Annotated in this window: 58 protein-coding genes (1 of these 58 only partly in view); 20 read left to right on the plus strand and 38 right to left on the minus strand. The window is 70.0% G+C overall.

The window, feature by feature from the left end; translation table 11 throughout:
* The 6 genes in view from ACIBG8_RS51355 to ACIBG8_RS51380 are tightly spaced (at most 33 nt apart) and all read right to left on the minus strand, a layout consistent with a single transcriptional unit that may run on beyond the window.
* Positions 1-938: the 5' portion of a hypothetical protein gene (locus ACIBG8_RS51355; RefSeq protein WP_397350705.1), read on the minus strand. Its footprint begins 10 nt before the window's first position; 938 of the gene's 948 nt are visible here — the first part of the coding sequence; it begins with the start codon at positions 936-938; the stop codon falls past the left edge of the window.
* Positions 938-2,239, minus strand: coding sequence for a DUF2252 domain-containing protein (locus ACIBG8_RS51360; RefSeq protein ID WP_397350706.1), 1,302 nt, complete (start codon positions 2,237-2,239; stop codon positions 938-940). The genes ACIBG8_RS51355 and ACIBG8_RS51360 overlap by 1 nt, the downstream gene beginning before the upstream one ends.
* Before the next feature lie 10 nt (positions 2,240-2,249).
* Positions 2,250-3,242, minus strand: a complete 993-nt coding sequence (locus tag ACIBG8_RS51365) for a hypothetical protein (protein WP_397350707.1) — start codon at positions 3,240-3,242, stop codon at positions 2,250-2,252.
* Complete coding sequence (locus ACIBG8_RS51370) at positions 3,239-3,571, minus strand: PadR family transcriptional regulator (protein WP_397350708.1); 333 nt, start codon at positions 3,569-3,571, stop codon at positions 3,239-3,241. Before ACIBG8_RS51370 ends, ACIBG8_RS51365 begins: the two co-directional genes overlap by 4 nt.
* A 33-nt stretch (positions 3,572-3,604) precedes the next feature.
* On the minus strand, positions 3,605-4,930 hold the full coding sequence (locus ACIBG8_RS51375; protein ID WP_397350709.1) for an MFS transporter: 1,326 nt from the start codon (positions 4,928-4,930) through the stop codon (positions 3,605-3,607).
* Positions 4,911-5,453, minus strand: coding sequence for a PadR family transcriptional regulator (locus ACIBG8_RS51380; protein ID WP_397350710.1), 543 nt, complete (start codon positions 5,451-5,453; stop codon positions 4,911-4,913). The genes ACIBG8_RS51375 and ACIBG8_RS51380 overlap by 20 nt, the downstream gene beginning before the upstream one ends.
* Before the next feature lie 147 nt (positions 5,454-5,600).
* On the opposite strand from ACIBG8_RS51380, the gene ACIBG8_RS51385 reads away from it, so the two are divergent.
* The 4 genes from ACIBG8_RS51385 (at position 5,601) to ACIBG8_RS51400 (ending at position 10,420) form a co-directional block, all read left to right on the plus strand.
* Positions 5,601-5,990 carry a hypothetical protein gene (locus ACIBG8_RS51385; protein ID WP_397350711.1) on the plus strand — a complete coding sequence of 130 codons (390 nt, stop codon included), beginning with the start codon at positions 5,601-5,603 and terminating at the stop codon, positions 5,988-5,990.
* Positions 5,987-6,457, plus strand: coding sequence for a hypothetical protein (locus ACIBG8_RS51390; RefSeq protein WP_397350712.1), 471 nt, complete (start codon positions 5,987-5,989; stop codon positions 6,455-6,457). Before ACIBG8_RS51385 ends, ACIBG8_RS51390 begins: the two co-directional genes overlap by 4 nt.
* Complete coding sequence (locus ACIBG8_RS51395) at positions 6,396-6,896, plus strand: VOC family protein (RefSeq protein WP_397350713.1); 501 nt, start codon at positions 6,396-6,398, stop codon at positions 6,894-6,896. The genes ACIBG8_RS51390 and ACIBG8_RS51395 overlap by 62 nt, the downstream gene beginning before the upstream one ends.
* A gap of 125 nt (positions 6,897-7,021) precedes the next feature.
* Positions 7,022-10,420: an OmpL47-type beta-barrel domain-containing protein gene (locus ACIBG8_RS51400; protein WP_397350714.1), complete on the plus strand. Its 3,399-nt coding sequence runs from the start codon at positions 7,022-7,024 to the stop codon at positions 10,418-10,420.
* A 141-nt stretch (positions 10,421-10,561) separates the two neighbouring features.
* Here the strand turns inward: ACIBG8_RS51400 and ACIBG8_RS51405 are convergent, their stop codons facing one another.
* The 3 genes from ACIBG8_RS51405 to ACIBG8_RS51415 all read right to left on the minus strand — a co-directional run bounded on the left by ACIBG8_RS51405 (position 10,562) and on the right by ACIBG8_RS51415 (position 12,588).
* Positions 10,562-11,359, minus strand: coding sequence for a RimK family alpha-L-glutamate ligase (locus tag ACIBG8_RS51405; RefSeq protein WP_397350715.1), 798 nt, complete (start codon positions 11,357-11,359; stop codon positions 10,562-10,564).
* Between the two features lie 618 nt (positions 11,360-11,977).
* Positions 11,978-12,235, minus strand: a complete 258-nt coding sequence (locus tag ACIBG8_RS51410) for a hypothetical protein (protein ID WP_397350716.1) — start codon at positions 12,233-12,235, stop codon at positions 11,978-11,980.
* A 95-nt stretch (positions 12,236-12,330) separates the two neighbouring features.
* Positions 12,331-12,588, minus strand: coding sequence for a hypothetical protein (locus ACIBG8_RS51415; RefSeq protein ID WP_397350717.1), 258 nt, complete (start codon positions 12,586-12,588; stop codon positions 12,331-12,333).
* Positions 12,589-12,800: 212 nt separating this feature from the next.
* Between ACIBG8_RS51415 and ACIBG8_RS51420 the strand changes: the two genes are divergently transcribed.
* Complete coding sequence (locus ACIBG8_RS51420) at positions 12,801-13,994, plus strand: NIPSNAP family protein (RefSeq protein ID WP_397350718.1); 1,194 nt, start codon at positions 12,801-12,803, stop codon at positions 13,992-13,994.
* 128 nt (positions 13,995-14,122) lie between these two features.
* Here the strand turns inward: ACIBG8_RS51420 and ACIBG8_RS51425 are convergent, their stop codons facing one another.
* Positions 14,123-15,034, minus strand: a complete 912-nt coding sequence (locus ACIBG8_RS51425; protein WP_397350719.1) for an SDR family oxidoreductase — start codon at positions 15,032-15,034, stop codon at positions 14,123-14,125.
* A 46-nt stretch (positions 15,035-15,080) separates the two neighbouring features.
* The gene (locus tag ACIBG8_RS51430) at positions 15,081-16,070 is read right to left on the minus strand and encodes an SDR family NAD(P)-dependent oxidoreductase (RefSeq protein WP_397350720.1); all 990 of its coding nucleotides are present in this window, start codon (positions 16,068-16,070) and stop codon (positions 15,081-15,083) included.
* A gap of 46 nt (positions 16,071-16,116) precedes the next feature.
* Between ACIBG8_RS51430 and ACIBG8_RS51435 the strand changes: the two genes are divergently transcribed.
* Genes ACIBG8_RS51435 through ACIBG8_RS51450 form a run of 4 tightly spaced genes read left to right on the plus strand, consistent with a single transcriptional unit; the run spans position 16,117 to position 19,508 of the window.
* Positions 16,117-16,848 (plus strand): enoyl-CoA hydratase family protein, encoded by a 732-nt coding sequence (locus ACIBG8_RS51435; protein ID WP_397350721.1) that lies wholly within the window; start codon positions 16,117-16,119, stop codon positions 16,846-16,848.
* A 5-nt stretch (positions 16,849-16,853) separates the two neighbouring features.
* Positions 16,854-17,771: a CoA transferase subunit A gene (locus ACIBG8_RS51440; RefSeq protein WP_397350722.1), complete on the plus strand. Its 918-nt coding sequence runs from the start codon at positions 16,854-16,856 to the stop codon at positions 17,769-17,771.
* Positions 17,755-18,474: a CoA-transferase subunit beta gene (locus ACIBG8_RS51445; RefSeq protein ID WP_397350723.1), complete on the plus strand. Its 720-nt coding sequence runs from the start codon at positions 17,755-17,757 to the stop codon at positions 18,472-18,474. The genes ACIBG8_RS51440 and ACIBG8_RS51445 overlap by 17 nt, the downstream gene beginning before the upstream one ends.
* Positions 18,471-19,508, plus strand: coding sequence for an NAD(P)H-dependent flavin oxidoreductase (locus tag ACIBG8_RS51450; protein WP_397350724.1), 1,038 nt, complete (start codon positions 18,471-18,473; stop codon positions 19,506-19,508). The genes ACIBG8_RS51445 and ACIBG8_RS51450 overlap by 4 nt, the downstream gene beginning before the upstream one ends.
* 24 nt (positions 19,509-19,532) lie before the next feature.
* Here ACIBG8_RS51450 and ACIBG8_RS51455 read toward each other — a convergent pair whose 3' ends face one another.
* The 9 genes from ACIBG8_RS51455 to rhaI all read right to left on the minus strand — a co-directional run bounded on the left by ACIBG8_RS51455 (position 19,533) and on the right by rhaI (position 30,329).
* On the minus strand, positions 19,533-20,483 hold the full coding sequence (locus ACIBG8_RS51455) for an NAD(P)H-dependent flavin oxidoreductase (protein ID WP_397350725.1): 951 nt from the start codon (positions 20,481-20,483) through the stop codon (positions 19,533-19,535).
* A gap of 221 nt (positions 20,484-20,704) precedes the next feature.
* A complete protein-coding gene (locus ACIBG8_RS51460) occupies positions 20,705-21,703 on the minus strand; it encodes a hypothetical protein (protein ID WP_397350726.1) in 999 nt (332 codons plus the stop codon).
* A gap of 59 nt (positions 21,704-21,762) precedes the next feature.
* Positions 21,763-22,455, minus strand: a complete 693-nt coding sequence (locus tag ACIBG8_RS51465) for a pentapeptide repeat-containing protein (RefSeq protein ID WP_397350727.1) — start codon at positions 22,453-22,455, stop codon at positions 21,763-21,765.
* Positions 22,456-22,478: 23 nt separating this feature from the next.
* Positions 22,479-22,952: a carboxymuconolactone decarboxylase family protein gene (locus ACIBG8_RS51470; protein WP_397350728.1), complete on the minus strand. Its 474-nt coding sequence runs from the start codon at positions 22,950-22,952 to the stop codon at positions 22,479-22,481.
* 86 nt (positions 22,953-23,038) lie between these two features.
* The gene (locus tag ACIBG8_RS51475) at positions 23,039-24,523 is read right to left on the minus strand and encodes a glycoside hydrolase family 3 N-terminal domain-containing protein (RefSeq protein WP_397350729.1); all 1,485 of its coding nucleotides are present in this window, start codon (positions 24,521-24,523) and stop codon (positions 23,039-23,041) included.
* Between the two features lie 44 nt (positions 24,524-24,567).
* Positions 24,568-25,908 (minus strand): alkaline phosphatase D family protein, encoded by a 1,341-nt coding sequence (locus tag ACIBG8_RS51480; RefSeq protein ID WP_397350730.1) that lies wholly within the window; start codon positions 25,906-25,908, stop codon positions 24,568-24,570.
* A gap of 4 nt (positions 25,909-25,912) precedes the next feature.
* Complete coding sequence (locus ACIBG8_RS51485; protein WP_397350731.1) at positions 25,913-27,208, minus strand: rhamnulokinase family protein; 1,296 nt, start codon at positions 27,206-27,208, stop codon at positions 25,913-25,915.
* Complete coding sequence (locus ACIBG8_RS51490; protein ID WP_397350732.1) at positions 27,205-29,196, minus strand: bifunctional aldolase/short-chain dehydrogenase; 1,992 nt, start codon at positions 29,194-29,196, stop codon at positions 27,205-27,207. Before ACIBG8_RS51490 ends, ACIBG8_RS51485 begins: the two co-directional genes overlap by 4 nt.
* Positions 29,196-30,329: an L-rhamnose isomerase gene (gene rhaI / locus ACIBG8_RS51495; RefSeq protein ID WP_397350868.1), complete on the minus strand. Its 1,134-nt coding sequence runs from the start codon at positions 30,327-30,329 to the stop codon at positions 29,196-29,198. Before rhaI ends, ACIBG8_RS51490 begins: the two co-directional genes overlap by 1 nt.
* A gap of 116 nt (positions 30,330-30,445) precedes the next feature.
* Between rhaI and ACIBG8_RS51500 the strand changes: the two genes are divergently transcribed.
* Both ACIBG8_RS51500 and ACIBG8_RS51505 read left to right on the plus strand, forming a co-directional pair.
* Positions 30,446-31,429: a LacI family DNA-binding transcriptional regulator gene (locus ACIBG8_RS51500; RefSeq protein ID WP_397350733.1), complete on the plus strand. Its 984-nt coding sequence runs from the start codon at positions 30,446-30,448 to the stop codon at positions 31,427-31,429.
* A gap of 68 nt (positions 31,430-31,497) precedes the next feature.
* Complete coding sequence (locus tag ACIBG8_RS51505) at positions 31,498-31,983, plus strand: hypothetical protein (protein WP_397350734.1); 486 nt, start codon at positions 31,498-31,500, stop codon at positions 31,981-31,983.
* Here ACIBG8_RS51505 and ACIBG8_RS51510 read toward each other — a convergent pair.
* The gene (locus ACIBG8_RS51510; protein WP_397350735.1) at positions 31,901-32,683 is read right to left on the minus strand and encodes a DUF3800 domain-containing protein; all 783 of its coding nucleotides are present in this window, start codon (positions 32,681-32,683) and stop codon (positions 31,901-31,903) included. The genes ACIBG8_RS51505 and ACIBG8_RS51510 overlap by 83 nt on opposite strands.
* A gap of 12 nt (positions 32,684-32,695) precedes the next feature.
* Positions 32,696-33,835, minus strand: a complete 1,140-nt coding sequence (locus ACIBG8_RS51515; protein WP_397350736.1) for an acetyl-CoA C-acetyltransferase — start codon at positions 33,833-33,835, stop codon at positions 32,696-32,698.
* Between the two features lie 77 nt (positions 33,836-33,912).
* Between ACIBG8_RS51515 and ACIBG8_RS51520 the strand changes: the two genes are divergently transcribed.
* Positions 33,913-34,581: a TetR/AcrR family transcriptional regulator gene (locus ACIBG8_RS51520; RefSeq protein WP_397350737.1), complete on the plus strand. Its 669-nt coding sequence runs from the start codon at positions 33,913-33,915 to the stop codon at positions 34,579-34,581.
* Entirely contained in the window at positions 34,578-35,255 is a 678-nt protein-coding gene (locus tag ACIBG8_RS51525; protein ID WP_397350738.1) for a DNA alkylation repair protein, read from the plus strand. The genes ACIBG8_RS51520 and ACIBG8_RS51525 overlap by 4 nt, the downstream gene beginning before the upstream one ends.
* Here the strand turns inward: ACIBG8_RS51525 and ACIBG8_RS51530 are convergent.
* Entirely contained in the window at positions 35,248-36,108 is an 861-nt protein-coding gene (locus ACIBG8_RS51530) for a LysR family transcriptional regulator (RefSeq protein ID WP_397350870.1), read from the minus strand. The two genes, ACIBG8_RS51525 and ACIBG8_RS51530, sit on opposite strands and share 8 nt — an antisense overlap.
* 54 nt (positions 36,109-36,162) lie before the next feature.
* Here ACIBG8_RS51530 and metE point away from each other — a divergent pair, with 54 nt between their 5' ends.
* Positions 36,163-38,280: a 5-methyltetrahydropteroyltriglutamate--homocysteine S-methyltransferase gene (gene metE, locus ACIBG8_RS51535; protein ID WP_397350739.1), complete on the plus strand. Its 2,118-nt coding sequence runs from the start codon at positions 36,163-36,165 to the stop codon at positions 38,278-38,280.
* Here the strand turns inward: metE and ACIBG8_RS51540 are convergent.
* Together ACIBG8_RS51540 and ACIBG8_RS51545 are read right to left on the minus strand one after the other, a co-directional pair.
* Entirely contained in the window at positions 38,204-39,358 is a 1,155-nt protein-coding gene (locus ACIBG8_RS51540; RefSeq protein WP_397350871.1) for an MFS transporter, read from the minus strand. The two genes, metE and ACIBG8_RS51540, sit on opposite strands and share 77 nt — an antisense overlap.
* A 33-nt stretch (positions 39,359-39,391) precedes the next feature.
* Positions 39,392-39,517, minus strand: coding sequence for a hypothetical protein (locus ACIBG8_RS51545; RefSeq protein ID WP_397350740.1), 126 nt, complete (start codon positions 39,515-39,517; stop codon positions 39,392-39,394).
* A gap of 86 nt (positions 39,518-39,603) precedes the next feature.
* Between ACIBG8_RS51545 and ACIBG8_RS51550 the strand changes: the two genes are divergently transcribed.
* Positions 39,604-40,557 carry a LysR family transcriptional regulator gene (locus ACIBG8_RS51550; protein WP_397350741.1) on the plus strand — a complete coding sequence of 318 codons (954 nt, stop codon included), beginning with the start codon at positions 39,604-39,606 and terminating at the stop codon, positions 40,555-40,557.
* Here ACIBG8_RS51550 and ACIBG8_RS51555 read toward each other — a convergent pair.
* From ACIBG8_RS51555 to ACIBG8_RS51580, 6 genes are all read right to left on the minus strand, one after another.
* A complete protein-coding gene (locus ACIBG8_RS51555) occupies positions 40,547-40,774 on the minus strand; it encodes a hypothetical protein (protein WP_397350742.1) in 228 nt (75 codons plus the stop codon). The genes ACIBG8_RS51550 and ACIBG8_RS51555 overlap by 11 nt on opposite strands.
* A 92-nt stretch (positions 40,775-40,866) precedes the next feature.
* The gene (locus ACIBG8_RS51560; protein ID WP_397350743.1) at positions 40,867-41,784 is read right to left on the minus strand and encodes a carbohydrate ABC transporter permease; all 918 of its coding nucleotides are present in this window, start codon (positions 41,782-41,784) and stop codon (positions 40,867-40,869) included.
* Positions 41,784-42,695: a carbohydrate ABC transporter permease gene (locus ACIBG8_RS51565; RefSeq protein WP_397350744.1), complete on the minus strand. Its 912-nt coding sequence runs from the start codon at positions 42,693-42,695 to the stop codon at positions 41,784-41,786. The genes ACIBG8_RS51560 and ACIBG8_RS51565 overlap by 1 nt, the downstream gene beginning before the upstream one ends.
* The gene (gene ngcE, locus ACIBG8_RS51570) at positions 42,695-44,104 is read right to left on the minus strand and encodes an N-acetylglucosamine/diacetylchitobiose ABC transporter substrate-binding protein (RefSeq protein WP_397350745.1); all 1,410 of its coding nucleotides are present in this window, start codon (positions 44,102-44,104) and stop codon (positions 42,695-42,697) included. Before ngcE ends, ACIBG8_RS51565 begins: the two co-directional genes overlap by 1 nt.
* 9 nt (positions 44,105-44,113) lie before the next feature.
* Positions 44,114-44,845, minus strand: coding sequence for a sugar isomerase domain-containing protein (locus tag ACIBG8_RS51575; protein ID WP_397350747.1), 732 nt, complete (start codon positions 44,843-44,845; stop codon positions 44,114-44,116).
* A 4-nt stretch (positions 44,846-44,849) separates the two neighbouring features.
* Positions 44,850-45,719 carry a MurR/RpiR family transcriptional regulator gene (locus ACIBG8_RS51580; RefSeq protein WP_397350748.1) on the minus strand — a complete coding sequence of 290 codons (870 nt, stop codon included), beginning with the start codon at positions 45,717-45,719 and terminating at the stop codon, positions 44,850-44,852.
* A gap of 80 nt (positions 45,720-45,799) precedes the next feature.
* Between ACIBG8_RS51580 and ACIBG8_RS51585 the strand changes: the two genes are divergently transcribed.
* A complete protein-coding gene (locus ACIBG8_RS51585) occupies positions 45,800-46,732 on the plus strand; it encodes an N-acetylglucosamine kinase (protein WP_397350749.1) in 933 nt (310 codons plus the stop codon).
* Here ACIBG8_RS51585 and ACIBG8_RS51590 read toward each other — a convergent pair.
* The 3 genes from ACIBG8_RS51590 to ACIBG8_RS51600 all read right to left on the minus strand — a co-directional run bounded on the left by ACIBG8_RS51590 (position 46,707) and on the right by ACIBG8_RS51600 (position 49,160).
* Entirely contained in the window at positions 46,707-47,510 is an 804-nt protein-coding gene (locus tag ACIBG8_RS51590; protein WP_397350750.1) for a hypothetical protein, read from the minus strand. The genes ACIBG8_RS51585 and ACIBG8_RS51590 overlap by 26 nt on opposite strands.
* Positions 47,507-48,028, minus strand: coding sequence for an RNA polymerase sigma factor (locus tag ACIBG8_RS51595; protein WP_397350751.1), 522 nt, complete (start codon positions 48,026-48,028; stop codon positions 47,507-47,509). Before ACIBG8_RS51595 ends, ACIBG8_RS51590 begins: the two co-directional genes overlap by 4 nt.
* 61 nt (positions 48,029-48,089) lie before the next feature.
* Positions 48,090-49,160: a thiolase C-terminal domain-containing protein gene (locus ACIBG8_RS51600; protein ID WP_397350752.1), complete on the minus strand. Its 1,071-nt coding sequence runs from the start codon at positions 49,158-49,160 to the stop codon at positions 48,090-48,092.
* Positions 49,161-49,363: 203 nt separating this feature from the next.
* On the opposite strand from ACIBG8_RS51600, the gene ACIBG8_RS51605 reads away from it, so the two are divergent.
* Positions 49,364-50,206, plus strand: a complete 843-nt coding sequence (locus tag ACIBG8_RS51605) for a LysR family transcriptional regulator (protein WP_397350753.1) — start codon at positions 49,364-49,366, stop codon at positions 50,204-50,206.
* 15 nt (positions 50,207-50,221) lie between these two features.
* Complete coding sequence (locus ACIBG8_RS51610; RefSeq protein ID WP_397350754.1) at positions 50,222-50,845, plus strand: MerR family transcriptional regulator; 624 nt, start codon at positions 50,222-50,224, stop codon at positions 50,843-50,845.
* Here ACIBG8_RS51610 and ACIBG8_RS51615 read toward each other — a convergent pair.
* Both ACIBG8_RS51615 and ACIBG8_RS51620 read right to left on the minus strand, forming a co-directional pair.
* On the minus strand, positions 50,832-51,461 hold the full coding sequence (locus ACIBG8_RS51615; RefSeq protein ID WP_397350755.1) for an ankyrin repeat domain-containing protein: 630 nt from the start codon (positions 51,459-51,461) through the stop codon (positions 50,832-50,834). The two genes, ACIBG8_RS51610 and ACIBG8_RS51615, sit on opposite strands and share 14 nt — an antisense overlap.
* A 139-nt stretch (positions 51,462-51,600) precedes the next feature.
* Positions 51,601-52,194, minus strand: a complete 594-nt coding sequence (locus tag ACIBG8_RS51620) for a TetR/AcrR family transcriptional regulator (protein ID WP_397350756.1) — start codon at positions 52,192-52,194, stop codon at positions 51,601-51,603.
* Positions 52,195-52,268: 74 nt separating this feature from the next.
* Between ACIBG8_RS51620 and ACIBG8_RS51625 the strand changes: the two genes are divergently transcribed.
* On the plus strand, positions 52,269-52,640 hold the full coding sequence (locus ACIBG8_RS51625; protein ID WP_397350757.1) for an ester cyclase: 372 nt from the start codon (positions 52,269-52,271) through the stop codon (positions 52,638-52,640).
* Here the strand turns inward: ACIBG8_RS51625 and ACIBG8_RS51630 are convergent.
* Entirely contained in the window at positions 52,637-53,302 is a 666-nt protein-coding gene (locus ACIBG8_RS51630; protein WP_397350758.1) for a ThuA domain-containing protein, read from the minus strand. The genes ACIBG8_RS51625 and ACIBG8_RS51630 overlap by 4 nt on opposite strands.
* Before the next feature lie 64 nt (positions 53,303-53,366).
* On the opposite strand from ACIBG8_RS51630, the gene ACIBG8_RS51635 reads away from it, so the two are divergent.
* Positions 53,367-54,128 (plus strand): SDR family oxidoreductase, encoded by a 762-nt coding sequence (locus ACIBG8_RS51635; RefSeq protein ID WP_397350759.1) that lies wholly within the window; start codon positions 53,367-53,369, stop codon positions 54,126-54,128.
* On the opposite strand, the gene ACIBG8_RS51640 is transcribed toward ACIBG8_RS51635, so the two are convergent.
* Positions 54,118-54,684: a TetR/AcrR family transcriptional regulator gene (locus tag ACIBG8_RS51640; RefSeq protein WP_397350760.1), complete on the minus strand. Its 567-nt coding sequence runs from the start codon at positions 54,682-54,684 to the stop codon at positions 54,118-54,120. The two genes, ACIBG8_RS51635 and ACIBG8_RS51640, sit on opposite strands and share 11 nt — an antisense overlap.
* Positions 54,685-54,705 lie beyond the last annotated feature (21 nt).

The following is a 54,705-nucleotide window of genomic DNA, read 5'->3' on the forward strand; positions in this document are numbered from 1 at the left end:
ACGTCCTGAAGGAGCCGGGTCAGGTAGGGGTCGAACGCATCCCGCCAAGCGGTGTAGTTGTGCACATCAGGCATTTCCCCAAAAATCACCTCATATCCCTGCATACGTAAGGCTTCTGCCATCTGCCGGTTGTTGTGGATGTTCTCCTCGATTCCTCCACAGGTCAGTACGGCACGCAAGGGCCAGGCCCCCACGCCCGCCAATGTCTCCTCCACGAACGCCACGATCCGCCCGTAGAACGGGAACCGCTCCTCGTGCGCGTCGAACCGCGGATGGAAGAAGCTCCCCGACTGCAGGAAGAGCGCGTCGAACAGCGGAGGCCGCCGCCGATGGGCGTAGAGCATCGCCAGCGCCCCCAGGCTCGTCCCCATCCCCACCCGCACCGGAGCCTCAGGAAGCTCCAGCCCCGACGTGTAGCCAAGGCTCGCCGAGTAGTTGACGTTCCGGTCACCGGGATGAAGGAGCGCCGCCCGCACCGGCGGCAACCAACCGCCGGTCAACCCCGCCGACAGGTACCGGGTGAGCAGCGCGAGCTGGTCGTACTCCGGCCCGTCGTGCACCACGAGCAGCGGCAGCCCGTCGCCCTGCGGAATGGGTGACCACAGAGTCATTCCCGGGCTGCGCGACCAGTAGCCGGGCAGCGCGGCCGCGGTGAGCCAGTGCGGGGGGATGTATTCCGGGAATTCATGCACGCTCTTGTCCCCGAACACGCCTACGGCGCGCGCCGAGCTGGCCGGGTCGAGGATGGTCTCGCGGGACCCGTCGCGGTGGCGCAGCTCGAACAGGTACTCCATGCGGTTCACCGGCGGGCGCGGGGCGACCAGGACCCACTCGGCGCCGGCGCGCGCGAAGTCGAGGTCGGTGATCCGTACCTCCTGGTAGAGGCGGACCCCGGCCAGCCGTCCCGAGTCGGACAGCCGGAAGGTGACGGTCTCCATCACAGCCCCGGGAGGCGGCCGTTTCTGAACAGGTCCACGAAGGTCTGGTGGTCGCTGCGGGCCTGCGCGCCGTACCGGTGCGCGAAGTCGACCAGCATCGCGATGAATCCGTCGGAGTCATTCCCTATCCGGGCCACGATCGTCTCCTCGGTGGAGAAGTCGACCAGGTCGTGGCTGGACTCGTCGTCGGCCACCGAGTGCATGCGCGCCACGGCCCGGCCCAGGTCGCGCACGATCGAGGCGAGCTCCTCGGGCTCGTTCACGTCGTCCCAGTCGAGGTCGGCCGAGTACGGCGAGACCTCGGCGACCATCTGCCCCACCCCGGCCAGCGTGGTGTAACCGAGCCAGGGGTCGGCGTAGGCCTGCAGCGCCCGCTGCGACTCGGCCGTACGGTGCCCCTGGTGCAGGAAGTATCCGGCGACCTTCTCGTCGTCGACGTACCGCGCGACGGCCGGGACCTGGGCCTGCTTCATGTAGAGGATGACGTCGTTCTCCAGCGCCTGCGACCGCCCCTCCAGCAGCAGGTTGTACGACGGCAGCCCGGCCGAGCCGATGCCCACGCCCTTGCGCAGCGCCACGTCCTTGATCACGTGCTCGACCGGCGAGGACGGCGTCGGCAGGGTGCTCAGGTAGTCCTCGAAGGAGGCGACGACGGCAGCCCGGGTGGCGTCGTCGACCGGCTCCCTGCCCTCCATGATCGCGAAGCGCCGGTCGTAGTCGTCGATGGTCGTCTCGATGTCCAGCATCGCCACCCGGGTGCTCAGCCGCGCCGTCTGGAGCACCCGGTGCAGGACGCCGGTGGTGGTGTCGAGGGTCAGCGAGCCGATCGCGTCGTCGCCGCCGTGCGCGATGCCGGTCAGTTCCGCCAGGTAGGCGGCGCCGAAGTCGGTGACCAGGGCCCCGATCGCCTCGTCCGACAGCGCCTTGGCGTACCCGATGAGGGCGATGCTGGCGGCGAAGCGCTTGAGGTCCCAGGTGTAGGGGCCGACGTAGGCCTCGTCGAAGTCGTTGACGTTGAACACGAGGACGCCGGAGGCGTTCATGTAGGTGCCGAAGTTCTCCGCGTGCAGGTCGCCGTGTATCCAGACCCGGCTGGTCTGCTCGTCGAGGTAGGCGTCGTCGGCGAAGCCGCCGGTCATGTCCGCGTAGAAGACGGCCGCGCTGCCCCGGTAGAAGGCGAACGGCGAGCTGGCCATCTTCCGGAACTTGCGCCTGAACGCGTGCGGATCGCGCCGCATGGAGTCGCCGAACTCCATCAGCAGGACATCGAGGAGGTGAGACTCGCGACTCTTTGCGCCCATATCTGGGACGTTAGGTGAGCTTGAGGCTCTCGACCACCCTGATATTTCCCTGACGGGGTAGCCTGGCGCGCCCCACGGCGGCCAGGGCGGAGACCATGAGCGCCAGCAGCACCGCCTGGACCAGCGCCGACGCCCAGAGCGCTCGCATGACCTCGTCCTCCGGGTAGCTCACCAGGCCGACCGCCCTGGTCAGGAGCGTGAGCCCGCCCAGCACTGCCAGGGCGAGAGCCACCGGCGCGCTCCGCGCCCTGAGCACGAACAACCCGCCGATCAGCAGCGCGATCGTGGCGAGGCCGGACACGTCGAGCCAGGGCAGCGCCCACGCGGCGCTGTCGATCGCCGAGGCGGGCAGGAAGCGGAACGCCGTCGCCAGCGCGACGCCGACGGCGATCGGCGGGAGCACCAGCCACCAGGAGCGGACCGGACGCTCGACGTCCCTGTGGTATCCGGCCAGCAGGGCGAGCACCGGGACCACCACCATCAGCACGCTGGGGATCGTCATCCACGCCTCCGGCTCGACGGGCAGGCTGACGTAGGTGCTGACGGTTCCCGCCATGCCCGCGGCCGCCGTCACCTTGGCGACGCGCGCCCAGCCGCGCACGAGCGTCGCGAACGCCACGATCCAGGACACGTTGGCGAGCGTCAGCGCGATCTCCGTCAGGCGGCTCAGCGAGTGCGGCGCACCCGAGAAGCCCTGGTAGGAGGCGAGGACGAGCACCCCGAACACCGCGTGGAAGGCGAGGCCGAGCAGCGCGACGAGCCTGGCCGTCTCGCCCCAGGCGACGTGGCGGGGCGCGGCGCCGCTGCCGCCCAGCCGTACCCGGAGGGCCAGCCCGGCCACGCTGAAGATCTCACCCCATAAGGGCTTTGGGTTGCTCTCGTCGGGAATGTCACCGGAGACCTCCATGTATGCCGCCACCATCTCCTCCTCGCGCTCGGCGCGATAGGAGGCGGGCAGGAGGCGCAGCACGCGCCGGTAACGATCCTCTAGCAGGGTGTTCATGCGGTTGCCGCCTTCCCCGTGCGGGCGCCGAGCCGCTCGGTCGCCGTCCTGACGTTCGCGGCGAGCCTCGCCGCCTCCTCTTCGAGCGCCCCCGCGCCCTGGTCGGTCAGCTGGTAGTAGCGGCGCAGGCGGCCCTGCTGGACCTCCTCGCGGTCGAGCTCCACCAGCCCCTCGGCGGCCAGCCGGTCCAGCACGCCGTACAGGGTGCCGATCTTGAGCTGGACGCGGCCGCCGGACAGCCTTTCGACCTCCTGAACGATCCCGTAGCCGTGCCGCGGCTCGTCCACCAGGGCGGTGAGCGCGAGAAACATCGGCTCTGTCATGTTCATGGACTCACTATATCCTGGCAGACAAGATATCGGCTAGCTCAGGCGCTTCCTTGGCAGGACGAACACCAGCAGGAAGGTGAGAACCACCGCGCCGACCGTGTAGCCGCCCGCGACGACCGTGGCCGAGGTGTAGTCCTCGCCGTCTTCGAGCCTGCCGAGCAGTACGGTGCCCACGACCGCGACGCCGATCGCCTGGCCGAGGCGTTGCGCGGTGTTGAGCACGCCGCTCGCCGCCCCCGCCCGCTCCCACGGCACGTGCTCCAGGACCACGTCGGTCAGCGGCGCGATCACCAGGCCTGACCCGACCCCGGCCACGAGCAGCGCGCCGAGCATCCACCAGGTGCCGAGCGTGAACAGGCTCGCCGCCGTGCCCACCGCGACCACGGCCGAGCCGATGAGCAGCACGCCCCTGCCGAGCCGGTGCGCGAGCGGTTCGGACAGCGCGGACCCGGCCAGCGTGCCGACCGCGAACGGCATGATCTCCAGCCCGGCGGCCAGCGCCGAACGCTGCAAACCGAACTGCAGGTATATCGAGAGCAGGAACAGCAGGCCGATGAAGGCGGCGAAGTAGACGAGGCTGATCAGCGCGCCCGCGGTGAACGCCCGGTCGCGGAACATCGCCGGATCGACCAGCGGGTCCGGGTGCCGCCGCTCCCACAGGACGAAGATCGCCAGCACGGGGACCGCCGCCGCCATGAGCACGTACTGCTCCGTCTGGACCAGCGGATACGTGATGAGGAACATCGCCGCCGAGACCAGGACCAGCCCGACGACGTCCAGCCGCCCGGAACGGCCCGCCGTCGCGGGCACCGTACGCAGGGTGAGAACGATGGCCACCAGGCAGATCGGGAGGTTGATCAGGAAGATCGGCCGCCAGTCCCACGCGCCCACCAGCAGCCCGCCGACCGGCCAGCCGAGCGCCGTGGCCACCCCGGCGGTCGCGCCATAGGCGGCGAACGCCCGGCCGCGCTCCCCCGGCGGGAACACCGCGCCGAGGATGGCCAGGATCGGCGGCTGGATCAGCCCGGCCGCCACCCCCTGGAGCACGCGGAACGCGATCAGCTGCGCCGGGGTCGTCGCGAGCCCGCAGAGCGCCGAGGCGACCGTGAAGACGGCGAGCCCGGCGACGAGGACGCGGCGGTGGCCGAGGATGTCGCCCAGCCGTCCGGCCGGGACGAGCAGCAGGCCGTACGCCAGGGCGTATCCGCTCATCACCCATTCGAGCTGGGCGTATCCGGCGGACAGATCCTGCTGGATCGCCGGGATCGCGACGGTCACGATCGTCACGTCGAGCAGGATGACGAACGCGCCGATGAGGACGACGGCTAAGACGGCGTTCCTATTGGTCTGAACTTTCATGCAGGGCCTCCAGCAACTGGGCGTGCCAGTCGAGCTCGGCCCGGAGCCTGATGAGCGTGTGCTGGTAGGTCACCGGCTCCAGACCGGACAGGTAGGGGGTGGCGTCCACCAGCAGGCGCTCCCACTCGGAGAGTTGTACGGCCAGCTTCTGGTGGCGCTCCTGGATGACCGTCACGAGATGCTCCTTGGACAGGTCATCGACGTACTGCAGGGCCAGGTCCACGGGGTCGGGGCGCAGGCGGGCGTGGCTGAGCAGCTCGTCACGGAGCGCGTGCAGCTCCGCACGGCCCTCCGCGTTGATGGCGTAGACGGTGCGGGGCGGCATGTTGCCCTCCTGCTCGACCCTGACCACCTCGATGACGCCCTCGGTGGCCATGCGCTTGAGCGCGGCGTAGAGGGAGCCTGGTTTGACCTCGGCCCAGCGTTCCGTCCTGTCGACCTGGGCTTCGCGCCGGATCTGGTGGCCGTGCATGGGACCGCGCCTGGCGAGCGCGCCGAGGATGAACAGTCTCGTGGGGTGCATGGGGGTACCCAATCACGAGGTTCACTGAAACACGATCGCGCGTTAGTAGTCAAGCGTGAGTAGTCGCTGTTGAGTTGCCAGCGTTTTCTCACTAAAACTTCAGAATTCAACTAGTTGGCTCTGAGACTGGCTGGTCAGGGTGAAGGCATGCCCGCTTTGAAGCTCACCGCTGCGGCGCTCGCCGCCGCCTTCGCGCTGACCGCCTGCAGCTCAACCTCCCCACCTGCCACAGCTCCTTCTTCTGCCGTCACTTCCGGGAAGGTGTCCGCTTCTTCTGCCGCCACCTCCGGGAAAGTGTCCGCTTCTTCGGTCGCCGCCTCCGGGAAGGTGTCTGCCAACACCGCCGATGAGGGGCAGATCGCCGCGGCGCTCAAGGCCGCCGGGGTCGGCAACCCCGAACGGTGGGCTCGGGAGGTCATGGAGTACCGGCCCTACGCGGCCGACGACCCCGACCTCACGTCCCTGCGGCAGAACCTGGCCAAGTACAACCCCGGCCAGGAGACCGTGGACAAGATCGTCTCGGCGTTGACGCCATGACGGTCCGTCGCGGCCTTTTCCTGCTGGTGGCGTTGAGCATCGGCGGGGCCGCCTTCGAGCTGTTCACGGAACGGCACTGGCAGTCGTGGCAGCAGTTGCTCCCCTGGGCGGCGCTGGCCGCGCTGGCGGCAGGGCTCGCGTTGCCGCGGTCGGTGCGGGTGGTCCGTGCGATCGGCTTGGTCGTGTTGCTGGTGTCGGCGTACGGGGTCTACGCGCACGTCGCGGCGAACTTCGACGCGGGCTTCCTGGACCAGCGGTACGCCGGCGGCCTTCCAGTGCTCACGCAGTGGTGGTACGCGCTCACCAAGGCGATCGGAGTGGCGCCTCCGCTGGCTCCCGGCATGCTCGCGCAATCCGCATTTCTCCTCCTCCTCACGACGGTGCGCCCTCGGCTATCGTCTGGCCATGAGCCTGGGACTGGTGCGAATCCGGCACGCGAAGCTTCCGGTAACCGATCTGCGTCGTAGCGTCGACTGGTACCTCGCGCTTCTTGATCTGGAAGTTGCCGCTGAGTTCTCCGAGCAGGGCGTCGTGCGCGGCGCCCAGCTGACCGCCCCCGACGGCGGCTTCGCGATCGCCCTGCGGGAGCGGGCGTTCTGCGCGAGCGAGCCCGATCTGGCGGGGTTCGACGCGTTCGCGCTGGAGGCGGAGTCCGTGCAGGCGTTGCACGATCTGGCGGCCAGGTGCGAGCGGCTGGGCGTGGCGTGCGGCGGGGTGCAGGACCGCGGCGAGTACGGCGCCTCCCTCGACATCCCCGATCCGGACGGCACCGTACTGCGCTTCCTGGCGAACAACGTGATCGTGCCCGGCCGGTTCCTCGGCCTCGACGTCGACGCGTCGGGCCAGCCGTCGCTCTACGAGAAGCCTCGCCTCAAAGATCCGATGACAACGCCGTCAGAGAGTTGAACGACTTGCCGTTCGCGGAGAACATCCCATATTGATCGGATCAATTGTGATCACTACGTGATCCACCGCACTGTGCGCCGCTGCCAGAATGAGCGCGATCTTCGACGTGCTCATCTGGAGGCCACGTGGTCACCCCCCTTCACTTCCTGCTCGCCGCCGCCCTGGCGGCAAGCACCCTGGCCACCGGCGGCGCAGCCGCCAACCGTCTGGCCGACGGATCGGCTGCTGGCGGTTCGGCTGCTGGCGGTTCGGCTGCTGGCGGTTCGGCTCCTGCCGGTTTGGCCGCCTCCGATGCTCTGGCCGGAACCGTCTTCTTCGTCGCTCCAAACGGTGACGACTCCGGCGCGGGAACGCAGGCTTCGCCGTACAAGACCATCGCGCGTGCCCAGCAGGCGGTGCGCGCCGCCCTGCCGACGGCGTCAGAACCGGTCCGGGTGCTGGTCGGCGGCGGCACCTACTACCTCGACGCCCCGCTGACCTTCACCCCTGCCGACTCGGGTACGGCGAGCAGTCCGGTGAGCTACGAGGCGGCGCCGGGCGAGCAGGTGGTGATCAGCGGCGGGCGGCGGCTCGCCCCGGCCTGGAGCACCTACCAGGGCGACACGCTCGTCGCCGACGTCGGCAAGGGCCTCGACTTCGACCAGCTCTTCCTGGACGGCAAGCGCCAGACCCTCGCCCGCTACCCGAACGCCGACTCCAGCGTGACGGTGCTCGACGGTTACGCCGCCGACGCGATCTCTCCCGAGCGGGTGGCCAGGTGGAAGAACCCGACCACGGCGCTCGTGCGCGGGCTGCACCAGGGCGAGTGGGGCGGCAACTCCTTCAAGGTCACCGGCGTCGACGCGCAGGGCGACCCGATCCTGCAGTGGGTCGGCGACAACAACCGCGGCAGCGGGCTGCACCCGGTCAAGCGCATGGTGGAGAACGTCTTCGAGGAGCTCGACGCCCCGGGTGAGTGGTTCTACGACAAGGCGGCGGGCAAGCTCTACCTGCAGCCGCCCGCCGGGGTCGACCCGGCGTCGGCGCGGGTGGAGACGGCCGAGCGCGAGGAACTGATCCGCGTCGTCGGCGACTCCCCCGCGGCGCCGGTGCACGACCTGGCCTTCGCCGGGCTCACCTTCACGCAGACCCACCGCACCCTGTTCAGCAGGCCGTACGAGAAACTGCAGCTCGGCGACTGGGCGATCGTCCGGTCCGGCGCCGTCTACCTGCGGAACACCCGTGCGATCACCGTGCGCGACGCCCGGTTCGACCAGGTCGGCGGCAACGCGGTCTTCATGGACGGCTACGCCGAGGGCAACACGGTCACCGGGAGCGAGTTCCGCGACTCCGGGGCGTCGGACGTGGCGGTCATCGGTTCGGCCGACGCCGTACGCGACCGTTCTACCTGGGACGACATGCGCAGGACACTCACCGACACCACCCCGGGCCCCAAGACCGAGGACTACCCGCGCGACATCGTGGTCAGCGGCAACCACATGACGCGCAACGGCCGGTTCGAGAAGCAGACCTCAGGGGTGCAGATCTCGATGAGCCGCCGGGTGACCGTGTCGGGCAACACCATCCACGACGGGCCGCGCGCTTGCGTCGACATCAACGACGGCACGTGGGGCGGCCACCTGATCGAGAACAACGACATCTTCGACTGCGTCAAGGAGACCTCCGACCACGGGCCGATCAACGCCTGGGGCCGCGACCGCTACTGGCCGCTCAACGCCTCGGACGAGGAGAAGAAGCGGTACGCCAAGCTCGACGCGATGGAGACCACCAGGATCAGGCACAACAGGATCTGGCACTCCTCGCACTGGGACGTCGACCTCGACGACGGCTCCTCCAACTACGAGGTCACCGACAACCTGCTGCTCAACGGCGGGGTGAAGCTGCGCGAAGGCTTCTTCAGGACCGTGCGGAACAACGTCTTCGTCAACGGCGGCGGGCACTTCCACGTGTCGTACGCCGACAACGGCGACGTGATCGAGAAGAACATCTTCGTCACCGACGACCCGTACGACTTCATCCAGAGCGATCCTTCGACGTCGAAATCCTTCTACGACAACAACCTGTTCTGGAACAACGGCAAGCCGGTCGCCGACATCACCGACGCCTGGCGCGCCCGCGGCCTCGACACGCACTCGGTCGTCGCCGACCCCCGCTTCGACGGGCCGAGTCCTTACGTCGATCCGGCCAAGCTCGACTACACGCTGCGCGCCGACTCACCGGCGCTGGCGCTGGGCTTCCAGCCGTTCGCGATGACGGGGTTCGGCAGGCCGGGCGCGCCGACGCCGCCGCCGCTGACCTGGCGCACGCCGTCCGAGGGGATGACGCTGGGTAACCTGGCCGAGCCGCTGATGGGCGCTATGGTCACCGAGATCTACAGCGACGAGGTGAAGTCGTCCGTCGGGCTGACCGACTACGACGGGCTCTTCCTCAAGTCCGTGCCAGCCAACTCGTACGCGGCTGCGCACGGCCTGCGCACCGGGGACGTCATCCGGCAGGTCGGCGATGTCCGCGTCACCGACCGGGGCAGCTTCTGGCGCGCCTACCTGCTGACGCCCTCTGCCTTGGCGCTCAAGGTGTGGCGTAACCAGGCGCTCGTGGACGTTTCCCTGGTACGGCCGGGCGGTGTGGAGACGATCGACAACGTGTCGGGCGTGTCGTATCTGGGGAGCGGCTGGGACTGGAAGAACAACCAGCGGGGTGGGGCCTCGTCGAGCCTGGACGACCTGCACGCCACGCAGACGGACGGGGACGCTTTCGAGCTGGCCTTCTATGGGACGGGTGTGGAGTACATCGCGCAGGTGAACTCGGATGAGGGCAAGGTCGACATCTACCTCGATGGTGTGCTCGACACCACGATCGACAACGCCAATCCGACGCGGGTGTACCAGAAGGTCGTCTACACGAAGACCGGGTTGACGGCTGGGCGGCACGTGCTCAAGGGGGTGAAGAAGGACGGGTCGTACTTCATCGTCGACGGGTTCAAGGTCCACGCGGATGGGACTGCCCCGGTGACGGTGGCTTCTGGTGTGCCCGCCGGGTGGACTAACCAGCCGGTACGGCTCGCGTTGACGGCCAGTGACGAGGGGTCGGGGGTGGCGCGCACCGAGTACCGGGTGGGGGCTGGCGCGTGGGTCCTGTATACCTCGCCGGTCACTCTCACGCAGGAGGGGACGACGACGGTCTCGTACCGGAGCGTCGACCTTGCGGGGAATGTGGAGGAGGCGCGTTCCGTGGTGGTGCGGATCGACACCACGCCGCCGTCGCTCACGGTGACACCCAGCAGGGCGTTCATCTGGCCGCCCAACCGGGCGTTCGTGCGGGTGTCGGTGGATGTCTCGTCTTCTGACCCGGTGACGTTCGTCGCGGTGAGCGGGCCCGCGTCCGACGTGCGGCGGTTGCCGGGGGACCGATCATTCGACCTGCGCGCCGTACTGGGGAGGGTCTACACGATCACCTACCGAGCGGTGGACCGCGCAGGCAACACCACGACGGCATCCGCGACCGTGAAGGTCCAACGCCCCTGACACGAGATGGGCGCCTCCCCAAACGGGCAGGCGCCCACCAAGCCCGGATGCGGCCCCTCCAAATGGGCGGGCGCCCACTCAGGCCTGAGCGCGTCCCAGTGCTGCACCATCCCAAATGGGCGGGCGCCCACTTCTACGGCGCTAGAGCAGTTCCGTGAGCGCGGTCGCCAGGTTCTTCGGTGCCGCCGGGGTGTACGGGAGGAACAGGTACGGCTCCGTGAGCTCCAACTCGATCACCGCCGGCGACCCGTCAGGGAGCCGGACCAGGTCGACCCGCGCGTACAGCAGGGGCTGGGGGATGGCGGACAGCACCCGCTCGGCGAGTTCGACCTGGTCCGGGGCCGGGTCGCGCAGGTCGGCCCGCGCGTTGTCCTTCAGCGTCATGCCCGGCTTGAGCATGGGGTTGCGTCGGACGGCGTGGCTGAGCCTGCGGTTGAAGTACAGCAGCGACGTCTCACCCTCCACCTCGACCATGTCCAGGTACGGCTGGACCATGGCGGTTCGCCCCGATGCCTCCAGGGCGGCGGCGTGGGCTTCGGCCACGTGGCGGTCGGCGGTCCTGATCGTGTCGCGGGCGCCAGCCGAGATGGTGGGCTTGACGACGTACTCGTCCCAGTGCGGCAGATCGGCCGACGACCAGTGCGTGGGGACGGTGGGAGCGCCGAGGTCGCGAAGGTAGGTCTTGTCGGTGTTCGTCGCAAGGACCGAGGCCGGGTTGAGCAGCTTGGTCACCTGCTCGACGCCATGTGCCCAGGCGAGGAACTCGTCGCGCTTGTCCAGATAGTTCCAGACGGAACGGACAACGGCCGCGTCGAAGCTGCTCCAGTCGACCGCAGGGTCGTCCCAGCGAACAGCCCGGCCGTCGATCCCAGCATCCCGCCAGGCGGACAGGGCCAGGTCGCGCTCGTCGTCGCGCTCGTCACGGTCTTCAAAGGTCACATAGGCACAGATAGTCACCTTTGCGATGTTATTTGGTGTTTCGCCCGCCCCAGGCCCTCCATCCCAGCACCTGAGACACCCTCACTCCTCAGGCATCCCGCCTCCCGAGACCTCGAGAAGCACTCACTCCCCAAGCAACCCGCTCACCCTCGCCTTCCGAGACACCAACGCCTCCCACTCGACCCGCGAGAAGACCCACTCGGCCAAACCCTGCACGGAAGACCCACCCAGCCAAGCCCTGCGCGGAAGACCTACCCAGCCGAACCCTGCGCGGAAGACCTACCCAGCCGAACCCCGGACGGGAGACCCACTACCGCCTGCACGCAGGGACTCACACGATCGGCGCGAGAAGACCATCGGAAGGCGACCAGCGATTCGCCACAAACCCTGAGGCGCATCTCTCTCCACCAGTGACGATCCTGCGGCCCGCAACTCCCCAGGCCCAGCACCCACGCCCTGCCACCCCTTGGTGCATTGGTGTTCTGGGTCGCCGAGTGGCGCTACGCAGCGGCCAGCCGTACCGAATGCCCGAAAGGCCAGCGGTGATGCCGCGCCTTGAAAGCGCGAAGACGGCGCGAGCCGGGTCGTGGGGACCCGGCTCGCACGCTCATCGGACGGTTAGTGCACGCTGACGCGCACGCCGACGCGGCTCCCGTTGGAGCCGGTTACGGCGTTGCCGTTGATGTTGTTGACGTTGGTCGAGCGGCCACCACCGACGTTGCCGGCGAACACGTTGCCGAAGTTGTTGCCGGACTGCGAGGAGTTGCTGTTCCAGCTGGAGTTGCTGGTGTCGGTGTCAGCGTAGGCGGGGGTCGCCATGAGGGCGGCACCGGCTGCGGCGACGACAATTCCCGTTACGGCAAGCTTCTTGAACATGATGAAGTCCTCCCAGAGAGGGTTCGTGATTGGGGACGCTTCCCGCCGGTGCGAGCTCGGCGGGTGGGGAAGGTCTACGGTGGTGCTGTAATCGTTTACTTGAAGATGTACGTCACCGAGATGCTGCTGTTGGAAGCAGTCGTCGCGATGCCGTTGATGTTGTTCACGTTGGTCGAACCACCGCCGCCCCTGTTGGAGGCGCTGACATTCCCGAAGTTGTTGCCGGACTGCGCGGAGTCGCTGTTGCTACTCCAGTTGCTCGTCCAGGTGTCTGCGTGTGCCGGGGTCGTCAGCAGGGTGACGCCCGCCGCCGCTGCCAGGACGGCACCGGTTGCGCACAGCTTCTTGATCACTTCAGCTCCTTCGTCACGCTGGGGAAAAGTCGTCACACCTGGGCCCATAGGCACGCGACCGCCCCCTTTGACTTCGCTTGACCCGGCGGGGTCAAAGCCAAAGCGATCATATAACTGAGTGTGGTTGATGGGTAGCATTCGGTAATCAGAAGATTCTTCTGCGTACGGCACGCTGACAGGAGGTGTCAGCGACCCCCGCCTACCTTGCGGGCATGATCTGTGAACTGCGGCAGTACACGTTGCACCCTGGGATGCGCGACACGCTGATCGAGCTGTTCGAGCGCGAGTTCGTCGAGCGGCAGGAGGAGGTGGGGATGACGCTGGTCGGCACGTTCTGTGACGCCGACGACCCGGACCGGTTCATCTGGATCCGGGCGTTTCCCGACATGGACACGCGGCGGGCGGCCTTGGAGGCCTTCTATTACGGGCCGATCTGGAAGGCCCACAGCCACGAGGCCAACGCCACCATGATCGACTCCGACAACGTCCTCCTCCTCCACAGCCTCCCCACTGCCAAGCGCGGCACCGACCACCCAACCGCCCACCTGAGCCGCGACGCCCTTGGGCCGGTCTCCTTGGAGGCCGACCAGCAGGAGTCCGATGGCCGGGATCCCCACCAGCAGGGATCCGATGGCCGGGAACCCGACCGGCATGGGCCAGAAGACCGGGAACCCGACCGGTTTGGGTCGGAAGGCTTGAGCCCCGACCGGCAGGGGTCGGATGGCCGGGAACCTCACCAGCATGGGCCGGAAGGCCTGGGCCCGGACGCTGACACCGACCGGGGCCACGACGACGCGAGGACTTCCAGCCTTGGACGCCCTGGGCAGGCGTTCCGGTACGAGGCGTTCGTTTATCAGGCGGGCGAGGTCGCGGACAGGGCGATCGCGGCGGCGGGCGAGTCGCTGGTCGCCTGCTACGAGAGCCACCACGCGGTGAACACGTTCCCGGGGCTGCCCGTGCGGGAGGGCGAGAACGTGGTCGTCCTGCTCACCAGGGGTACGGCAGAGCTCCCCACCCCGACACAGCACCTCCGCCTGATCCCAAACACCCCGCTCAGCCCTGAGGTAACCGACCCCTGCGCGGCCCTCAAGGGGGTTACATCCCTTACGGGGGTTTGGGTGAGGCGTTCCCAAGCCGCGCACACGCGAGCGGGACGTCACGGGCAGGGCGGCGTCACGGGCAGGGCCGCGTCACGGGCAGGGCGGCGTCACGGGCAGGGCGGCGTCACGGGCAGGGCGGCGTCACGGGCAGGGCGGCGTCACGGGCAGGGCGTGGAGGTGCGGCAGGGCGGGGAGGTGCGGCAGGGCGGGGAGGTGCGGCAGGGCGGGGAGGTGCGGGCCTTAGCGGTGCTCAGGTGGGCGCCTCCAATGGCGACGCACGCGAGCGCGCCTCCTGAGCGGCGCTAAGGAGGGCCGCCCACGACGAGGAGATGGCTCCTGAGCAGCGCTCAGGGGACCATTCGCGCTGGCAAAGCGGCCTCTGAGCACTGCTCAGGGGAGCCGCCCGTGACCGGGAAGTGCGTGTTGAGCGGTGTTCAGGTGGAGGTTCCGTAGACCGGAGGTGGGGTGGGGGCTTCGGCCAGGAGGTAGGTTATGGCGTCGGAGAGTTCGCTCGCCGCCCATCGGCTGTCCTTAGCGATGCTTGGGCCGTGGTGCCACCCTGTGGCCAGGGAGATCGTTCCGCCCTCCACCTCGAACACCCGCCCCGTCACGTGTCCCGACTCGCCCGATCCCAGCCACACCACCAGCGGTGCCACGTTCGCCGGGTGCATCGTGTCGAAGCCGTCCTCCGGCGCCGCCATCGTGGCGGCGAACACCTCCTCCGTCATCCGGGTCCGAGCCGCCGGGGCGATCGCGTTGACCGTGACCCCGTACCGCCCCAGCTCCGCCGCCGCCACCTGCGTCAGCGCCGCGATGCCCGCCTTGGCGGCGGAGTAGTTGCCCTGACCGACGCTCCCCAGCAGCCCGGCGCCCGACGAGGTGTTGATCACTCGACCGGCGACGGGCTCCCCCGCCTTGGAGCGTTCTCGCCAATACGCCGCCGCATGCCGTAAAGGGAGGAAATGGCCCTTGAGGTGGACGCGGATGACCTCGTCCCAGTCCTGCTCGGTCATCGAGACCAGCATGCGGTCGCGGACGAACCCGGCGTTGTTCACCAGCACGTCCAACCGCCCGAACGCGCTCACCGCCGTCTTGACCAGCCGCCCCGCGCCGTCCCAGTCGGCGACGTCGTCGCTGTTGGCCACCGCCTGCCCGCCCAGGTCGCGGATCTCCTCGACGACCTCCAGCGCCGGCCCGCCCGACCGGCCGCCACCGGTGCGCCCGGTGCCGAGGTCGTTGACCACGACGCGCGCCCCCTGCCTGGCGAACTCCAGCGCGTGTTCCCTGCCGATCCCTCGCCCCGCCCCGGTCACGATCACCACGCGCCCGTCGCACATCCCGTTCATACGGCCTCCATCAAAGGTCCCCGGTCAGTGAGCAAAGAGATCGACATCAGCGATCATGTTCGGAAAGGTACCGCCACGCGGGGGTTTCGCCACCCCCGTGCACCAGGACCTGCGCCCCGGTCACATAGGACGGCCCGGCCAGCCACAGGCACGCCTCGGCGACGTCCGAGGGGAGCGCCATCCGCCCGGCCGGGATGGTGGCGTCGGCGCCGGGGGCGTAATGGCTGGCTGCCGCCTCGGTCCGCGCGAGTCCGACGACGACGGTGTTCACGCGGACGTGCGGCGCCCACTCTGCGGCGAGGCAGGCGGACAGATGGTGCAATCCCGCCTTGGCCGCGCCGTAGGCGGAGGTGCCTGGTGACGGCCTGACCCCGCTGGAGCTTCCGATCATCACGATGGCGCCGGTGGATGACGCCAGGAGCGGATACGCGGCCTGCGAAAGGAGCAGCGGGGCGGTGAGGTTGAGCTCGATGATGCGGGCGTGGAGGCGGGGGGAGGTTTCCGAGATCGGGGCGTACGGCGCGCCGCCCGCGTTGTTGACCAGCACGTCGAGGCGTGGGAGCCCGGCGATCAGGCGTTCGATGTCGTCGGGGTCGCGGACGTCCGCCTGGACGAACCGGACGTTACGGCGGCCAGCCCCAAGCGGGTCAGCGGCCGTGTCCCTGGAGGCCCCCAGCCCCGTGCGCGGGGTGGGGGCCCCTTGGCCTGCCGTAAGCCCAGAGTTTGCGTAAACGGGGTCGGAGCTCTCGTGAAGGGGGGAATCTCCGGACAGACGACCCACTGAAGGCTGGGGGGAATTCCCGGACAGATGATCCGCCGAGGGATGGGGGGAATCGCCGGACAAATGACCCACCGAGGGATGGGCTGGATCGCCGGACGGATGACTCGCCGGAGAATGGCCCTCGGGGGCGGTGCGGGCGCAGATGATCACTTCGGCGCCCGCCGCGGCGAAGGCGGCGGCTATGCCTGCGCCCAGCCCCTTGGTGCCGCCCGTCACCAGGACGACCTTGCCGGTGTAGTCGTAAGTCACAGTCACGGGTGCTACCGTACCAAGCAAGCGTTAGGTGCAACTAGGGAGCAGGATGGGCATCACGCTACGCGCCGGGCCGATCGCCGAGGTGGTCATGGACACGCCGCCGGTGAACGCCCTACCGGTGCAAGGCTGGCACGATCTGGCGCAAGCCGTACGAGAAGCCGGAGAGAACCTGGAAACCAGGGTCGTCGTCCTCCGCGCCGAGGGCCGTGGCTTCAACGCCGGGGTGGATATCAAGGAAATGCAGCGCACCGAGGGACACACCGCCCTCGTGGGCGCGAACCGCGGCTGCTACGCCGCCTTCGCGGCGATCTACGACTGCGAGGTCCCGGTGATCGCCGCCGTCCACGGCTACTGCCTCGGCGGTGGGGTGGGTCTGGTGGGAAATGCCGACATCGTGATAGCCAGCGACGACGCCTATTTCGGCCTGCCGGAAGTCGACCGCGGCGCCCTCGGCGCAGCGACGCACCTGGCCAGGCTCGTGCCGCAACACCTGATGCGCGCGATGGTCTACACGTGCAGGAACGTCACGGCCCAGGAACTGCACACCTTCGGCTCCGTCCTTGAGGTGACAAGTCGCGAAAAGCTGCGCGACACCGCGTTGGAGGTCGCCGCGCAGATCGCGGAGAAGGACCCCTATGTCATCCGCCGCGCCAAGGAGTCCCTCAACGGCATCGACCCCGTGGACGTCAAGCGCAGCTACCGCTTCGAGCAGGGGTTCACCTTCGAGCTGAACCTCATGGGCGCCGGAGACGAGCACAGGGAGAGGTTCACCAGGTGAAGGTGATGAGCATCAAGCAGGTCGTCGGCTCGCTGGAGAGCGGCATGACGATCGGCATCGGCGGCTGGGGCTCGCGCCGCAAGCCGATGGCCCTGGTCAGAGGGATCCTGCGGTCCCCGGTCGAGGACCTGACGATCATCTCGTACGGCGGAGCAGACGTCGGCCTCCTCTGCGCCGCCGGAAAGGTACGCAAGGTGATCGCCCCGTTCGCCACCCTCGACACGATCCCCCTGGAGCCACACTTCCGTACCGCCAGGCAGCAGGGCACGATCGAGTTCGCCGAGTACGACGAGGGCATGTTCATGTTCGGCCTGCTCGCGGCGGCGCACCGGCTGCCGTTCCTGCCGACGCGCGCCGGGCTCGGCTCCGACGTGATGCGGGTCAACCCGTCACTACGCACGATCCGCTCCCCCTACAAGAACGGCGAACCGGTCAGAAACGGCGAACCGGTCAGAGACGGCGAGCCAAGCAGAAACGGCGAGCCAAGCAGAAACGGCGAGCCGTACGAGGATGGTGAAGAGCTGATCGCGATGCCCGCCTTGACGATGGACGTCGCACTTGTCCACCTGCACAGGGCCGACAACCGGGGCAACGCCCAGTATCTCGGCCCCGATCCCTACTTCGACGACCTGTACGCCAAGGCCGCTACATCCACCTACGTGAGTTGCGAGCGCATCGTCGACACCGCCGACCTCACCAAGGAGGGCCCGGTGCAGTCCCTGCTGATCAGCAGATCCATGGTCACCGGCGTGGTCGAGACCCCCAACGGCGCACATTTCACCACCTGCGAACCCGACTACGGCCGCGACGAGGCGTTCCAACGCCTCTACGCGACAACCCCGTGGCCGGAGTTCCGCGACCGGTTCCTCAGCGGCGACGAGGCCGACTACCAGAACGAGGTGCGCCGTGTTCAGCAGGGCTGACGTCTGCGTGGTCGCCTGCGCCGAGGCGTTCAGGGGCGACGGGGAGATCCTCGCGGCCGGGATCGGCGGCGCGGTCACCGTGCTGGCGGCCCGCCTGGCCCGGCTCACGTTCGAACCGGAGCTGATCACCCACGACGGCGTCTGCCTGCTGACCGGCGACGTCCCGCCGCTCGGCCGTACGCCCGAGGTGATCGAGGGGTGGCTGCCCTTCCGCGATCACCTGTGGCTGGTGCTGAACGGGCGCAGGCACGTGATGCTCGGCGCCAGCCAGATCGACCGGTTCGGCAACACCAACATCTCCTGCATCGGAGATTGGGCACAACCGAAATCCCAGCTCCTCGGAGTGCGCGGCGCGCCGGGGAACACGCGGTGCAACCCGACGAGCTACTGGATCCCGCGCCACACGCCCCGCGTTTTCGTGGAAAAGGTCGACATGGTGTCCGGAGTCGGTACGGCCGACGCCTACGACCTGCGCCGAGTAGTGACGAACCTGGCGGTTCTCGACTTCGCCACCCCCACGGGCACCATGCGGCTCGCCTCGGTTCATCCCGGAGTGACCGTCGACGAGGTGATCGCCGCGACCGGGTTCGCCCTGGAGATCCCCGCCGAGGTGCCCGAGACCCGCGGGCCGACCGAGGACGAGGCGCGCATTCTCCGCGAGGTGCTCGACCCGGACGGGCTGCGCGACAAGGAAGTGGCTTGAGAACCGCGCTCACCGACCTGGTCGGCTGCCGCCACCCGATCGTGCAGACCGGGATGGGCTACGTCGCGGGCGCCCGCCTGACCGCCGCGACCTCGCGAGCGGGCGGCCTGGGCATCATCGCGTCCGCCACGATGTCGCTGGACGAGATGACCGAAGCGATCCGTTCGGTGCGGGAACGCACCGACGCCCCCTTCGGCGTCAACCTCCGCTCGGACGCCGACGACGCCGCCGAACGCGTCGAAGTCCTGATAAAGCACGAGGTAAAGGTCGCCTCGTTCGCCCTCGCCCCCAGGCAGGAGCTCATCGCACGGCTCAAGGACGCGGGCGTGGTGACGATCCCGTCGGTCGGCGCGCGGCGGCACGCCGAGAAGGTGGCCGCGTGGGGCGTGGACGCGGTGATCGTCCAGGGCGGCGAGGGCGGCGGCCACACCGGCCCCGTGCCCACCTCGATCCTGCTCCCGCAGGTCGTGGACGCGGTGGACATCCCGGTGATCGCCGCGGGGGGTTTCTACGACGGCCGCGGGCTGGTGTCCGCGCTCGCGTACGGCGCAGCAGGCATCGCCATGGGCACCCGCTTCCTCCTCACCACGGACTCCCCGGTCCCATCGGCGGTCAAAGAGACATATCTGGCCGCAGCAGAAACCCTGGTGACCACCCGCGTGGACGGCGTTCCGCACCGGGTTCTCCGTACCCCTTTCGTCGACTCCCTGGAACGCTCGCGCCTGCTCCGAGCCGTCATGAACAGCGCCCGCTTCAAACGGTTGTCGGGATTGTCCTGGGCGTCCCTGATCCGCGAGGGACGGCGCATGAAGCACGGCCGCGACCTGACCTGGGCCCAGGTGCTCCAGGCGGCCAACACCCCGATCCTCCTGCGCGCCGCGATGGTCGACGGCAGGGCCGACCTCGGCGTGATGGCCTCGGGCCAGGTCGTCGGCGCCCTGGCCGACCTGCCCTCGTGCGACGAGCTGATCACCCGGATCATGACCGAGGCGGAGACGGTCCTTGAACGGCTGGCGCAACACCAAGGCAGCTAGGCCGCTGCCGGATGTGATGGGGTGCTAGCGAGGGGCGGCGGACGCCAGGGCGCGTTCTGCGCCCTCGACCAGGTCGGTGACGGTGTCGGCGGCTGGGGTCGAGGTGGTGATGAGGTCGAGGCCCTCGCCTGCCCACACCGAGATCACGTCGAGGTCGCCGTGGCTTGCCGCGGTTCGGTAGGTCGCCTGGGTTGTGGGGTCCTGGGAGAGTTCGTCTTCTCGGCCGCGCCAGTTGTCCAGGAACGGGTTGCGCAGGACGCGGGCGGTGTACTCGGCGGGCCACGACGATCCTCGGGCTATGTCCAGGATCCGGCTGCGTTCCGTGTCCTCGCCGCGGCTCTCGAGCAGGGCCTTGACGACCTCGGGCGCGACCAGGGCCTCGTGGCTGGTCTGGAAGCGGGTGCCCACCAGGGCTCCGGCCGCCCCCAGCACCAGGGCGGCCGCCACTCCGCGACCGTCGGCTATGCCGCCCGCGGCCAGAACCGGGGTCGGGGTGACCAGGTCGACCACGGCGGGGACGAACGGCAGGGTGCCGCGCCGGCCGCCGTGGCCGCCCGCCTCGCTGCCCTGCGCGACGATCACGTCGGCGCCCACGTCCATGGCGCGTCTCGCCTCGTCGAGGCTGGTGACCTGGATGATCAGCTTGGCTCCTGCCTCATGGACGAGTCCGGCGAGGGGGCCGGGGTCGCCGAAGGCGAGCATGACGGCTGCGGGGCCGTACTCCAGTGCCCACGCGACCAGGTCGGGGGTTGCCGACCAGGTCAGGAAGCCGATGCCCCATGGGTTGTCGGTGGTGACCAGGGGGAGTTCGCGGCTGAGCCATGCGCGGTCGCCGGGGCCGCCGCCGACCATGCCGAACGCGCCGGCGTTGGAGACGGCGGTGGCCAGGGCTCCTCCGGCGCACCCGCCCATGGGGGCGAGCGCGATCGGATGCTGTACGGACATCATGCGGGTGAAGGCCGTAGAAAGCGTCATAAGAAGACCGTACGGCCCGGCCCTCCCGCCCCACCCACGAGCCCGACCGGCAGCCCACCCCTCCAGCTTGGCCCGGCAGCCCTGCTCCCAGCCAGGTCATCTTGGCGGGGAGACTCGGAGGACGGAGGAGCGGGGGACGACCTGAAGAGGGCGGGGTTCGCGAGGCGAGAGGCGCGGGTCAGGGTGCGCGGGAGGGGCTGGGGGCTCCCGCCTCGGAAGGGTTAGGCGACGCGGTCGGCGCGGGAAGCCTTCGGGGCGTAGTCGCCGTTGCCGGCGAAGACGGCCTTCCACTTGCCCGCGTACTTGAACGGCACGCTCACCTTGAACGAGCCACCACGCTTGGTAGTAACAGTCCTGACATGCGAGTAACGACCGGTGCCCGACTTCTTCACCAGGATCTCCACCTTGGCGCCCCGCACCCCCGCGTAGCCGTACCACCTGACGCCCTTGAGGGTCCCCTTGCCGACCACGGAACCCCCCTTGTGGGAGGCGCTGAACCTGATCGTGGTGGCCTTGCGCACCACCACAGAACCAGACCTGGCGCTGGCCACCTCGCCGGAGCCGTCATACGCGCGGACCTCGAAACGAGCGGGCCCCGGCTTGGTGCCCGCGTTCAGCGACAGGTACCCCCGGTACGTCTCCTCACCGACCCGCTCCAGCGTGACAGCCCGCCCGTCCCTGACGATCGTGACCCGGCCAGGGTCGTTCGTCACCTCGGCGGTGATACGGACCTTGGCGCCGTGCTTGCCGACCGTGACCCGATCGGGCCCGTCGATGCCGGTGACCCGAGGCGAGGCGCTCGCCGCACGCTTGACGGTGAAGCTGCCGTCAGCCCCCTCGGTGCGCCCACGCGCGTCAGTGGCCTCGACGGAGAACCGCCACTCCCCCGGACGCGCATCGGCGGGCAGCGAGATCCTGGCCGAGTAGGTGCCGTTGGGGCCCGCGGTGCGCTCCAGCTTGACCATCTCGGTACGCCGGAAGTCACGCCCGTCCACCACGACCTTCTCCAGGTCGCGCGAGCTACGCACCTGGGCGCGCAGCTCGACGGTCGTGGTGCCGCTCCTGGGCAGGGTGACCGTGCCCGGAGACGCGGTCAGGCCACCGACCTGCAGGTCGGCGTGCCGTACGGACGACTGGTCGGCCAGGGCCGCACCTGCGGGGGCCAGGACGCTCCCGGCGACGGCCGCGGCCAGGACCCCGGCGAGCACACGCTTACGCAAGATTTTCCCCTTTGGTCGGTTTTTTACCTGGACACGACCTTAAGGGGTATTTGTCGGATTTAGACCACAGTGATGCCGCGGCCCGCCAGGATCTGGGCGGCCTGGGTCTGGCTGATGACCGCGCCGGACAGCGCTCTGAGCTTGTCGTCGTCGGGGTGGCCGAGGTCGGCGCCGCGCAGGTCGGCCTTCGTGAAGATGGTCCGCAGGATCTTGGTGCCGATGAGACGGCAGTCGGTCAGCGTCGCCTGGGTGAAGTCGCAGCCGGAAAGGTCCGCGTCGTCGAACCGCACCCCCTGGATCTCCTGGCCGCGCAGGGAGCAGCCGCCGAGGTTGGCGAGCGTGAGATTGCTGCGCCGTACGGAGAAGCCGGTGCCCCGGGAGCCGGTCAGCACCGTGCCGATCATGCGGCACCCCTCGAAGGAGACGTCGGTGAGCACGGCCCCGCCGAACGTGGCCGCCGACAGGTCCACGTCGGTGAAGGCGGCGTCGATGAGATCGGCGTCGGTGAATCTGGTCCGCAGCCCGCCGCCGCCCGCGAACGTGGCGCCGTCGAGGTCGGCCCGCCTGAAGTCGGTCTGCTCCAGGACACACGACTCGAAGCGGGCGCCGGCCAGGGAGGCGCCCCAGAGCTCGGCCTCGGTGAAGTCGCAGTTCTTGAACAGGTAGGGCTCACCGTCGCCCGCGAGAGCGTCGGTGAGCACCGCCCTGGAGAAGTCGACCCCGTCGAAAACGCGCCCCTGCTTCAGATCCATCGTGTGAGCATAGGGCGAATTCGCTATCCGAACATGCCGGGCTGGTAGTCGCCGGCGGGCTGCTGGACGATGACGTTGACCCGGTTGAAGGCGTTGATGAGGGCGATGACCGACACCAGCGCGCCGAGCTGCTCCTCGTCGTAGTACTTGGCGGCGTTGGCCCAGACCTCGTCCGGCACGCCACCGGCCGCGTCCGCGATGCGGGTGGCCTGCTCGGCCAGCTCCAGCGCGGCCCGCTCGGCGTCGGTGAACACCGTGGCCTCGCGCCAGGCGGCGACGAGGTTGAGCCGCTGCTGGGTCTCGCCCGCCGCCGCCGCGTCCTTGCTGTGCATGTCGGTGCAGAACCCGCAGCCGTTGATCTGGCTGGCGCGGAGCTTCACCAGCTCCATCGTCTCGTGCGGCAGCGTCGAGCCCGCGATCACCTTGTTGGCCGAGATGATGTGCTTGAGGACCTTGCCTGCGACGGCGTTGGTGAAGAGGTTCAAACGAGCGTCCATGGTGCACTTTCCTTACATTGTCGGTGGCTACACCCTTCAGACGGGATAGCCCCGACGAGCTGTGACAAATTCAGTTGTGACGTAGGTCACGCCGTGCCGATGAGGACTTCGGCGGCGGCTCGACCGCAGACCATAGCGGAGCCGTATGTGGCGATGTGCACCGCGCCCAGGTCGCTGCGCTCCGGCAGGCCCATTTCCACCACCACGCCGTCAGGACGGGCGCTGAGCAGGTGCTGGAGGGCGGCCAGCTGCCACGGGTAGCGGTGCGCGTCCCTGGCCACGATGACCAGCGGGCGGCCGGCCGCCTCCTGCAGGAGCTTCTCCAGCGCGGGGCCGCCGCTCTCGGCCGAGGTCAGGCGGGTCACCTCGGTGCCGGGGAGCATCGCGGACAGCGGGGCGCCCACGCCCCAGATGGTGCCCTTGTCGATGGCCAGGTTCATCTCCGGCGCCAGCTCCACCACCCGCGGGGCCACCGTCAGCGGCAGTACGGGGGCGTTCGACCGGCGCGTCACGCGCACGGCGCGCCTCGCGGCGATGAGGCCGACCTCGCCGTCCAGCGCCGAGGCAGCGCCAGGGGCGCGGGAGCTGGTCCACGTGCCGAGCTCGCCCACGCGCTTGGCCGCGTCCGCGAGCCGCTCCTCCGGCAGCCACCCCTCGAGTACGGCTTGCGCGATGGCGTCGCGCACCTCGATGGCCACCGCCTCGTCCGACCGCTCCCCGCCCACGCAGATCGCGTCCGCCCCGGCCGCGATGGCCCGCGCCGAAGCGCCGCCGATGCCGTAGGGACCGGACACGGCCGCCATCTCGATGCCGTCCGTGATGATCATGCCCTGGAAGCCGAGCTCGTCCCGCAGCAACCGGGTGAGGATGTGCGGGCTCAGCGTCGCCGGGGTCGAGGCGTCGTAGTGGGACACCAGCAGGTGCCCGGTCATCACCGACCGCACGCCCTCGGAGATGGCGGCGCGAAAGGGCAGCAGCGCCTCCTCGATGTCACCCGCCATGATCGGCACACCGTGGTGGGAGTCGACGGCGGTGTCGCCGTGCCCGGGGAAGTGTTTGGCGCACGCGGCCACCCCGGCGGACTGCAGTCCGCGCACGAAGGCGCGCGTGTGCCTGGCCACGAGCGCCGGGTCGGCGCCGAAGGAGCGCAGGCCGATCACCGGGTTGTCCGGGTTGGAGTTCACGTCGGCCGAGGGCGCGAAGTTGACCGTGACCCCGACGGCGGCCAGGTCGGCGCCGAGGTCGGCGGCCAGGGCCTCGGTCAGCTCGACGTCGTCGACGACGCCGAGCGCGTAGCTGCCCGGCCTGGTACTGCCGGTGGCCACCTCCAGCCTGGTCACCTCGCCGGACTCCTCGTCAACGCCGACCAGCACGGCCGGGTTCTCCGCGCGCAACGCCGCGGTCAGCGACGCGACCTGCGCCGGCGTGACGATGTTGCGGGAGAACAGCACCACTCCGGCCAGTCCGTCACCCAGGCGGCGGCGCAGCCAGTCGGGCGGCGACGTTCCCACGAAACCCGGGAGCAACACGGAGTCGGCAAGGCGGAGCAGGTCAAGGCCAGGCTTAGGCATGCCCGAAATCTAATAGGAAAGTTTCCTATTTGCTAGAGGCATTTTCAAACGTCAACGCGCCTGATTCCACCGCCTTCCGTGGCAAACTCGGCGATCGTCCGGACGGGGGCGTTCTTCCTGTCGACGAAGTCCACTCCGCGGTAGGCGACGCGGAACTCCGTGCCGCTCGCCGTACCCGCCAGATAGCCGCGGTGGCCGTCGAAGAAGCGCAGATGCGGGTTGGCCGCGAGCACCGCCTGGCTGTCGACGGGCGAAGGATTGCTGGTCACGGCGGTGGCGACGAACTCGGCGCCCAGCGTGTCCGAGGCGGGGTCCATGAAGTCGGCCTTGAGGTCGCTCGCCCAGTTGTTGTGCACGTCGCCGCTGAGCACGACGAGGCCGGGCGTGCGGAGGCCGAGGATGCGCGCGCGTTGCTCGGGGAAACCGTCCCAGGCGTCCATGCGCAGGTTCGGCGCGGGGCCAGGGACGAACCTGCGGGCGAAGAACAGCGCCTGGACGAGCACCTTCCACTTCACCGGGCTGGTGCGCAGCCGCGACAGCAGCCACTCCTCCTGCGCCGGGCCGAGCATGTCGTGCGGTTTCCTGAACTGCCGCGAGTCCATGACCATGAAGTCGGCGATCTGCCCGTAGGTGCGCCTGCGGAACATCTGCAGATCACCGGCAGCGGGCCGGACCCGCAGGGGCAGGTGCTCGTAGTAGGCCTGGTAGGCGAGCGTACGGCGGGCGCGGAACGCCGCGGAGCCGTCGTAGTTGTTGACCACCTCGTGGTCGTCCCACGTCGCGATCCACGGCGCCGCCGCGTGCGCCGCCTGAAGGTCCCTGTCGGTCCGGTAGCGGGAGTAGCGCAGGCGGTAGTGGTGCAGCGTGGTCGTCTCGCCGGTGCGCTCCAGCGGGCGCACCGGGTGCTGCGCCTGCGGGAGCTCGTAGATGTAGTCGCCGACGAAGAACACCACGTCGGGGCGCTCGTCGGCGAGGTGGCGCAGCGCGGTGTAGAAACCGTGCTCGTAGCGCTGGCAGTTGGCCACGGCGAAGCGCACGGGCTGGGTGGAGCTCTCGGCCGGCGCCGTTCTGGTACGGCCGGCCGTACTGAGCTCGTTGCCCGTCCTGAACCGGTAGAAGTAGTCGGTGCCCGGTTCGAGCCCGTCGACCCTGGCGTGCACGCTGTGCGCGAAGGCGGGCTGCGCCTGGGTCGCGCCCTCCTTGACGATCGAGGTGAACCGCTCGTCCCTGGCCAGCTGCCAGCGGACCTCGACCGGCCGGTTGGGCATGTTGCCCGGTCTGACCGGATCTGGGTGGAGGGGGTCGGCGGCTAAGCGGGTCCAGAGGATGACGCCGTCGGGCGACGGCTCCCCCGATGCCACACCCAGCGTGAAGAGGTTGGCCATGTCCCTATAGTGGCTCGAATCTGGCGAGCCGCTGGGTCCGATGGACCAGCTCGCGCCCACCGGTTCCCGCCTGGACGAGCGCGTTGCCGATCGCGGTCGCCTCCACCGGCCCGGCGATCACCGGCAGCCCGCAGGCGTCGGCGGTCAGCTGGCAGAGAAGGCGGTTGCGCGAGCCGCCGCCGACGATGTGCACGGCGCCGATCCGCTGCCCGGTGAGGCGCTGGGCGTCGCGGACCGCGTCGCGGTGGGCGAGCGCGAGCGAGTCGAGCACGCACCGCACGATCTGCGCCGGGGTCTCCGGCACGGGCTGCCCTGAGGCACGGCACGCCTCGGCCAGCCGCCCCGGCATGTCCCCCGGCGGGTGAAATTTCGGGTCATTGGCGTCGATGATGGATCGGCGGGGCTCCTCAGCAGCCGCCTCCACCAGTGACTCCAGGTCGGCACGATCCCACGATCGCATGCACTCCTGCAGCAACCACAACCCGGTCACATTACGCAGGAAACGCACCCCTCCCCCCACGCCGAGCTCGTTGGTGAACCCCGCCAGCCGGGCCTCCTCGCTCAGCACCGGCTCAGGCGTCTCCACCCCGACCAGCGACCACGTCCCGCACGAGATGTAGGCATAGCCAGGCTCCAGCGCGGGCACGGCCGCGACCGCCGACGCCGTGTCATGCGACCCGACCGCCAGCACCGGAACATCGCCGAAGAGCCCGATCCGCTCCCCGGGATGCCGCAGCGGCGGAAGGATCGCCGGGTCCAGCCCCTCGGCCAGCGAGGCGTCCCACTGCCTGGTCCGGGCGTCGAGGAGCTGCGTGGTCGAGGCGTTGGTGAGCTCAGCGCCGATCTCCCCGGTCAGCCAGTAGGCGATGAGGTCGGGGATGAGCAGCAGATGCCTGGCCAGCCCCAGCCGCGGTTCGGCCGCGAGCTGGTTGAGCGTGTTGAACGGCTGCGCCGCCACCCCCGTCCGCGCCCACAGCTCGGGACCCGCCCCCGTGGACAGGCCGTCGGTACGGCTGTCGCGGTAGTGGACGGGGTTGCCGAGCACCTGACCTCGCTCGTCGAGCAGCCCGTAGTCGACGGCCCAGGAGTCGACGCCGATCCCGTCCACGTCCCCGGCAGCGGCGAGCCCGTCGAGCACGCCGCGGTAGAGGCGCAGGATGTCCCAGTACAACGTGCCACCCGCGCGGACGGGCACGTTCGCGAAGCGGTGCACCTCGCGCAGCTCCAGGGTGTCCGGACCGATCTCGGCCACCATCACCCGCCCGCTGGAGGCGCCGAGGTCGACGGCGGCGAACCTCACCGCAGGAACGCCGCTGCCACACCGGCGTCCACCGGGATGTGCAGTCCGGTGGTGTGGGTGAGCTGGGTGAGGTGGAAGACGGCCGCCGCCACGTGCTCGGGGAGCACTTCGCGCTTGAGTATCGTGCGTTGCGCGTAGAAGGCGCCGAGGTCCTCCTCCGGCACGCCGTACACGGACGCGCGGTTGGCGCCCCAGCCAGAGGCGAAGATGCCCGACCCGCGGACGACGCCGTCGGGGTTCACCCCGTTGACCCGGATGCCGGAGCCGCCCAGCTCGGCGGCGAGCAGCCTGACCTGGTGCGCCTGGTCCGCCTTGGCCGCGCCGTACGCGACGTTGTTGGGTCCGGCGAAGACGGCGTTCTTGGAGGAGATGTAGATGATGTCCCCACCCATGTCCTGAAAAATCATGATCCGGGCTGCTTCTCGGGACACCAGGAACGAGCCTCGCGCCATCACGTCGTGCTGCAGGTCCCAGTCGTCCACCGACGTCTCCAGCAGCGACCTGGACAGGGACAGCCCGGCGTTGTTGACCACCAGGTCCACCCCGCCGAAGGCCATCACCGCCCGCCGCAGGGCCGCGATCACCTGCCCCTCGTCGGTCACATCCATGAGTACGGCCAGGCCGCCCACCTCCGCCGCCACCTTCTCCGCGGCGCCGAGGTCCCGGTCCGCGACGACCACGCACGCGCCCTCGGCCGCGAGCCTGCGTACCGTGGCGGCGCCGATGCCCGACCCTCCCCCGGTCACCAGCGCGACGCGGGTGGCCAGCGGGCGCGGGGCGGGCTGGCGGCGCAGCTTGGCCTCCTCCAGGTCCCAGTACTCGATCCTGAACTTCTCCGACTCGGGGATCGGCGCGTAGGTGGACACGGACTCGGCCCCGCGCATCACGTTGATGGCGTTCACGTAGAACTCGCCCGCCACCCTGGCGGTCTCCTTGTCCTTGCCGAAGGAGAACATGCCGACCCCGGGCACGAGCACGATCGCCGGATCGGCTCCCCGCATCGCGGGCGAGTCGGGCAGGGCGTGCCGCTCGTAGTAGGCGGCATAGTCCGACCGGTAGGCGGCGTGCAGCTCGCGCAGCCGTTCCACGACCTCGTCCAGGGGGGACGAGCCGGGCAGGTCCAGCACCATGGGGCTGACCTTGGTACGCAGGAAGTGGTCGGGGCAGGACGTGCCCAGCGCGGCCAGGCGCGGGTGCTCGGCGCGCGACAGGAAGTCCAGCACGACGTCGGAGCCGGTGTAGTGGCCGACCATCGGCGCGTCCGTCGAGGCCAGCCCGCGCAGCAGCGGAAACAGCTCGGCCGCGCGCTCCAGCCGCTCGGACTCCTCCAGCGTGGGGTGCACGACGGGGCCGAAGGGGTCGGGGCGGCCGTGATCGGCGAGATACTGCTCGGCCGTACGGATGATCTCCAGGGACCGGGCCTGGCACTCCTCCGAGGTGTCGCCCCAGGCGGTGATGCCGTGGCCGCCGAGGACGCAGCCGATGGCCCGCGGGTTGGCCGCCTTGATGGCGGCGATGTCGAGACCGAGCTGGAAACCGGGACGGCGCCACGGCACCCACACCACGCGGTCGCCATAGATACGGCGGGTCAGCTCCTCGCCGTCGGAGGCGGCGGCGATGGCGATGCCCGAGTCCGGGTGCAGGTGGTCCACGTGCGCGGCGTCGAGCAGTCCGTGCATGGCGGTGTCGATGGACGGGGCTGCGCCGCCGCGCCCGTGCAGGCAGTAGTCGAACAGGGCGACCATGGCGTCGTCGTCACCGGCGTAGATGAGCGCGCGCAGGCGGTCCAGGCGGAGTACGGCCAGACCGTCCTCGGTCAGCGTTCCCAGGTCGCCGCCCGAGCCCTTAACCCACATGAGCTCGACGTCCGTCCCGGTGACCGGGTCCGGCGCGAGGCCCTTGGCCGAGGCGTTGCCTCCGGCGTAGTTGGTGTTGCGCGGGTCCGAGCCGAGGGTGTGGCAGCGGTCGAGCAGGTGCTGGATGTGCATCAGGCCCCCCAGCCTGCCTGGGCGCCGCCCACCCGGTCGGCGCAGATCTTCTCGAAGTAGCCGGAGCGGGCGTAGGCCGCCATCGGGTCGGGGTCCAGGCCCATCTCCTCGCGGGTGGCGGCCAGGAGCGGGCGGACGTCGGTGTTGTAAGCGTCCATGAAAACGGCGTTGGCGCCCAGCACGTCACCCTCACGCTGGGCCGTGGCCAGGGCCGCACGGTCGATGAGCAGCGCCTTGGCCGTGGCCTCCTGCACGTTCATGACCGAGCGGATCTGCCCGGGGATCTTCGGCTCGATGTTGTGGCACTGGTCGAGCATGAAGGCCACGTGTGGTCCGTACCCGCCGCCCGCGATCACCTCCGACATGATCCGGAACAGCTGGAACGGGTCGGCCGCCCCCACCATGAGGTCGTCGTCGGCGTAGAAGCGCGAGTTGAAGTCGAATCCGCCCAGCTTCCCCTCCCGCAGCAGGAAGGCGACGATGAACTCGATGTTGGTGCCCGGCGCGTGGTGCCCGGTGTCCACGACGACCTGCGCCTTGTCGCCGAGCTTGGCGCAGTGGGCGTAGGCGGTGCCCCAGTCGGGCACGTCGGTGGCGTAGAAGGCGGGCTCGAACAGCTTGTACTCCAGCAGGAACCGCTGACCCTCGCCGAGCCGCTCGTAGACCTTCTCCAGCGCGTCGAACAGCCGGTCCTGGCGCGCCCTGATGTCGTCCTGGCCCGGGTAGTTGGTGCCGTCGGAGAACCAGAGCTTGAGCGTGTCGGAGCCGGTGGCGTCCATGATGTCGACGCACTCCAGCAAATGGCCCAGCGCCTTGCGCCTGACCTCGGGCGAGGGATGGGTGACGCTGCCCAGCATGTAGTCGTCGTCCTGGAAGACGTTGGAGTTGATCGCCCCGATCCGCACCCCCTGGTCCTCGGCATAGGCCGACAGGTCACCGTAGGAGTCGACGCGGTCCCACGGGATGTGCAGAGCCACCGTGGGCGCCACCCCGGTGAACCGGTGCACCTGGGCCGCGTCCGCGAGTTTCTCGTACGGATCACGCGGAACGCCCCGCTGGGCGAACACCTTGAAACGCGTTCCCGAGTTACCGTAGGCCCACGAGGGCGTCTCGATGTGCTGCGCCCGCAGCATTTCCGTCAAAGTGGTCACGGACGGAATTAAAACGTTCTTATCGTTCGACGGCAAGAGGGAGCGCAGGAGAGTGGCATGTGGCGCCTGGTAGGGCTGATACGTTTTAATCGACTTCCATGACGGTGAGCATCAAGGACGTCGCCGCCCGCGCGGGCGTCTCACCCGGCACGGTCTCCAACGTGCTCAACCGGCCGGAGAAGGTGGCCGGCGCCACCAGGATCCGCGTCGAGCAGGTCATCCGCGACCTCGGCTTCGTACGGCACGGCTCGGCCTCGACCCTGCGCGCCGGGCACAGCCGTACGCTCGGCCTGTCGGTCCTCGACATAGGCAACCCCTTCTTCACCGACGTCGCGGCCGGGGTGGAGGACGTCGCGGGCGAGCACGGCTTCGCCGTGATCCTCGGCAACTCCTCGAGCGACAAGCGCAAGGAGGAGCGCCACCTGCGGCTGTTCGCCGAGCAGCGGGTGCGCGGCGTGCTCATCACCCCCTCCAGCGACGACCCAGGCCCGCTGGAGGTGCTGCGCGAGCGCGGCATCAACGTCGTGCTCGTCGACCACCCGGCCGACCGTCCCGACCTGTGCTCGGTGGCGGTCAACGACGTGGTCGGCGGTGAGCTGGCCGTGTCACACCTGGTCCAGCGGGGCGCCAGGCAGATCGCCTACGTGACCGGCCCGGCCACGATCAGGCAGTGCAGGGAGCGAAGGATCGGCGCGGAGCGGGCCATGCAGGGGCTGCCGCCGCTGCGCGAGATCCGGATGGCCGCGATGACCGCCAGGGCCGGTCAGGAGGCGGCCGAGCAGCTCGTCGACGACCTGCCCGACGCGATCTTCTGCGCCAACGACCTGATGGCGCTCGGCGTGCTGCGGGCGCTGCTCCAGCGCGGGGTGAAGGTGCCGGACGACGTGATGCTGATCGGTTACGACGACATCGACTTCGCCTCGGCTTCCGTGGTGTCGCTCAGCTCGATCCGCCAGCCGACGGTACGGCTGGGCCGGGTCGCGGCCGAGCTCCTTCTCGACGAGTGCGAGAACCCCGAGGCGCACGCCCACCAGCAGATCCTCTTCCAGCCCGAGCTCGTGGTCAGGGAGTCGACCCGGTAGCTCTGCGGCATTGACCGTCATTTGCCGCATAGACTGCTCCGGACCTTGTCGAGATGGGGGTTCGGACGGTGACTTCGCGGCAGCGCAGCGCACTCAAGGTCGCGGTGGCGCTCACGGGGTGTCTCATGCTGGCCACGTCCGCCATCATGATCGCCGGGATCCGGGTGGGCGGTGGCTGGAGCGCGGCCGAGTGGCCCAGCGCCGAGCCCGTCCTGCAGCCCGCCGCGATCTCCTCACGACCGGTCTCCACGCCGCTCCCCACGGACACGGGGGCGAGCGCGGCGCAGGATGCGAAGGTGCCGCTCTCGGCCAAGCCCCGCCGTACGCACAAGCACACGCCGACGGTCGCCCCTACGGCCAAGCCCACGCCTCAGGTGCAGGTGCAGGCCAACCCCACGTTCGAGCCCGTTCTCGTGGGCGAGCCGGTGGAGTCCACCGCTTCCGCCGGGCCGCCGGACGGGCACCGGCCGGTCAAGGACAAGAAGAAGCGGAAGAAACGGCACCACGGAGCCAGACCGAGCACGGATCCACGAAGGGGCGCAGCAGCTGGGTGAGCTCCGGGTCACCGCGCCCGTGGAGGTCCTCCTCGGCGATCTTGCGCGCGGTGCCCGCGAGGAAGTCGGCCACCTGGATCCGCGCGTCCGACTGCGAGTCGACCTGCCTGAACCCGGTCAGCCCGTGCCGTTCCACGAGCTCGGCCATCCGCGACGGGGTGAGCGCGTTCGTCTGGTCGTGCACGACGCTGCGCGCGCCCCACGCCTCGACGGCGCGGGAGATCGCCTGGACGAGCGGGTCGAGGGAGGCGCCTTCGACGTCCTGCCTGCGCAGGCCGCCGACCTCCTCCATCGACCCCCTGCCTCTGACCAGGTCGTTGAACGCGCCCAGGAACTCCGTCCACCCTGGGTCGCGCATGCCCTCGGTGTGGAAGCGCGCCCTGTCCTCGTCGCTGCCGAGCAGGTCGAGCATCCTGCTCGCGGCGAAGTAGGCCTTGTCCACCAGGTAGACGCGGGCGTGGCCGCTGATCGGGCCGTCCGGGCTCAGCAGCCAGACCAGGACAGCCCGGTGTTTCTCGCGCAGCAGATGGTTGGCCTTGTACTCGGTGGCGGGCGAGCGGATCCTGTCCCTGGCCTCCTGGACGCACGCGGCCGCCACCTCGACGCTGAGCACCACGCTGGCGTGCGCGAACACGGCTGTGTTCCCGCCGATGAGCTTGTCGCCCTCTGACCCTGACTCGTCGCAGGCGATTTCCACCATTTGGCAGCTATATCAGATTCGCTCAATGATGGTGACGTTCGCCTGGCCACCGCCCTCGCACATCGTCTGCATGCCGTACCTGCCTCCGGTGCGCTCCAGGTGGTGCAGCAGGGAGGTCATGAGCCGCGCTCCGGTGGCGCCCAGGGGGTGGCCGAGGGCGATGGCGCCGCCGTTCGGATTGACCCGCGCGGGGTCGGCGCCGGTTTCCTTCAGCCAGGCCAGGACCACGGAGGCGAACGCCTCGTTGATCTCCACCGCGTCCATGTCGTCGATGGTCATGCCGGTCTTGGCCAGCGCGTGGGCGGTGGCGGGGATCGGGGCGGAGAGCATCATGATCGGGTCGGCGCCGCGCGCCGACAGGTGGTGGATGCGGGCGCGCGGGGTCAGCCCGTGCGCCCGTACGGCGTCGGCCGAGGCGATGAGCAGCGCGGCTGCGCCGTCGGAGATCTGCGACGACAGCGCGGCGGTGAGCCTGCCACCCTCGACCAGCGTCTTCAGCCCGGCCATCTTCTCCAGCGTGGTGTCCGGCCTGGGCCCCTCGTCGACCGCGACGCCCTCATAGGGAGCGATCTCCGCCCCGAACTCCGCCTTCATCGCCCGCTGGTGGGATTCGAGGGCGAACTGCTCCATCTGAAGTCGTGAAATATCCCATTTTGCGGCGATCTGCTCGGCGCCGAGGAACTGCGACAGCTCCTGCGTGCCGTACCTCTTCTCCCAGCCCTTCGACCCGGCGAACGGCGAGGCGAAGCCGAGCTGCTGTCCCGCCGTCATCGCGTAGGCGATGGGGACCATGCTCATGTTCTGCACCCCACCGGCCACCACCAGGTCCGCGGTGCCCGACATGACCGCCTGTGCGGCGAAGTGCACCGCCTGCTGCGACGACCCGCACTGCCGGTCGACCGTCACCCCGGGGACATGTTCGGGTAACCCGGCCGCCAGCCAGCACGTCCGCGCGATGTCCCCGGCCTGCGGCCCGACGGTGTCGACACACCCGAAAACGACGTCCTCCACTGCTGCCGGATCCACGCCCGTGCGCTCGACCAGCGCGTTGAGCACGTGCGCGCCCAGATCCGCCGGGTGGGCCCGCGCGAGGCCGCCGTTCCTGCGACCCACGGGGGTCCTGACCGCTCCGACGATGTACGCCTCATTCATGCCGCATAGCGTAGCAAGCGCTTGGTTAGCAATGTGTTCGGTGAACAAGCGATTGCGCAAGGGCCATAATGGGACCTGTGACAACGCGAAAGAACTCCGGCGGCGCGACGGCCACCCCGCCCAAACGCCGCACGACCTCATCGGGGTCGGCCTCCGAGCGCCGTGACCATCTCGTCAAGCTCGCCGCGGAGTTGTTCGCGCGCAAGGGCTTCCAGGCTACGACCGTCAGGGAGATCGCCGATGAGGCGGGCATCCTGTCGGGTAGCCTCTACCACCACTTCGATTCAAAAGAGACCATCGTCGACGAGGTTCTTTCCACCTTCCTCGACGACCTGGTCGCCCGCTACCGGGTGGCGCTGGAGTCCGGCGGCGAGCCCCGCGAGGTGCTGTCGGAGATGGTGCGCATCGGCTTCGGCACGCTCGAGCCGCACCGCGCCGCCATCACCGTCATGCAGAACGACTGGAACTACCTGCGCCAGTTCGAGCGCTTCGACTACCTCGTCAAGGCCGAGGACGAGGTCGAGCGCATGTGGGTGGAGCAGATCAAGGCGGGCATGGCGGTCGGGCAGTTCCGCGCCGACGTCGACCCCAAGCTCACCTACCGCATGATCCGCGACACCATCTGGGTGGCCGTGCGCTGGTTCCGTCCCGGCGGCAGGCTCAACACCACCGGCCTGGCCGAGCACTACATCACCGTGCTCTTCGACGGTCTGGCCACGGGCGAGCGCAGCTCCCACAAGGGATGAGCCTTCGCAAGGCGGTGCAGCTGGCACTGCGGGAGATCGCGGAGCCCGACAAGGCCCCGGCGATGCGGGCTTACATGAAGTCGGCCATGCCGTTCCTGGGGGTGCAGGCGGGGCCGCGCAAGGCGGCGCTGCGCCGCGTCTTCGCCGAGCACCGGCTGGACGGCGCGCCCGCGTGGCGGCGCGCGGTGCTGGAGCTGTGGCGCGAGGCGGAGTTCCGCGAGGAGCGCTACGCGGCGATCGAGCTGTCGGGGTTCCGCTACTACCGCGACTTCCAGACGCTCTACACGGTGCCGATGTACGAAGAGATGATCGTCACGGGCGCGTGGTGGGACCTGGTGGACGAGCTGGCCACGCACCGCGTCGGCGGGCTGCTGGCCGCGTTTCCCGACTCGATGCGCCCGCTCATGCTCGAGTGGGCGCAGGGCGACGACCTGTGGAAGCGGCGCACGTCGATCCTGTCGCAGAACCGCTTCAAGGAGCGCACCGACACGGCGCTGCTCTACGCGTGCATCGAGCCGAGCCTGAGCGACAACGACTTCTTCGCCCGCAAGGCGATCGGATGGGCCCTGCGCGAGTACGCGAAGGTCAACCCGAGCGAGGTCGTCCGCTACGTCCAGGCCAAGGGCATCAGCGGCCTGAGCAGGCGCGAAGCCCTGAAGAACCTCGTCATCTAGTCCATAGCGCCTCCTGTACGGCTTGTACCAGGGCGAGGAGTTCTGGGGTTTCGCGCTCCTTCGACCACGCCAGCCCGTACGCCAGTCGCAGCTCTCCCGCGTCCAGCGGTACGAAGCGGACGTCGTCGCGGCGTACCGCCCTCACCACCAGGGCCGGAGTGGGCAGTGCGCCCGCGCCTGCGGCCACCAGGTCCAGGGCGGCCGCGAAGTCGTCCAGGTCGTCGGCCACGATGCGGTGGCGGCCAGGGACGAGCGCGGCCAGCCGTGCCCACGCGCCGCCCGTCGCGCGGTTGCGGGGCAGCAGCAGCTCCCGGCCGCCCAGGTCCTGGGGTCTGAGCCTGGGGCTGCCTGCGAGCGGGTCGCCTGCCGGAAGCGCCAGATGGTCGACGGTGACGTGGAACCTGGCTGCCGTGGTGAACTCGGGCGGCGCGGGGATGCCGAGGATCGCCGCGCCCGCCTCCCCCGCCGCCAGCGCGCCCACCGCCGCGCTCCTGCCCGCTACGGCGAGTTCCACGGTGATCTGCGGCGCGAGCCGCCTCGCCAGCCGCGCGGCCAGGGTGCCGACGAGGGATGGATAAGCCAGGCGAATGCTCGGCCTGGCCAGCCGTACCCCCTCCGCCTGGAAGGCGGCCGTCGCGTCCAGGACTGCCGCGGCGTGCCCGAGCAGGGCCGAGCCCTGGGTGGTGAGGCGCACCTCCCGGCTGGTCCGGTCGAACAGCCGCACTCCCAGGGAGCGTTCGAGCCTGCCGATCGCCTGCGAGGTCGCCGGTTGGGACAGCCCGAGCTCCGCCGCCGCCCTGGAGAAGCTCAGGTGCCTGGCCACGGCCGTGAAGGCCTGGATCTCGCGGAGCATAAGCGTCACCAATAGATCGTGCCACCTGGACGCCCCGCCCGGCACGATCCCCCCATGACTGATTTCCCCGCTTCCACCGTGCTCGGCTACCCCAGGATCGGCCCGCGCAGGGAGCTCAAGCGCGCCCTGGAGGCGTACTGGGACGGCACGGGCACCCGCGAGGAGCTGGAGCGGGTCGGCGCCGGCCTGCGCGCGGACACCTGGCGCAGGCTGGACGGGCTCGGCCTCGCGGCGCTGCCGTCCAACACCTTCTCCCTCTACGACCAGGTGCTCGACACCGCCGTCATGCTGGGCGCCGTCCCTGAGCGCTACCGCGCGGCCGAGGACCCCTATTTCGCGATGGCGCGCGGCACGAAGGGGCTGGCCCCGCTGCGGATGACCAAGTGGTTCGACACGAACTACCACTACATCGTGCCGGAGCTCGGCAGCTTCGCGCTGGATCCGGCCAAGCCGCTGGGTGAGGTGGCCGAGGCGAGGGCGCTCGGTTTCGAGACGCGGCCGGTGATCCTCGGGCCGGTGACGTTCCTCCTGCTGTCGGAGGGGTCGCCGCTGCACCGGCTGGACGAGGTGCTCGGCTGCTACGAGGAGCTGCTGTCGCTGCTGGACACCGAGTGGGTGCAGCTCGACGAGCCCGCGCTGGTCTGCGACCGCATACCCGAAGACGCGGTGCGCCGCACGTACGAACGGCTCGGCGGCGCGCGGCCCGGCCTGTTCGTGTCGTCCTCGTTCGGCGATCTCGGCGAGGCGCTGCCGGTGCTGGCGGCGACGCCGGTCGAGGCGATCGGCGTCGACCTGGTGCGCGGCTCGCTCGACGGGCTGAAGCACCTGGCGGGCAAGACCGTGGTCGCCGGGGTGGTGTCCGGCCGGGACGTGTGGCGCACCGACCCAGCAGTCGCCGGGGCAGCGCTGGCCGCCGCCCGCGAGCACGCGGCGCACGTGGTCGTCTCCACGTCCTGCTCGCTGCTGCACGTCCCCTACACCACGGACGCCGAGCCCGACCTGGACCCGGCGCTGCTGGAGCGGCTGGCCTTCGCCGAGGAGAAGGTGGCCGAGGTCGTCGCCCTCGCGGCCGGATCGGAGGGTACGGCTCCCGCCGCCGCTCCCGCGCCCGCAGTCCGCCTCCCCGACGACGTCCCGAGGAGCGCCTACAGCGTGCGCGCGGCCGCGCAGAAGGAGCACCTGAACCTGCCCCTCCTCCCGACCACCACGATCGGCTCGTTCCCGCAGACCGGCGAGCTGCGCGCCGCCAGAGCGGCGCTCACCAAGGGCGAGCTCTCGGAGGAGGACTACGAGGCCCGCGTCGAAGCCGAGGTCGAACGTGTCATCAGGCTCCAGGAGCGGCTCGGCTTGGACGTCCTCGTGCACGGCGAGCCGGAGCGCAACGACATGGTCCAGTATTTCGCCGAGCACCTCGACGGGTTCGCCGTCACCGCCAACGGCTGGGTCCAGTCGTACGGCTCGCGCTGCACCAGGCCGCCGATCATCCACGGCGACGTGCGCCGCCGCTCCCCCATCACCGTGCGCTGGGCCACCTACGCGCAGTCGCTCACGGACCGGCCGGTCAAGGGCATGCTGACCGGTCCGGTGACGATCGTGGCGTGGTCGTTCGACCGGGCCGACCTGCCGCAGCGGGACGTGGTGTTCCAGGTGGCCGAGGCGGTGCGCGAGGAGGTGCGCGACCTGGAGGCGGCCGGGATCTCGATCATCCAGGTCGACGAGCCCGCGCTGCGCGAGCTGCTGCCGCTGCGCGCGGCCGGGCAGCCGGAGTACCTGGCGTGGGCGGTGGCCGCCTACCGGCGGGCGACCTCCGTGGCGGGTGACCATACCCAGATCCACACGCACCTGTGTTACTCGGACGCCGACCAGATCCTCGCCGCCGTCGACGGGCTCGACGCCGACGTGACCACGATCGAGTCGGCGCGGTCGGGGGCGCGGGTGCTGGACGTGGTGTCCGGGTTCGCCCGGGGCCTCGGGCCCGGCGTGTACGACATCCACTCGCCGCGGGTGCCGTCGGTGGAGGAGGTCACCCGGTCGCTGGAGGCCGCGTTGCGCGCGCTGCCCGCCGACCGGGTGTGGGTGAACCCGGACTGCGGGCTCAAGACCCGGACGTATCCGCAGGTGGAGGCGGCGCTCGCCAACGTCGTCGACGCAGCCCGGAGGCTGCGAGGGTGAGACCGATCACCAGGTACGGCAGGCCGGACAGGGCGAACAGCACCCCCATGGCCAGCCACGTGGAGCCCACGCCGTAGAAGGCGTAGACGGCGAGCGCCACCACCTCGGTGCCCAGCCCGGCGAGGGAGGTGACGGTGGCGCGGGAGCGGTCCTCGATGCGGTCCTGGAGCCGGGCGTCCGCCGCGACGCCGCCCCACTGGAAGATCCCGAAGGCGACCGCGATCGGCAGGAACCCGAACGGGCTGCCGGTCGCGGCACCTCCGGCCAGCAGAACCCCAGCCACGACGAGGAGCGGCCCCACCGCCTTCGCGCCCCGCCCGGCCAGCCACCCGCCGACGGCCTGCCCCAGGGAGATCACGAGCAACAGCAGCGGCACCGCGGCGTCGCCCACCCCTGTTCCCTGGGCGAGCAGGGGAAGGTATTCGTCGATCGCGGTGAACCCGCCGATCACCACGGCCGCCAGGAGCGCGAACCGCACCGCCCTGACCCGCCGCACCTCTCCCAGCCCCACCCGCAGGACCCCGAGGAACGACTCCTCTTCCTCCTCCGGGTCCTGCTTCTGGGCGTCGGGGAAGGTGGTGCCGATGAGGGCGGTCACCACGGTTGCCGCCACGCTGGCGACACCGACGGCCAGGAAGCCACCGGCGGCGAGGACGGGACCGGCGACTGCTCCACCGGCCATCATGGCGAGCATGCCGGCCACCTGGGAGCGGCCCATGAGGCGCGCGTAGACGGTCTTGTCGGGCAGCGACTCGTACACCTGGGCCTGCAGCGTGCCGGAACGCATCGCCGTTCCCGCACCCCACAACACGAACCCGGCTGCGAAGGCGGGATACGACGGGAAGAACGTCCACAACCCGTACCCCAGCCCCACCACCAGCGGCGAGAGGACCAGCAGCAACCGCCGCGAGAACACATCGGCGAGCAGCCCGGTCGGCACCTCCAGCGCGAAGCCGGCCACCGACCAGATCACCAGCAGGGACGAGATCTCCCCAGGTGACAACCCGGTCGAGGCGAACAGCAGCGCGTAGACCGGGTAGAAGAGGACGAAGTCCTCGAAGAACGTATAGGCATACAGTGAAGATCAATGTCGCCAGGTCATACGGCGAGGCTATCTCGGGTGCGCCCGCCTGTCATGGGGAATATCCAGCAGGCAGAAGCACCCACCGGGCCGCGCGGGCAGCCCGAACAGGCGGAAGACGTGGACCGGCGGCAGCGAGAAACGGAAGCGGCGCATACCGACAACCCTCCCGCCTGGGGATTTACCGCGTCCAACACCGGAAAATCGCGATTAACGCGTTCCTGTTGTTAAAGTCGTCGCCCGTGGACCTCCACCCCCGCCTGCTCAGGGTCTTCGTCGCCGTGGCAGAGGACCTGCACTTCGGCCGCGCCGCCGCCCGGCTCTTCGTCGCCCAGCAGGCACTCAGCCGCGACGTCCGCACCCTGGAGAAGCAGCTCGGCGTGGCCCTGTTCACCAGATCCACCAGGCACGTGGAGCTCACCGAGGCGGGCGCCAGGCTGCTGCCGCTGGCCCGCAGGGCGCTGGGAGCCCACGACGACCTGGTCGCCGAGGTCGCGGGGGTCGTCCGGCCGCTGCTGATCGACCTCAACAGCCCGGGAAGGGCGCTGCCGCCCGCGCTGACCAGGGCCAGGGAGCTGGCTCCGCAGCTGGAGTTCCTGGCCAGGTTCCACGGCGGCCTCGCGGCAGGTGGAGAGGCCATGCTGGCGGGGCGGCTCGACGTGTCGTTCGGCCGCTTCGCCGGGCTGGCGGCCGCGCTCCGCAACCGCCTGGCCCACCAGCCCGTACGGCTGGCGCCGCTCGCGGTCTGGGTGCCCGAGCGCCATCCGCTGGCGGCGCTGGGCGAGGTGCCGATGCGCACGCTGGCCGACCATCCACTGGACGTCATGGCGGGCAATCCGGCCACCACGGAGTGGACCGATCTGGGGCGCGCGCTGGCGGCGGAGTTCGGCCTCGACCTGGCGGCGCCGCATGCGCCGCCGGTGGGTGAAGACGAGATGGGCCATTACCTCGGCAGGCACGGCGAGCCCGTGCTGTCGAGCCTGGGGGGCCCATCGATCCCAGGAGCGGTGTTGCTTCCTCTGGTGGACCCGGTGCCGCTGACCGTGGTCAGCGTGGTCCACGTCAAGGGGTTGAGCCACCCTGGCCTTGCCGTACTGATGACTGCGCTGGCCGAGGTGGGCAGGACGGAAAGATGGATGCGGCGGCCCGCCGGTTCCTGGCTGCCTGAACCGGACGAGCTACTGCTCAGAGTTTGAAGAGCTTCGGGTACGGCGACGTGATGCGCCGCTGCTCCATGCCGAAGTCGACGAGCACTGCTACGTCTTCCTCGACGGCCACGACAAGACCAAGACCATACTTGTCGTGACTCACCCGGTCCTGCACGGCGAAAACTTCGACGGGCGGCGGAGCGGGCGGAGCCTTGAAGGGACTGGTGGGCAGGGGACGCCGGGTCGCGGCTCGGGCGGGTTTCATTGTTACCAGTATGCGCTCACCTGAAGGAATCCGCCTAGTCGATGGCAGGTCAAGACTCGGTAAGGAGCAATGTCCGCAGGTGAGTCGCATGTTTACTTCAGCGCGCCAGTGGTGAGACCAGCCTGGATCTGGCGCTGGAAAACGACGTAGACGATCAGCATCGGCAGGATCGCCAGCGCGAGCGCCGCGAACAGCGCCGACCAGTCCTGGTCGTAACCCGCGGCCGTGGAGATGTCGGCGATGCCCTGGGTGAGCACCCACTTGTCGCGGTCCTGGAGCAGCACCAGCGGGAGCTGGTACTGGTTCCACTGCCCCAGCACGTTGAAGATCGTGATGCTGACGATGCCCGGCCTGGCCATCGGCAGCATGACCTGGAAGAACACCCGCGTGTGCGAGGCGCCGTCGATGAAGGCCGCCTCGGCGACCGCGGCGGGCAGCGTGCGGAAGAAGGCGGCCAGGAAGAACACGGTGAACGGCATGGAGTAGGCGATGTACACCAGCACCAGGCCCGCGTGCGTGTTCATCCCGATGAACGGCCCCACCACCGGCACGTTGCCCATGTTCTGCACCACGAAGAAGAGCGGCGACAGCGCCAGGTACACCGGGATGGCCAGGCCGGAGACGAAGAACAGGTAGACCAGCCTGTTGCCCCTGAAGGGGTAGCGGGCCAGCACGTAGGCGGCCATGGAGCCCAGCAACATCGTGCCGAACGTGCTGAACGACACGACGATGACGCTGTTGAGCATGTACTGCCCGATGTGCGCCTGGTCCCAGGCCCTGACGAAGTTGTCCCAGCGCAGCGTCTCCGGCAGCGACCAGGCGTCGCCGAAGATCTCGTCCTCGCTCTTGACCGAGGCCAGGAACGTCCACAGGATCGGCACGACGACGAGCAGGGTCCAGATCAGCAGCGCCAGGTGGGTGAGCAGGGACAAGGGGCCCAGTTGCCGCTTGCGCTCCCTGCGCGCGATCCTTCTGGAGGTCGCCGCCGTCCATGAGTTCAGGGTGGTCATCAGTACTCGATCCGGTCACGCCGCGACAGGCGCAGGGCCAGGATCGCGAAGCCGACGGTGAAGAAGAACATCACGACGCCCAGGGCCGAGGCGTAGCCGAAGCGGAAGCCCTGGAAGGCGGTGCGGTAGATCTCCGCCGCCATGACCGTCGTGGAGTAGTCGGGGCCGCCGTGCTGGTCGGTCATCACCCACACGATGGCGAAGACGTCCAGCGCCAGGATGCCCAGGTAGACCCAGGCGACCTGGACGGTGTCCCACAGCAGCGGCAGCGTCACCCGGAAGAACAGCGCCACCCGCCCGGCCCCGTCGATCTGCGCCGCCTCGAACATGTCGGTGGGGATCGAGGCGAGCCCGGCGGAGAAGAGCACCACGTAGAAGCCGACCGCCTGCCAGACCAGCACGCCGAGCACCGACCAGGGCGCGACGGACGGGTCGGACAGGAAGCCGACGGCCTTGCCGCCCATCGCCATGATCGGGCCGTTCAGCATGCCGCTGCCGTCCGGCCTGAACACCTGCTGGAACAGGACCGCGATGACCGCGATGGCCAGCACCTGCGGGAAGAAGAACACCACCCGGTAGAACTTCGAGCCCCAGATGCCCGCCACGCCGCGCTGCCCGCCGCCCACGTTGAGCAGGAAGGCGAAGAACAGCGCGATGACGATCGTGATCAGCGGCAGCAGGACCAGCAGCAGCCCGTTGTGCAGCGCCGCCTTCCAGAACACCTCGTCGCCGAGCAGCCGCCGGTAGTTCTCCAGCCCGATGAAGCGCGGGTTGGCCGTCACGCCGCGCCAGTCGGTCATGGAGATGTAGAACGCCTGCGCGTACGGCGAGATCACGTAGATCAGGTAGAGCGCCACCGGGGCTGCCAGAAACGAGGCGATGAACAGCCCGCGGCGGAAACGGTTGAACATCAGCGCTTGAACTTCTTGATGGAGGAGTCGCTCTTGATGTCGTCGGCCTTCTTCTGCAGGCGCTCCAGGTACTGGTCGGGGGTGACGCCGCCGGTCATCAGCTGCCCGGTGGCCGCGATCGCCTCGTCCTTGAGCTGGGCGTACCACGACTGCCAGCGGTAGTAGACGGTGTTCGTCCCCGCCGCGGCCAGCGCCTCGGTCGCGCTCTTGGCTCCGGACGACAGCGGGCGGCCGTCACCGGCGCCCTTGACCACCGACACGGTACGCACCAGCTCGGAGAAGTCACCCGCCGCCTTCTTCGACAACATCGCGCGAAGGTACTCCATGCCGCCCTGCGGGTTGGCCGACTTGGAGGGAACGATGAAGTTCTCCCCCGGCTGGGTGTGCAGCGTGCCGTACGGCAGCTTGTCTGAGGAGCCGAAGTCGGGGATCGGGAACATCGCGTAGTCGAAGCCCTCGGGCGTGGTCGACTTCTGCTCGTTCTCCAGCCACGAGCCGCTGGGCAGCATGGCGACCTTGTACTTGTTCTGCGCCGTCTGCGTCTGGACGTGGTCGAGGCCGGCCGTGCCCTCCAGCAGGTACTTCGCGCCGATCTCCGCCCAGGCGGTGGCGGCCTGCTTGAGCGGCTCGGCCTTCCAGGCGCCGTCCTCGAGGTTGTCGATGTTGACCAGCACCTCGGTGCCGCCGATCTTGGCGGCCATGGTCAGCAGCGGCTCGTAGAGGTACTGCGGGAACTTGCCCGCGTAGGTGAAGGGCGCCATCTTGCCCGACTTCTTGATGGCCTCGCAGAGCTTGAGGAACTCGTCCCAGGTCTTGGGCGGTTGCCAGCCGTTCTCGGTGAAGACCTTCTTGGAGTACCAGATGCCGAAGATGTAGTTGGCGTAGCCGACGACGCTGAACTTGCCGTCGTAGGTGCCGAAGTCGATCACGGCGGGGTCGAGGGTGTCCCTGACCTTGACGCCCGGCTGGTCCCACGACTCCGCGTCGAGCAGCGGGGTGAGGTCCTGGAGCTGGCCGTCCTGGGCGAGGGCGCCGAAGTCCATGGCGTTGGCGCCGGAGTTGTCGATCACGTCAGGCGGGTTGCCGCCGGCGAAACGCGGCTGCAGGACCTTGGTGATCTCCTTGGTGGCGTTGTGCTTGATCTCCACCTTGGGGTACTTCGACTTGAACAGCGGCTGGTGGATCGTGGTGGCGTACTCCTGGCCGAAGCCGCCGTCGAAGATCCACACCTCCAGCGGCTTGTCGCCGACGCCAAAGGGGTTGGCCGCGCTGGTGGCCACGGCGGCGGGCGCCGAGGAGGCGGGCGTCTGCCCGGCCGGGGTGGCGCAGGCGGCGAGCGCCCCCGCGACGGGTATGAGTGCGGCGCTCCGCAGCAGCTCGCGCCTGGTGATCTGGGGGGTGTTCGGCATATGTCTCTCCTATGCTCCGCGCCTGAGTCGTCCCGCGTAGCGGGCTTCCATGGCCTGGTTGTGCTCGTCGCCGCCGGTGACGTTGGCCGACAGGTAGACGGGCGGCGTCTCGCCCAGCTCCACGAGCATCTCGACGGCCTGGGTGACCATCAGCTGGGCCAGCAGGGCCGAGGTGATGGTCGAGACCGCGCCGTAGGTGCCGCCGCCGGGCAGTTCGAGGATGGCGTCGCCGTACGGCGCGCCGTTGTCCAGCACGACGTCGGCGAGGTCGAGCAGCTTGCGCCCCGAGGGGTGCCGTGACGCCATCTGGTTGCTGTGCCTGACCGAGGTCAGGGCGATGAGGGGGTGGCCCTTGTCCTTGACGAGGGTGGCCAGCTCGACTACCGAGCCGTTGACGCCCGAGCTGGAGATGATGACGAACAGGTCCCTGGGGTCGACCGGGGCCAGGTCGTAGATCCGCTGGGCGATGGCCGGGTCGCGTTCGAGCTCGGGGGTGAGGATGTCCGCCGGGGCTCCGCCGTACCTGACGAGGTCTCTGAGCGAGAGGCGGTTGGTCGCGACGAGCCCGCCGGCGCGGTGGGCGATCTCCATGGCGATGGCCTCGGAGTGGCCGGATCCGAAGGCGTTGACCACCCCGCCGTCGCGCAGCGTCGTGACGAGCAGGGTGGCCGCCCTGCCCACCGCGTCCGCCTGCGTGTGGACCACCTGGCGGGCCAGCTCCAGAGCGCGCTCCGCGAACAACGTGTCAGTTCCTCTCGACTCGGTGGCCTTCCACGGCGCTGATGGTCAGCTCGAAGGCCTGGTTGGCGCGTTCGTAGGTGCGTTGCGCGACGGCCACGTAGACGGCGTCGAGCACGAACAGCTGCGAGTGCACGGCGGCGAGGCCGCCGAGCCTGAACGTGGTCTCCCTGCTGGCCGTGGTGAGCACCAGCCCGGCCAGCTCGGCCAGCGGCGAGCGGGCGAAGGAGGTGACCGCGACCGTGGTGGCGCCGTGCGAACCGGCCTCCACCAGGGCTTCCATCACCTCGCGCGTCCTGCCGCGATGGGAGATGCCGATGGCTACGTCGCCCTCGCCGAGCAGCGCTGCCTCCGACAGCGCCTCGTGCGCGTCGCCGGTGCTCCAGCACGGCATGCCGATCCTGCGTAACCGGCCTTCGAGCATGGTGGCGACGTTGGCGCTGGTGGAGACGCCGACGAGGAGGACCCTGCGCGCCGCGACGATCGCGTCGGCGACCTTCGCCACGACGCCGAGGTCGAGTTGCGCGGCGGTGTCCTGGATGAGCCGGGTGTCTGCGGCGGCCATGACCTCGATGGCCGAGTCGAGCGGGTCGTCCGGGCCGATCTCGTGGCCGACGCCCGCGCCCCAGCCGGCCTGCGCCGCCCTGCCGGTCTCGGTGGCGAGGGCGACCCTGAGCTCGGCGTAGCCGGAGAAGCCGAAGGCGCGGCAGAAGCGGGTGACGGTGGCAGGCGAGCTGCCCGCGCGCTCGGCGAGGGCGATGATCGTGCTGCGCGCCGCCTCGGCCGGGTCGCCGAGGATCACCTCGCCCACCCGCCGCAGCGCTTCGGGCAGACCGGGCAGCTCGGTCTCCACGCGGCCTAGAGCTCCAGACGTCACGAATATTCCTTCCGAATATCGGACCTTGCGGCGAAAATTATTCTTGCTTCTCGGCCACGTCAAGACCCAGGATGTGTTCCGTGCAAAACGTCCTCGGGATCGACGCCGGCGCCACGTCCACGCGTGTCGCCATCCACGCCCTCGACGGGACCAGGGTCGGGTACGGCAAGGCCGGGGGCGGCAATCCCTCAGCTCACGGCCTCGAGAAGGCCTCAGCGGCGGTCGCACAGGCGCTGCGCGACGCGCTCGCCGGAGTCGATCCCGGCACCATCGCCGCCTCCGTGGCGGGGGTGGCCGGAAAGGCCGACGCGCTGGCGCCGATGTTCGCCGATCTCTGGACGGCGCACGGCATTCCCGGGCAGATCGACATCACCGGCGACCTCCCCATCGCCTTCGTCGCGGGTACGGCGGAGCCGGACGGCACGGTCCTGCTCTCCGGCACCGGCGCCGACGCGGCCAGGATCGAGGGGCGCGAGCAGCGGCGCATCGCCGACGGGCTGGGCTGGCTGCTGGGCGACGAGGGGTCGGGCTTCTGGATCGGCCGGGCGGCCGCCAAGGCCGTCGTGCACACCCTCGACCGCGGCGAGGACCACGGCCTGCTCGTGGAGCTCGTCGTCACGCACTTCCTCGGCTCCTACCGCCCCGACGACGCGCGGGCGCAGGTCGACCGCGTCGTCCGGCTGGCGCAGGCCGACCACATGCGGCTGGCCAAGCTGTCCGTCCTGGTCAGCGAGGCGGCCGAGAAGGACGACCCGATGGCGCTCGCGATCGTCGCCAGGGCCGCCCGGCTCCTGGCGGACACGCTGGGGCGGGTGCACCAGGGCGGTCCCGTGGTGGTCGCCGGGAGCGTCCTGACGAACGAGGGTCCCGTACGGCGGGCCGTACGGGATCTGATCGGACCGTTCGCCACCGCCCAGGACGGGGCGGGTGCGGCGGCGTGGCTGGCGGCCCTGTCCCTGGGTGCCGGGACGGGGTCGCACGCCACGTTCACTCGCGCAGCGGGCTCTTCGTGAGCTTCTCCCTGGTGAGCAGCAGGCGGACGCGGTCGACCTGGTCGGACTCCGCGCCCCAGACCGTCCAGTCCTGTCCCGGGCTCGCGACGGGCTCCAGGGAGTAGCCGCCGTCCTTGGAGATCATCATGCGGTAGTAGACGGCCTTCACGCCGCGCGCGGTGATCTCCGGCAGCACCTCGGCGACGCTGCGGCCCTCCAGCTTCAACCCGGCCAGCGACTCGCCCGCGATGGTGGCGTCGGTGGCGCTGTAGTAGCGCTCGTCCGGCCTGGCGGGGCGGCCCACCCGCATGAACACCTTGCCCTTGATGCCGACCGAGACCTCCAGCCGCAGCCTGCCGTCAGGCTCCGTCCCGCTGCCCAGGGAGTGACCCTCGTCGCCCCCGCCCATCGTCACGACGCGCCCGACGGCCGTGGGCGAGACGGGGACGAGCTCCAGGGTCAGGTCCACGCCCACCGCCTGGAAGGCATCCGCGTACAGGGCGTGGTCGGCGAACGGGTCCTTGATCCTGGCCACCCAGTTGTCGCCCTCGCGGTGGACCTCGACGGCGGCGTTGGCGTAGGAGGTGCCGTCCCTCAGCAGGCCTGGGGCGAGGAGCAGGGCCGCGACCGCGGCGGCAGCGGCCACCAGGCCGACGACCAGCCTGCGCCGCAGCGGGCTCCTGCGCTCGACCGGCTCGCTCGTGATCACGTCCAGGAGGGCTCTGGCGCCCGCGCCATCGGCGAGCCGCGGGTCCTGGGTCCTGGCGAGGCGGCTCACCTGCTTGTCAACGGCGTTCACAACGACTCCAAGGCGATGTGGTGGGCGGTGATCCCTGCGGTGGTGAGCGCCTTCGACAGGCGCTTGCGCGCACGGTGCAGGCGGATGCGGACGGCGTTGCGCGATACGCCGAGGACGGCGGCGATCTGCTCGTGGTCCAGGCCCTCCCAGGCGACGAGCGCGAGCAGCTCGCGGTCGTCGTCACGCAGGTCGGCGAACGCGCCGGCGATGGCGCTGAGCTCGGCCGTGTGCTCTGGGGTGCGGGAGTAGAGGTCGGCTATGTCGCGGTCGAGCTCCAGGGTTCTGGTCCTACGCCCTCGTCTGTGGTTGGCCAGGACGTTCCTGGCCACGCCGTACAGCCAGAGGCGGGCCTCGTCGCCGTGGGGCAGCCGGTCCATACGCCGCCAGGCGACGGTGAACGTCTCGGCCACCACGTCGGCGGCGTCCTCTGGAGAGTCGCAGCGGCGTACGGCGTAGCCGAGGATCTGGTCGTAGGTCGCGGCGTAGACGGCCTCGAACCGGCGTTTCCGGTCCTCCATCGGGCTCCTTCGTGGACAGGGTCATCTGATACCCGTCCATGTCAGGAAATCCGGCATCATTTCAGGCGGTCAGCAGGGCGGCACTACCGTACGAGCCGCCGAACCCCGTGACCAGCGCGACCCCGCCATCCGACCGCAGGCCGCGCACCGCCTGGGCGACGTTGTTGAGCCCGTGCACGTATCCCTCGGACAGCAGCCCGCCGTGCGGGTTGACCGGCGCGTGCCGCCGCTCCAGCAGGTACTCCCCCAGGTCGGCGCGCTCCACCAGCCCGAAGTCCTCCAGCTGGCGCGGCACCAGCCACGTGTAGGCGTCGTAGAGCAGCGGCGACGACACGTCGGACGGCCGCATGCCCGACGCCTCCCACAACATCGGCGCCACGTACGCGGAGAAGATCGCGGTCACGTCCGGCGCGCGGTCCATCGCCGAGCAGCCCGGCCCGCCGCCGCGCACGACCGCCTGGACGCGCGGGCCGTCCAGCACGCCGCTGACCAGCAGGGCGCACGCACCGTCCGTCTCCTGGCAGCAGTCGACCGTGCGCAGGGGTGTGCAGACGTACGGCCTGGCCAGGTAGTCGTCCAGGGAGAGCGGATCGCGGCGCAGCGCGCGCGGGTTGTCCTTGGCGTTCTCCCGCGACTGGGCCACGACCGCGTGCAGGTGCTCGGCGCCCAGCCCGGTGTCGTGCAGGTAGCGGGTGGCGGCGAGGGCGAACATCGGGATCGGGCCCTGGATTCCGTAGGTGAACCGCTCCTGGGGACCGGTGGAGACGGCGTTCATCCGCTTCCCGGAGCGCCCGTTCATCGCCCGATAAATCAAGATATTTCGCGCCAGGCCGCTGGATATCAGCATCGCGGCGTCGCCCAGGATGGACGCGGCCTGGGTCCCGCCGCCCGCGATGTCGTTGTGCCAGCCGAGCCGTTCGATCCCCAGCTCTCTGGCCACCTGGACGACGGGCACCGAGTCGCCCAGGTGGTAGCTCAGCACCGCGTCGACCTCGCGCGGCGCGATCCCGGCCTCGGCGCAGGCGGACCTGCAGGCCTCGGCGGCCAGGTCGAGCTCGGTGCGGCCGGACTCGCGGGTCAGCGCGGTCATGCCGATCCCGGCGACGGCTGCCTTCCCTGCGAATGGCTGCATGATGCTCCAGACCTGGCCACCCGCCGGGGCGGGGCGCGATCCGTCCCGGCGGGCGACGTTCTCCTGCACGGTATCGTCGGGGCCGTTGTGAGGCAAGCGCTTGTTTGGTTCGCGCAACGCAAGGCTTTTCCCGTGGGATATCCACTTTTGTTGCCGAAGGTGCAATCATCCGATAGCCCGTCCCTATCGCCGCGAGGTGAGCGATGGATCTGCGCCAGGTTCGCTACGCGATCGCGATCGCACGCGCCGGAAGCCTGCGCCGCGCCTCAGCGGTGCTGCACATCGCCCAGCCCACCCTGTCCGAGCAGCTCAGGGCGCTGGAGAAGGAGATCGGCGTCGAGCTGTTCTCCCGCTCCTCCGCCGGCGTACGGCTGACCGAGGCGGGCGAGGCGTTCCTCGCGCAGGCCACGATCGCGGTCAACGCCTTCGAGCACGCGGTCTCCGCCGCCCGCGACACCGGCGCGCTGCTGCGCCTGGGCGTCGCCGACGGCCTGGGCGACCTGCTCGCCGCCCTCCTCACGGCCGCGCACAACACGCGCCTCCGCGTCGCCCCCATGGGTACGGCCGAGCAGCTCGTCTCCATAGCCGAGGGCACGCTGCAGGCGGGGCTCGGATACTCGCCCGGCTCGCTGCCCAGAGGGGTCGCCAGGACGATCGTGCAGCGCTCCCGCGTGCACGCCCTGGTCCCCCGCGACCACCACCTGAGCGGCCCGGTCAGCCTGACGGCGCTGGCCAAGGAGCCGCTCGTGCTGCCCGAGTCCGACGCGGTCGCCGGGGCGCGCCGCTTCCTGGCCGCCTTCGGCAGGCACGGGCTGCAGCCCAGGCTCGCGCCCGCCGCAGCCACGCACGACCTCGCGATCGCCCAGGTGGAGGCCGGGGCCGGGTACACGCTGTCGGTGCGCAAGGAATGCCCGGTGCCGGAGAGCCTGACCTTCCTGGAGATCGCCGAAGAGCTCCCGCCGATCGACGTGGTCTTCCTGTGGAACAGGCAGCCCGAGGTCCACGACCTCGTTTCCGCCGCCCGTCAGCTCGCCCGCAATGGATAGCGATAGTATCCATCGATGCGCATGTCCGAGCTGAGCGCCGTTTCCGGCGTGGCCATCCCGACGATCAAGTACTACCTGCGGGAAGGGCTGCTGCACCAGGGCGAGCAACTGGCCGCGACCAGGGCCGACTACGACGACTCGCACGTGCGCCGGCTGCGGCTGATCAGGGCGCTGCTGGAGGTGGGCAGGCTGCCGGTGGCCTCGATCAAGCAGGTCATCGAGGCGGTGGACGACGAGAGCCTGCCGATGCACTTCATGCTCGGCACCGCGCACTACGCGCTGAGCTCGCCCGTCGAGCCGGAGCCCGGCCCCGCGTGGGACGAGGCGCTCGCCCAGGTCGACGCGCTGCTGTCCGAGATGGGATGGACCGTGGACGAGGCGGCGCCGACCAGGGACGAGCTGGCCCAGACGCTGGTGCGGATCCGGCAGCTCGGCCTGACCACCGACCTGCGCCCCTACGCGGAGGCGGCGGACAAGCTGGTGACCGAGATCGAGATGGACACGATCCCGTTCGGCGGCCCCAGGGACGCGGCCGTCGAGGCCCTGGTCCTGGGCACGGTGTTGTACGGCAAGGCGTTCGACACCCTGCGCCGCCTGGCCCAGGAGTCGGAGTCCGCCCGCCGCCTCAGCGGGAGTTGAGCAGCGCGGCGATCTCGCCGTGACCGGTGCCGAGGCGGCGTTCCGAGCGGAGCGCCCCCGACGCGTCGCGCGTCTCGACGGTGATCCCCGCGTCGTCCCTGACCACCGTGAACCGCGCGCCCTCAGGGGCGTGTTCCTTCGCCCTGGCCAGCACCTCAGCCTCGACGTCGGTCCCCGCATAACGCAGGGCGTGGTCGAGGGGCGTCTTCCCCTGGCCGTCCGCGATGCCCCGGTCTGCCCCGTGTGCCAGCAGCGCCCTGACCACCGCCGCCGCGCCCTTCTCCGCCGCGTGCGAGAGCGGCGTGCGGCCGACCCCGTCCAGCACGTCCGGGTCGGCCCCGCGGGCGAGCAGCAGCTCGAGGACGTCCAGGTGCTCGCCGGAGACCGCCCAGTGCAGGGCGGCCATCGCGCTCCTGTCCACGTCCTCGCGCCGGTCCGGGTCCGCGCCGGCGTCGAGCAGCGCGAGGACCGCCCCTGTGTGTCCCCACGCCGCCGCGGCGCACAGCGGCAGCCCCTCGGTGTCGGCCGTACTCTCCTCGTCCGGGTCGGCCCCGGCGAGGAGCAACGCCCGCACGACGTCCGTCTCTCCCTGGACAGCAGCGTGATAGAGCGTCATGTCCCCCAGTGTGTACGGCCCTGCGCGGCGGCCTCCACCGATTAAATCCGCGGGGCGCCGCCCCGGAGACACCGGAGGGCCGCACCCCGCACGTCCGATCATCGTCGGCGCGGGGATGGGAACGCTTGAACATACGTGCTCAGGCGACGCCCACGAGCTTGACCAGGAGCCGGTCGATCTGCTGCTCCAGCGGCGGCCACGGCAGGTCCGGCTGGTTCACCCGCATCGACACCGCCCCGTGCACGGCCGCGCGCAGGTCGAGCGAGACCGCGTCGGCGTCGTCCGGGGGCGCCGCCCCCTCGTCCATGCAGCGCCGCACGGCGGCCGTGGTGCGCTCGGCCAGCTCCTGCTTGAACGCCATCGCGGCGCGCCGGTTGAGCGTGCTCTCGTGCATCACCTTGTACAGGCCGGGGTGCCGGTAGGCCCAGTCGCCGAGCAGCAGCGTGCGCGCCCGCAGCTTCGCCACCGGCCCCTCGCCCTCCTCCTCGGCCAGGTCCACGGCGGCCATGAGGTCGCGGTGTACCTGCTCCAGCGACGCAAGCACGAGCGCGTCGCGGTCGGCGAAGTGGATGTAGACGGAGGTGGCGGCGATGCCGACCTCCCGCGCGACGGCTCTCAGCGACAGGGCCTGGTCGTCGGCCAGCTCGTCGAGCAGCGCGATCGCCGCGTCCACGATCTGCGCGCGCAGCAGCTCGCCCTGCCCCCGCGGGTTGCGTCTCCGGGTCTCCGCCATGGCCCCATTGTAGGCGAACACTTGTTGGGCTACAGTCGTAGCACTACAGGCGTTCACTTAAGAGGGCACAGCACATGAACACGAACAAGCAGACCGTTCTCGACTTCTACGAGCTCGGCCTCAACCAGAAGGACTTCGCGGCCGCCTCGAAGCTCGTCGGCGAGACCTACACGCAGCACAACCCGCTGATCGCCGACGGGCGGTCCGGGTTCGAGGAGTTCGTCGGCTACCTGCGCGAGACGTTTCCCGAGCTGCGCGCCAACGTGAAGCGGGTGTTCGAGGACGGCGACTACGTGATCGCGCACGTGCACGGCGTGCGGGTGCCAGGGCAGAAGGGGACGGCGATCGTCGACATCTTCCGCCTGGAGGACGGCAAGATCGTCGAGCATTGGGACGTCATGCAGCCCGTCCCCGACGAGGCGCGGAACGCCAACTCGATGTTCTAGGGAAGGGGGCGCTTGAGCAGCCACTGCGCGGCGCGCTGCAGCACCGTGCGGTGGATCTCGTTGTCGTAGGAGCGGGTGTCGTGGCCGAGCGCGTCGTAGACGACCCGGCCGTGCCGTACGGGACGGGCCCAGATCAGCGGCTGGCCCAGCGAGGACGCCAGCGGCTCCACGTCCGGCAGCACGTCCAGGTCGCTGTAGACCTCGTCCACCACGTCGAAGTCGCGCAGACCCTCCACGATCGGGTGCCCGCCGTGCACGCGGACCGTGGTCCAGCCCAGCGGCGGGTGGTGCGACTTGGGCCACTCCCAGCACGCCCCGAGGACGCGCGGCCAGCCCTGCCAGTCGTCGAAGCAGATCGAGGCGGAGTGCATGCACAGCAGCCCGCCGCCCCTGGACAGGTGGTCGAGCAGGGTGGTGCGGGCTTCTGCCGGCAGCGAGAAGCGCCACTGGGCGCGCTGGTCGGCGTGGTGGTCCGCGGTCATCTGCCAGCGCAGCGCGTTGACGGTGATGAGCTGGAACTCCGACGGTTCGCCGAGCGCTCCTGCGATGTCCTCGGTGATCTCGGACTCGACGCCGACGTCGGCCAGCACCTCGGCGAGGGCCGCGGACGTCGCGTCGAAGTCGTGGAAAGGGCCGCCAGAAAGGATCAGGTTTCTCGCCACATCCCCAGCTCATCAGGCTCTTCGCGAAAAATCCAGGGAATCCGTCACCCGTATAGTCGCCCGTATGGATCTCGGTATCAAAGGAAAGGTCGCGCTCGTCACCGGCGGCAGCGCGGGCATCGGGCTGGCCGCGGCCAAGAGCCTGGCGCGCGAGGGGTGCGACGTGTGCATCAGCGCGCGCAGCCCGGAGCGCCTGGCGGACGCGGTGGTGGAGCTGCAGGAGTTCGGCACGACGGTGCACGCGGTGCTGGCCGACGTGGAGGACCCGGAGGCGGCCGTGCGGGTGGTCGCCGAGACCCGCGACGTGCTGGGGCCGGTCGACATCCTGGTCGCCAACGCGGGCGGCCCGCCGGCCGGGCGGTTCGTGGACACCGGGCTGGCCGACTGGGACGTGGCCGTCCAGCGCAACCTGCTGGGCACCGTACGGCTCATGCATGCCGTCCTGCCCGAGATGCGCTCGCGCGGGTGGGGGCGCATCATCACGATCACCAGCAAGTCGGTGCGCGAGTCGCTGGACGGGCTGGCGCTGTCCAACGCGACCCGCTCGGCCGTCGCCGGGGTGGTACGCACGCTGGCGCGTGAGGTCGCGGGCGACGGGGTGCTGGTGACCAACGTGCTGCCCGGCGCGATCGACACCGACCGGCTGCGCCAGCTCTCCGGTGGCGAGGACGCGCTGGCCGAGCGCGGCAGCGCGGTGCCGGTCGGCAGGATCGGCAGGCCCGAGGAGGTCGGCGACGTGGTCGCCTTCCTCGCCAGCGAGCGCGCCTCCTACGTCACCGGGGTCTCGCTGCTGGTCGACGGCGGCGACAGCCACGTCATCGCCTGATCAGCTGCTCCACGATCGCCTTCGCGTAGCCGTCCTGCGTCAGGTCGACCAGCAGCATGAGGTTGGCCCGGTGGAAGCACGCGCCCATGAGCAGGTCGGCCATCGCCTCGGGGTCGGTGTCCGCGGGGAGGCGCTCCAGGCGCTGCTCGGCGCGCAGGTGGTCGGCGAGCAGGCGGATCGGCAGGTGTGGCCCGGCCCCAGATTCCTTCAACATCAGCTTAAATCCGGACACGAGGGCTGGGTCGCCCGCCAGCCCTCCCGCGATCGGCATCGCCGACCGGTAGAAGTCCAGCGCGGCCTGCGCGAAGGCGGTCAGGTTGGCGCCGAGATCGCCCTGCCCGAGCGTGCCGCGCAACTCCCTCAGGGCGGGCCCCAGCGCCGGGGCCCGCTCCAGCAGCACCGCGATGAGCAGCTGTTCCTTGCCGGCGAAGTGCTTGTAGATCAGCGCCTCAGAGCACTGGGCGCGCACGGCGATCCGTTTGGTGGTCGCCCCGGCTATGCCGTACTCGTGAATGGTCTGTTCCGCGGCGTCGATGATGCGGTCGCGCGTGCCCAACGGGCGATCCCCTCCCGGTCG

Origin of the sequence: Nonomuraea sp. NPDC050556 (assembly GCF_044457355.1) — a bacterium.
GTDB lineage: Bacteria > Actinomycetota > Actinomycetes > Streptosporangiales > Streptosporangiaceae > Nonomuraea.

Bases quoted from the DNA above. Each gene is read 5' to 3' on its own strand.
- ACIBG8_RS51620 (WP_397350756.1), bottom strand. From the start codon at position 52,194: ATGGCGGAGACCCGGAGACGCAACCCGCGGGGGCAGGGCGAGCTGCTG.
- ACIBG8_RS51380 (WP_397350710.1), bottom strand. From the start codon at position 5,453: ATGCACCCCACGAGACTGTTCATCCTCGGCGCGCTCGCCAGGCGCGGT.
- ACIBG8_RS51510 (WP_397350735.1), bottom strand. From the start codon at position 32,683: ATGGTGGAAATCGCCTGCGACGAGTCAGGGTCAGAGGGCGACAAGCTC.
- metE (WP_397350739.1), top strand. From the start codon at position 36,163: ATGACTGATTTCCCCGCTTCCACCGTGCTCGGCTACCCCAGGATCGGC.
- ACIBG8_RS51635 (WP_397350759.1), top strand. From the start codon at position 53,367: ATGGATCTCGGTATCAAAGGAAAGGTCGCGCTCGTCACCGGCGGCAGC.
- ACIBG8_RS51425 (WP_397350719.1), bottom strand. From the start codon at position 15,034: ATGAACGGGATGTGCGACGGGCGCGTGGTGATCGTGACCGGGGCGGGG.
- ACIBG8_RS51395 (WP_397350713.1), top strand. From the start codon at position 6,396: ATGAGCCTGGGACTGGTGCGAATCCGGCACGCGAAGCTTCCGGTAACC.
- ACIBG8_RS51475 (WP_397350729.1), bottom strand. From the start codon at position 24,523: ATGCCTAAGCCTGGCCTTGACCTGCTCCGCCTTGCCGACTCCGTGTTG.
- ACIBG8_RS51470 (WP_397350728.1), bottom strand. From the start codon at position 22,952: ATGGACGCTCGTTTGAACCTCTTCACCAACGCCGTCGCAGGCAAGGTC.
- ACIBG8_RS51465 (WP_397350727.1), bottom strand. From the start codon at position 22,455: ATGGATCTGAAGCAGGGGCGCGTTTTCGACGGGGTCGACTTCTCCAGG.
- rhaI (WP_397350868.1), bottom strand. From the start codon at position 30,329: ATGCTGCGGGCGCAGCACATCGAGACGCCCTCGTGGGCCTACGGTAAC.
- ACIBG8_RS51600 (WP_397350752.1), bottom strand. From the start codon at position 49,160: ATGCAGCCATTCGCAGGGAAGGCAGCCGTCGCCGGGATCGGCATGACC.
- ACIBG8_RS51410 (WP_397350716.1), bottom strand. From the start codon at position 12,235: ATGTTCAAGAAGCTTGCCGTAACGGGAATTGTCGTCGCCGCAGCCGGT.
- ACIBG8_RS51610 (WP_397350754.1), top strand. From the start codon at position 50,222: ATGCGCATGTCCGAGCTGAGCGCCGTTTCCGGCGTGGCCATCCCGACG.
- ACIBG8_RS51545 (WP_397350740.1), bottom strand. From the start codon at position 39,517: ATGCGCCGCTTCCGTTTCTCGCTGCCGCCGGTCCACGTCTTCCGCCTG.
- ACIBG8_RS51525 (WP_397350738.1), top strand. From the start codon at position 34,578: ATGAGCCTTCGCAAGGCGGTGCAGCTGGCACTGCGGGAGATCGCGGAG.
- ACIBG8_RS51560 (WP_397350743.1), bottom strand. From the start codon at position 41,784: ATGACCACCCTGAACTCATGGACGGCGGCGACCTCCAGAAGGATCGCG.
- ACIBG8_RS51420 (WP_397350718.1), top strand. From the start codon at position 12,801: ATGATCTGTGAACTGCGGCAGTACACGTTGCACCCTGGGATGCGCGAC.
- ACIBG8_RS51385 (WP_397350711.1), top strand. From the start codon at position 5,601: ATGCCCGCTTTGAAGCTCACCGCTGCGGCGCTCGCCGCCGCCTTCGCG.
- ACIBG8_RS51565 (WP_397350744.1), bottom strand. From the start codon at position 42,695: ATGTTCAACCGTTTCCGCCGCGGGCTGTTCATCGCCTCGTTTCTGGCA.
- ACIBG8_RS51490 (WP_397350732.1), bottom strand. From the start codon at position 29,196: ATGCACATCCAGCACCTGCTCGACCGCTGCCACACCCTCGGCTCGGAC.
- ACIBG8_RS51370 (WP_397350708.1), bottom strand. From the start codon at position 3,571: ATGAACATGACAGAGCCGATGTTTCTCGCGCTCACCGCCCTGGTGGAC.
- ACIBG8_RS51390 (WP_397350712.1), top strand. From the start codon at position 5,987: ATGACGGTCCGTCGCGGCCTTTTCCTGCTGGTGGCGTTGAGCATCGGC.
- ACIBG8_RS51615 (WP_397350755.1), bottom strand. From the start codon at position 51,461: ATGACGCTCTATCACGCTGCTGTCCAGGGAGAGACGGACGTCGTGCGG.
- ACIBG8_RS51625 (WP_397350757.1), top strand. From the start codon at position 52,269: ATGAACACGAACAAGCAGACCGTTCTCGACTTCTACGAGCTCGGCCTC.
- ACIBG8_RS51440 (WP_397350722.1), top strand. From the start codon at position 16,854: ATGAGCATCAAGCAGGTCGTCGGCTCGCTGGAGAGCGGCATGACGATC.
- ACIBG8_RS51605 (WP_397350753.1), top strand. From the start codon at position 49,364: ATGGATCTGCGCCAGGTTCGCTACGCGATCGCGATCGCACGCGCCGGA.
- ACIBG8_RS51515 (WP_397350736.1), bottom strand. From the start codon at position 33,835: ATGAATGAGGCGTACATCGTCGGAGCGGTCAGGACCCCCGTGGGTCGC.
- ACIBG8_RS51360 (WP_397350706.1), bottom strand. From the start codon at position 2,239: ATGGGCGCAAAGAGTCGCGAGTCTCACCTCCTCGATGTCCTGCTGATG.
- ACIBG8_RS51530 (WP_397350870.1), bottom strand. From the start codon at position 36,108: ATGCTCCGCGAGATCCAGGCCTTCACGGCCGTGGCCAGGCACCTGAGC.
- ACIBG8_RS51455 (WP_397350725.1), bottom strand. From the start codon at position 20,483: ATGACGCTTTCTACGGCCTTCACCCGCATGATGTCCGTACAGCATCCG.
- ACIBG8_RS51555 (WP_397350742.1), bottom strand. From the start codon at position 40,774: ATGAAACCCGCCCGAGCCGCGACCCGGCGTCCCCTGCCCACCAGTCCC.
- ACIBG8_RS51365 (WP_397350707.1), bottom strand. From the start codon at position 3,242: ATGAACACCCTGCTAGAGGATCGTTACCGGCGCGTGCTGCGCCTCCTG.
- ACIBG8_RS51595 (WP_397350751.1), bottom strand. From the start codon at position 48,028: ATGGAGGACCGGAAACGCCGGTTCGAGGCCGTCTACGCCGCGACCTAC.
- ACIBG8_RS51480 (WP_397350730.1), bottom strand. From the start codon at position 25,908: ATGGCCAACCTCTTCACGCTGGGTGTGGCATCGGGGGAGCCGTCGCCC.
- ACIBG8_RS51500 (WP_397350733.1), top strand. From the start codon at position 30,446: ATGACGGTGAGCATCAAGGACGTCGCCGCCCGCGCGGGCGTCTCACCC.
- ACIBG8_RS51375 (WP_397350709.1), bottom strand. From the start codon at position 4,930: ATGAAAGTTCAGACCAATAGGAACGCCGTCTTAGCCGTCGTCCTCATC.
- ngcE (WP_397350745.1), bottom strand. From the start codon at position 44,104: ATGCCGAACACCCCCCAGATCACCAGGCGCGAGCTGCTGCGGAGCGCC.
- ACIBG8_RS51435 (WP_397350721.1), top strand. From the start codon at position 16,117: ATGGGCATCACGCTACGCGCCGGGCCGATCGCCGAGGTGGTCATGGAC.